Source organism: Methylobacterium sp. Leaf100, from assembly GCF_001422845.1.
Classification (GTDB): domain Bacteria; phylum Pseudomonadota; class Alphaproteobacteria; order Rhizobiales; family Beijerinckiaceae; genus Methylobacterium.
Map to the genome: position 1 here is coordinate 1 of NZ_LMMW01000045.1, position 56,373 is coordinate 56,373.

At 69.4% G+C, this 56,373-nt stretch carries 53 protein-coding genes and 1 pseudogene (1 of these 54 only partly in view); 25 read left to right on the plus strand and 29 right to left on the minus strand.

The window, feature by feature from the left end:
• From ASF25_RS23740 to tesB, 5 genes and pseudogenes are all read right to left on the minus strand, one after another.
• Positions 1–345: FtsK/SpoIIIE domain-containing protein (locus tag ASF25_RS23740; RefSeq protein WP_280137352.1), on the minus strand; the 345-nt coding region annotated here is incomplete at both ends.
• A gap of 1 nt (position 346) precedes the next feature.
• Positions 347–2,125: pseudogene (locus tag ASF25_RS16040) on the minus strand (DNA translocase FtsK 4TM domain-containing protein); the annotation flags it as partial.
• A gap of 201 nt (positions 2,126–2,326) precedes the next feature.
• On the minus strand, positions 2,327–3,832 hold the full coding sequence (locus ASF25_RS16045) for an ammonium transporter (protein ID WP_056173726.1): 1,506 nt from the start codon (positions 3,830–3,832) through the stop codon (positions 2,327–2,329).
• A gap of 132 nt (positions 3,833–3,964) precedes the next feature.
• On the minus strand, positions 3,965–4,303 hold the full coding sequence (locus ASF25_RS16050; protein ID WP_056094106.1) for a P-II family nitrogen regulator: 339 nt from the start codon (positions 4,301–4,303) through the stop codon (positions 3,965–3,967).
• A gap of 315 nt (positions 4,304–4,618) precedes the next feature.
• Positions 4,619–5,497 carry an acyl-CoA thioesterase II gene (gene tesB, locus ASF25_RS16055; RefSeq protein WP_056305863.1) on the minus strand — a complete coding sequence of 293 codons (879 nt, stop codon included), beginning with the start codon at positions 5,495–5,497 and terminating at the stop codon, positions 4,619–4,621.
• Between the two features lie 160 nt (positions 5,498–5,657).
• Here tesB and ASF25_RS16060 point away from each other — a divergent pair, with 160 nt between their 5' ends.
• Positions 5,658–6,917, plus strand: a complete 1,260-nt coding sequence (locus ASF25_RS16060; RefSeq protein ID WP_056305865.1) for an FAD-dependent monooxygenase — start codon at positions 5,658–5,660, stop codon at positions 6,915–6,917.
• 19 nt (positions 6,918–6,936) lie between these two features.
• Here ASF25_RS16060 and ppa read toward each other — a convergent pair whose 3' ends face one another.
• The 3 genes from ppa to ASF25_RS16075 all read right to left on the minus strand — a co-directional run bounded on the left by ppa (position 6,937) and on the right by ASF25_RS16075 (position 8,518).
• Complete coding sequence (ppa, locus tag ASF25_RS16065) at positions 6,937–7,476, minus strand: inorganic diphosphatase (protein ID WP_056173721.1); 540 nt, start codon at positions 7,474–7,476, stop codon at positions 6,937–6,939.
• 142 nt (positions 7,477–7,618) lie between these two features.
• Entirely contained in the window at positions 7,619–7,942 is a 324-nt protein-coding gene (locus ASF25_RS16070) for a DUF2892 domain-containing protein (RefSeq protein WP_056173718.1), read from the minus strand.
• A gap of 69 nt (positions 7,943–8,011) precedes the next feature.
• Positions 8,012–8,518, minus strand: a complete 507-nt coding sequence (locus ASF25_RS16075; RefSeq protein ID WP_056305867.1) for a GNAT family N-acetyltransferase — start codon at positions 8,516–8,518, stop codon at positions 8,012–8,014.
• Positions 8,519–8,712: 194 nt separating this feature from the next.
• Here ASF25_RS16075 and ASF25_RS16080 point away from each other — a divergent pair, with 194 nt between their 5' ends.
• From ASF25_RS16080 to ASF25_RS16090, 3 genes are all read left to right on the plus strand, one after another.
• Positions 8,713–9,438 (plus strand): tyrosine-protein phosphatase, encoded by a 726-nt coding sequence (locus ASF25_RS16080; protein WP_056305869.1) that lies wholly within the window; start codon positions 8,713–8,715, stop codon positions 9,436–9,438.
• A gap of 73 nt (positions 9,439–9,511) precedes the next feature.
• Positions 9,512–10,000, plus strand: coding sequence for a hypothetical protein (locus tag ASF25_RS23745; protein WP_244473061.1), 489 nt, complete (start codon positions 9,512–9,514; stop codon positions 9,998–10,000).
• A 91-nt stretch (positions 10,001–10,091) separates the two neighbouring features.
• Positions 10,092–10,808: a cell wall hydrolase gene (locus tag ASF25_RS16090; RefSeq protein ID WP_244473062.1), complete on the plus strand. Its 717-nt coding sequence runs from the start codon at positions 10,092–10,094 to the stop codon at positions 10,806–10,808.
• A 27-nt stretch (positions 10,809–10,835) separates the two neighbouring features.
• Here ASF25_RS16090 and ASF25_RS16095 read toward each other — a convergent pair whose 3' ends face one another.
• The 3 genes from ASF25_RS16095 to ASF25_RS16105 are packed head-to-tail and all read right to left on the minus strand — an operon-like array spanning position 10,836 to position 12,852.
• Positions 10,836–11,222, minus strand: coding sequence for a hypothetical protein (locus tag ASF25_RS16095; RefSeq protein ID WP_156369039.1), 387 nt, complete (start codon positions 11,220–11,222; stop codon positions 10,836–10,838).
• 4 nt (positions 11,223–11,226) lie between these two features.
• Positions 11,227–12,084: a prephenate dehydratase gene (locus tag ASF25_RS16100; RefSeq protein WP_056262044.1), complete on the minus strand. Its 858-nt coding sequence runs from the start codon at positions 12,082–12,084 to the stop codon at positions 11,227–11,229.
• A gap of 24 nt (positions 12,085–12,108) precedes the next feature.
• On the minus strand, positions 12,109–12,852 hold the full coding sequence (locus tag ASF25_RS16105; protein WP_056173705.1) for a 3-deoxy-manno-octulosonate cytidylyltransferase: 744 nt from the start codon (positions 12,850–12,852) through the stop codon (positions 12,109–12,111).
• 301 nt (positions 12,853–13,153) lie between these two features.
• Between ASF25_RS16105 and ASF25_RS16110 the strand changes: the two genes are divergently transcribed.
• The 6 genes from ASF25_RS16110 to ASF25_RS16135 all read left to right on the plus strand — a co-directional run bounded on the left by ASF25_RS16110 (position 13,154) and on the right by ASF25_RS16135 (position 20,491).
• Positions 13,154–13,954 (plus strand): cytochrome c family protein, encoded by an 801-nt coding sequence (locus ASF25_RS16110; protein ID WP_056305872.1) that lies wholly within the window; start codon positions 13,154–13,156, stop codon positions 13,952–13,954.
• Positions 13,955–14,196: 242 nt separating this feature from the next.
• On the plus strand, positions 14,197–16,104 hold the full coding sequence (locus ASF25_RS16115; protein WP_056305874.1) for an extracellular solute-binding protein: 1,908 nt from the start codon (positions 14,197–14,199) through the stop codon (positions 16,102–16,104).
• Positions 16,101–17,957: an extracellular solute-binding protein gene (locus ASF25_RS16120; protein WP_056305875.1), complete on the plus strand. Its 1,857-nt coding sequence runs from the start codon at positions 16,101–16,103 to the stop codon at positions 17,955–17,957. The genes ASF25_RS16115 and ASF25_RS16120 overlap by 4 nt, the downstream gene beginning before the upstream one ends.
• 10 nt (positions 17,958–17,967) lie before the next feature.
• Positions 17,968–19,074 carry a microcin C ABC transporter permease YejB gene (locus ASF25_RS16125; RefSeq protein WP_056262237.1) on the plus strand — a complete coding sequence of 369 codons (1,107 nt, stop codon included), beginning with the start codon at positions 17,968–17,970 and terminating at the stop codon, positions 19,072–19,074.
• Positions 19,071–19,574: an N-acetyltransferase gene (locus tag ASF25_RS16130; RefSeq protein WP_056305878.1), complete on the plus strand. Its 504-nt coding sequence runs from the start codon at positions 19,071–19,073 to the stop codon at positions 19,572–19,574. Before ASF25_RS16125 ends, ASF25_RS16130 begins: the two co-directional genes overlap by 4 nt.
• A gap of 32 nt (positions 19,575–19,606) precedes the next feature.
• The gene (locus ASF25_RS16135; RefSeq protein WP_056305881.1) at positions 19,607–20,491 is read left to right on the plus strand and encodes an alpha/beta hydrolase; all 885 of its coding nucleotides are present in this window, start codon (positions 19,607–19,609) and stop codon (positions 20,489–20,491) included.
• A gap of 19 nt (positions 20,492–20,510) precedes the next feature.
• On the opposite strand, the gene ASF25_RS16140 is transcribed toward ASF25_RS16135, so the two are convergent.
• From ASF25_RS16140 to ASF25_RS16160, 5 genes are all read right to left on the minus strand, one after another.
• Positions 20,511–21,905, minus strand: coding sequence for an HD-GYP domain-containing protein (locus ASF25_RS16140; RefSeq protein WP_244473063.1), 1,395 nt, complete (start codon positions 21,903–21,905; stop codon positions 20,511–20,513).
• Between the two features lie 117 nt (positions 21,906–22,022).
• Positions 22,023–24,104, minus strand: coding sequence for a hypothetical protein (locus ASF25_RS16145; RefSeq protein WP_056305884.1), 2,082 nt, complete (start codon positions 24,102–24,104; stop codon positions 22,023–22,025).
• A 37-nt stretch (positions 24,105–24,141) separates the two neighbouring features.
• Positions 24,142–26,952 (minus strand): DUF4159 domain-containing protein, encoded by a 2,811-nt coding sequence (locus ASF25_RS16150; RefSeq protein WP_056305885.1) that lies wholly within the window; start codon positions 26,950–26,952, stop codon positions 24,142–24,144.
• An 11-nt stretch (positions 26,953–26,963) separates the two neighbouring features.
• Positions 26,964–27,899 carry a DUF58 domain-containing protein gene (locus ASF25_RS16155; protein WP_056305887.1) on the minus strand — a complete coding sequence of 312 codons (936 nt, stop codon included), beginning with the start codon at positions 27,897–27,899 and terminating at the stop codon, positions 26,964–26,966.
• 3 nt (positions 27,900–27,902) lie between these two features.
• On the minus strand, positions 27,903–28,907 hold the full coding sequence (locus ASF25_RS16160) for a MoxR family ATPase (RefSeq protein ID WP_056305889.1): 1,005 nt from the start codon (positions 28,905–28,907) through the stop codon (positions 27,903–27,905).
• A gap of 250 nt (positions 28,908–29,157) precedes the next feature.
• Here ASF25_RS16160 and ASF25_RS16165 point away from each other — a divergent pair, with 250 nt between their 5' ends.
• The 4 genes from ASF25_RS16165 to ASF25_RS16180 are packed head-to-tail and all read left to right on the plus strand — an operon-like array spanning position 29,158 to position 31,869.
• Positions 29,158–29,727 carry a DUF1285 domain-containing protein gene (locus tag ASF25_RS16165; protein ID WP_056173671.1) on the plus strand — a complete coding sequence of 190 codons (570 nt, stop codon included), beginning with the start codon at positions 29,158–29,160 and terminating at the stop codon, positions 29,725–29,727.
• Positions 29,724–30,389, plus strand: coding sequence for a CoA pyrophosphatase (locus ASF25_RS16170; protein ID WP_056262070.1), 666 nt, complete (start codon positions 29,724–29,726; stop codon positions 30,387–30,389). Before ASF25_RS16165 ends, ASF25_RS16170 begins: the two co-directional genes overlap by 4 nt.
• Positions 30,386–30,643, plus strand: coding sequence for a DUF6111 family protein (locus ASF25_RS16175; protein WP_056173665.1), 258 nt, complete (start codon positions 30,386–30,388; stop codon positions 30,641–30,643). Before ASF25_RS16170 ends, ASF25_RS16175 begins: the two co-directional genes overlap by 4 nt.
• Positions 30,640–31,869 carry a CCA tRNA nucleotidyltransferase gene (locus ASF25_RS16180; RefSeq protein WP_056305891.1) on the plus strand — a complete coding sequence of 410 codons (1,230 nt, stop codon included), beginning with the start codon at positions 30,640–30,642 and terminating at the stop codon, positions 31,867–31,869. Before ASF25_RS16175 ends, ASF25_RS16180 begins: the two co-directional genes overlap by 4 nt.
• Positions 31,870–31,888: 19 nt before the next feature.
• Here ASF25_RS16180 and atpC read toward each other — a convergent pair whose 3' ends face one another.
• From atpC to ASF25_RS16220, 8 genes are all read right to left on the minus strand, one after another.
• Positions 31,889–32,290 (minus strand): ATP synthase F1 subunit epsilon, encoded by a 402-nt coding sequence (gene atpC / locus ASF25_RS16185; RefSeq protein ID WP_056173659.1) that lies wholly within the window; start codon positions 32,288–32,290, stop codon positions 31,889–31,891.
• Between the two features lie 77 nt (positions 32,291–32,367).
• Positions 32,368–32,616 (minus strand): hypothetical protein, encoded by a 249-nt coding sequence (locus tag ASF25_RS16190; protein ID WP_056305893.1) that lies wholly within the window; start codon positions 32,614–32,616, stop codon positions 32,368–32,370.
• A gap of 2 nt (positions 32,617–32,618) precedes the next feature.
• Entirely contained in the window at positions 32,619–34,079 is a 1,461-nt protein-coding gene (gene atpD / locus ASF25_RS16195; RefSeq protein WP_056173653.1) for a F0F1 ATP synthase subunit beta, read from the minus strand.
• Positions 34,080–34,124: 45 nt separating this feature from the next.
• On the minus strand, positions 34,125–35,000 hold the full coding sequence (locus ASF25_RS16200) for a F0F1 ATP synthase subunit gamma (RefSeq protein WP_056173650.1): 876 nt from the start codon (positions 34,998–35,000) through the stop codon (positions 34,125–34,127).
• 111 nt (positions 35,001–35,111) lie between these two features.
• The gene (atpA, locus tag ASF25_RS16205; protein WP_056173645.1) at positions 35,112–36,641 is read right to left on the minus strand and encodes a F0F1 ATP synthase subunit alpha; all 1,530 of its coding nucleotides are present in this window, start codon (positions 36,639–36,641) and stop codon (positions 35,112–35,114) included.
• Between the two features lie 69 nt (positions 36,642–36,710).
• On the minus strand, positions 36,711–37,283 hold the full coding sequence (locus tag ASF25_RS16210; RefSeq protein ID WP_056305895.1) for a F0F1 ATP synthase subunit delta: 573 nt from the start codon (positions 37,281–37,283) through the stop codon (positions 36,711–36,713).
• 301 nt (positions 37,284–37,584) lie between these two features.
• Positions 37,585–38,274, minus strand: coding sequence for a DsbA family protein (locus tag ASF25_RS16215; protein WP_056305897.1), 690 nt, complete (start codon positions 38,272–38,274; stop codon positions 37,585–37,587).
• Positions 38,275–38,340: 66 nt separating this feature from the next.
• Positions 38,341–38,970, minus strand: coding sequence for a 2-hydroxychromene-2-carboxylate isomerase (locus ASF25_RS16220; RefSeq protein ID WP_056305899.1), 630 nt, complete (start codon positions 38,968–38,970; stop codon positions 38,341–38,343).
• A gap of 178 nt (positions 38,971–39,148) precedes the next feature.
• Between ASF25_RS16220 and ASF25_RS16225 the strand changes: the two genes are divergently transcribed.
• Complete coding sequence (locus ASF25_RS16225) at positions 39,149–40,390, plus strand: argininosuccinate synthase (protein ID WP_056174143.1); 1,242 nt, start codon at positions 39,149–39,151, stop codon at positions 40,388–40,390.
• A 48-nt stretch (positions 40,391–40,438) separates the two neighbouring features.
• On the opposite strand, the gene ASF25_RS16230 is transcribed toward ASF25_RS16225, so the two are convergent.
• The 3 genes from ASF25_RS16230 to mtgA all read right to left on the minus strand — a co-directional run bounded on the left by ASF25_RS16230 (position 40,439) and on the right by mtgA (position 42,943).
• The gene (locus ASF25_RS16230) at positions 40,439–41,005 is read right to left on the minus strand and encodes a hypothetical protein (protein ID WP_056305900.1); all 567 of its coding nucleotides are present in this window, start codon (positions 41,003–41,005) and stop codon (positions 40,439–40,441) included.
• 32 nt (positions 41,006–41,037) lie between these two features.
• Positions 41,038–42,078 (minus strand): DUF4424 family protein, encoded by a 1,041-nt coding sequence (locus ASF25_RS16235; RefSeq protein WP_244473064.1) that lies wholly within the window; start codon positions 42,076–42,078, stop codon positions 41,038–41,040.
• Positions 42,079–42,229: 151 nt separating this feature from the next.
• The gene (gene mtgA, locus ASF25_RS16240; RefSeq protein ID WP_244473074.1) at positions 42,230–42,943 is read right to left on the minus strand and encodes a monofunctional biosynthetic peptidoglycan transglycosylase; all 714 of its coding nucleotides are present in this window, start codon (positions 42,941–42,943) and stop codon (positions 42,230–42,232) included.
• Positions 42,944–43,028: 85 nt separating this feature from the next.
• Here mtgA and ASF25_RS16245 point away from each other — a divergent pair, with 85 nt between their 5' ends.
• The 7 genes from ASF25_RS16245 to ASF25_RS16275 all read left to right on the plus strand — a co-directional run bounded on the left by ASF25_RS16245 (position 43,029) and on the right by ASF25_RS16275 (position 49,875).
• Entirely contained in the window at positions 43,029–43,991 is a 963-nt protein-coding gene (locus tag ASF25_RS16245) for a polyprenyl synthetase family protein (RefSeq protein ID WP_056305902.1), read from the plus strand.
• 85 nt (positions 43,992–44,076) lie between these two features.
• On the plus strand, positions 44,077–45,183 hold the full coding sequence (gene leuB, locus ASF25_RS16250) for a 3-isopropylmalate dehydrogenase (RefSeq protein WP_056305904.1): 1,107 nt from the start codon (positions 44,077–44,079) through the stop codon (positions 45,181–45,183).
• Between the two features lie 107 nt (positions 45,184–45,290).
• Complete coding sequence (locus ASF25_RS16255; protein ID WP_056305906.1) at positions 45,291–46,463, plus strand: transglycosylase SLT domain-containing protein; 1,173 nt, start codon at positions 45,291–45,293, stop codon at positions 46,461–46,463.
• 213 nt (positions 46,464–46,676) lie between these two features.
• A complete protein-coding gene (locus ASF25_RS16260) occupies positions 46,677–47,216 on the plus strand; it encodes a response regulator (RefSeq protein ID WP_056306122.1) in 540 nt (179 codons plus the stop codon).
• A 98-nt stretch (positions 47,217–47,314) separates the two neighbouring features.
• Positions 47,315–48,235: a transglutaminase family protein gene (locus tag ASF25_RS16265; protein WP_056262094.1), complete on the plus strand. Its 921-nt coding sequence runs from the start codon at positions 47,315–47,317 to the stop codon at positions 48,233–48,235.
• A gap of 74 nt (positions 48,236–48,309) precedes the next feature.
• Positions 48,310–49,116, plus strand: coding sequence for a transglutaminase family protein (locus tag ASF25_RS16270; protein WP_056305909.1), 807 nt, complete (start codon positions 48,310–48,312; stop codon positions 49,114–49,116).
• A 105-nt stretch (positions 49,117–49,221) separates the two neighbouring features.
• Positions 49,222–49,875, plus strand: coding sequence for a L,D-transpeptidase (locus tag ASF25_RS16275; protein WP_056262098.1), 654 nt, complete (start codon positions 49,222–49,224; stop codon positions 49,873–49,875).
• 117 nt (positions 49,876–49,992) lie between these two features.
• Here ASF25_RS16275 and ASF25_RS16280 read toward each other — a convergent pair whose 3' ends face one another.
• Entirely contained in the window at positions 49,993–50,322 is a 330-nt protein-coding gene (locus tag ASF25_RS16280) for a hypothetical protein (RefSeq protein ID WP_244473075.1), read from the minus strand.
• A gap of 247 nt (positions 50,323–50,569) precedes the next feature.
• Positions 50,570–51,061, minus strand: coding sequence for a phasin (locus ASF25_RS16285; RefSeq protein WP_056174137.1), 492 nt, complete (start codon positions 51,059–51,061; stop codon positions 50,570–50,572).
• A 206-nt stretch (positions 51,062–51,267) separates the two neighbouring features.
• Between ASF25_RS16285 and ASF25_RS16290 the strand changes: the two genes are divergently transcribed.
• The 3 genes from ASF25_RS16290 to acs form a co-directional block, all read left to right on the plus strand.
• Positions 51,268–54,036: a HAMP domain-containing sensor histidine kinase gene (locus tag ASF25_RS16290; RefSeq protein WP_056305911.1), complete on the plus strand. Its 2,769-nt coding sequence runs from the start codon at positions 51,268–51,270 to the stop codon at positions 54,034–54,036.
• Between the two features lie 47 nt (positions 54,037–54,083).
• Positions 54,084–54,353: a hypothetical protein gene (locus ASF25_RS16295; protein ID WP_082479258.1), complete on the plus strand. Its 270-nt coding sequence runs from the start codon at positions 54,084–54,086 to the stop codon at positions 54,351–54,353.
• A gap of 152 nt (positions 54,354–54,505) precedes the next feature.
• Positions 54,506–56,373: the 5' portion of an acetate--CoA ligase gene (acs, locus tag ASF25_RS16300; RefSeq protein ID WP_056173597.1), read on the plus strand. Its footprint extends 82 nt past the window's final position; the window shows 1,868 of its 1,950 coding nt (coding positions 1–1,868); its start codon is at positions 54,506–54,508; the stop codon falls past the right edge of the window.

The following is a 56,373-nucleotide window of genomic DNA, read 5'->3' on the forward strand; positions in this document are numbered from 1 at the left end:
TGCCATCTGGGCGAGGCGCTGGATCGCACCCTCGATGTCTTTCCCCGCCACCATCATCAGGTCGGCCATCTCGTCGACGACGATGACGATGTAGGGCAGCGGGGTGAGGTCCATCTCCTCGTTCTCGTAGACGGCCTCGCCGGTCTCGCGGTCGAAACCGGTCTGCACGGTCCGAGTCAGGATCTCGCCGCGCCCCCGCGCCTCGGCGAGTCGGGCGTTGAACCCGTCGATGTTGCGCACACCGACCTTGGACATCTTCTTGTAGCGCTCCTCCATCTCGCGCACGGCCCATTTGAGGGCGATGACCGCCTTCTTCGGGTCCGTGACCACGGGCGAGAGCAGGTGNCTTGGACATCTTCTTGTAGCGCTCCTCCATCTCGCGCACGGCCCATTTGAGGGCGATGACCGCCTTCTTCGGGTCCGTGACCACGGGCGAGAGCAGGTGCGGGATGCCGTCGTAGACCGACAGTTCGAGCATCTTCGGATCGACCATGATCAGGCGGCACTGCTCCGGGGTCATCCGGTAGAGCAGGCTGAGGATCATGGTGTTGATGGCCACCGACTTGCCGGAGCCGGTGGTGCCGGCCACCAGCAGGTGCGGCATCCGGGCGAGATCGGCGATGATCGGCTCGCCGCCGATGTTCTTGCCGAGGCACAGGGCAAGGCTCTGCTTCGTCTCGGCGAAATCGACGGAGGCCAGGAGCTCGCGAAGGTACACGGTCTCGCGCCGCGCATTGGGTAGCTCGATGCCGATGGCGTTCCGGCCGGGCACCACGGCGACGCGGGCCGAGACGGCGGACATGGACCGGGCGATGTCGTCGGCCAGCGAGATCACGCGGCTCGACTTGGTGCCGGGCGCGGGCTCCAATTCGTAGAGGGTCACGACGGGGCCGGGGCGCACGGCCAGGATGTCGCCACGCACGCCGAAATCGCTCAGGGTGGCTTCGAGCAGGGTCGCGTTCTGCTCGAGGGCTTCCGAGGACACCTGGGCTGAGGGTGAGACCAGGGGCGGCTCGGCCAGGAGACCCAGCGCCGGAACCGCGTAGGAACCCGGATTGTGCACAGGAGCCGGGGCCGGACGCCGCTGGGGCACGGGGGGCGACGGCGGCGCGGCGACGCGCGAGCGCGCATCCGGGGGCGCGGGCTGGGGATCTTGCGCGAAGACCGGCTCCTCGCCGCCATCGTCGGGCTCGTCGTCGTGCAGCACGGGAGCGGCCCGTCGTATGGGCGCGGGCGCAGCTTCGGTGTCGAACACCGGTTCGCGGCGCGGATCGCGCGGGCTGGGTGCCTCCCAGGGGGTGTCGTCGTCGGAGAAGGCGCGCCGTGCCGCCAGGGCCGGCGAGGCGCCGTCATGGGCGACAACCGCCTGCGCGGCGCGGCCCTCGCGCCAGGTCTCGACACGCGAGGCCAGGGCGGCGCGGCCACCCATGAGCATCTGCGCCAGGGCGCCGAGGGACACGACTCCGAGGCTCGGTTCGTCGTCCTCGTAGCGGTCGTCGTTGCGGGCGCGGGCGGGCGGCCGCACGGGATGCAGCGGCTCGTCCTCCTCCTCCGGGATCTCGCCCACCCGGCAGGCACCGGTCAGGCTCAGGATGGCGATGGCGGCGAAGAGGAAGCCCACCAACGCCGCGGCCGGCGAGGCGACGATGCCCACGATGGTGCGGGCCGCGTGGATCAGGGCATCGCCGGTGACGCCGCCGAGCCCGGTGGGCAGGGGCCAGCGCGCCGTGGACGGCAGGGCGCTGGCCACCGCGCTCGCGGAGAAGAAGCCGATGATCCACAGGGTGATGCGCAGGCCCCCGCGCGGCAGGGCACGGGAGCGCATGAGCTGCACCCCCCACAGGGCCGGCGGCAGGACGAAGGCCAGGGAGCCGAGGCCGAGGAGCTGCATGGCGAGGTCGGACATCACCGCCCCGCTGGTGCCGAGCACGTTGTGGGCGGCGTGGTCGGTGGCGTGGTTCAGGCTCGGGTCGTCGATGGACCACGTCGCCAGGGCGACGGTCAGGGCCGTCGCGCCGGCAAACAGGATGAGACCGCCCAACTCCGTCATCCGCTTGGCCAGGAACGGCCGAAAGCTGTCGACGAACGTGTCGTAGGGCGATGCGGAACGGCGAAGCGAGCGCATTCGGAACCAGACGCGATGGGGAAACGATCCGGTAACGCTAACGCCCGCGCGGTTAACGGGGGTTTAAGTGTGCTCCTGAGCTCCCGAATGCGACGGGTGTCCAAGATGACGTGCAGACGAAAGAAGGCCCCGGATCGTGCGATCCGGGGCCTTCTTTCGTGTTGCCTCGGGCCGCCCCGGAAGTCGGCCCTGGGATCGATCCTAGTAGTTGTAGGCGCGCTCGCCGTGATCGGCGATGTCGAGGCCTTCGCGCTCCTCGTCCTGGGTGACGCGCAGGCCGATGGTGAGATCGACGAGCTTGTACAGGATGGCGGAGCCGATGCCGGACCACAGGATGGTGAAGCCGACGGCCTTGAGCTGGCTCATCAGGGCCGCCGCCGTCTCGTAGGTGCCCACCGCGAGTTCACCGGGCTTCGAGGCGTAGTCCGGCAGGCCGACGCCGCCGAAATCCGGGTTGACCAGGATGCCGGTCGCCACGGCGCCGAGGATGCCGCCGATGCAGTGCACGCCGAAGACGTCGAGGGAATCGTCGTAGCCGAGCGCGTTCTTCACCGTGGAGCACATGATGAAGCATACGGCGCCCGCGACGAGGCCCAGCACGATCGAACCCATGGGACCGGCGAAGCCGGCGGCCGGGGTGACGGCGACGAGGCCCGCGATGGCACCCGACAGCATGCCCAGCAGGGAGGGCTTGCCCTTCAGCATCCACTCCACGAACAGCCAGGAGAGGGCGGCGGCGGCGGTGGCCACGAAGGTGTTGAGCATCGCCATGGCGGCGGTGCCGTTGGACTCGAGGTTCGAGCCGGCGTTGAAGCCGAACCAGCCGACCCAGAGCAGCGAGGCGCCGATGGCGGTCATGGTCAGGGAGTGCGGAGCGAGCAGGTCACGGCCGTAGCCGATGCGCTTGCCGAGCATGAGGCAGCCGACGAAGCCGGCGATGCCCGCGTTGATGTGCACCACGGTGCCGCCTGCGAAGTCGAGGGCGCCCCACTTGAACAGCAGGCCGGCATCGGCGTTCACCGCGTCGAGGGCCGCCTGTGCGGTCGCCTTCGAGGCGTCGTCGGTGGCGGCGGCCAGCGCCTTGGCGGCGTTGCCGACGGCGTCCGGGCCGCCCCAATACCAGACCATGTGGGCCATCGGGAAGTAGATGAGGGTGGTCCAGAGGATCATGAACACGACGAGCGCCGAGAACTTCATCCGCTCGGCGAAGGCGCCGACGATGAGGGCCGGGGTGATCATCGCGAACGTCATCTGGAAGCAGATGTAGACGTACTCGGGGATCACGACGCCGTTCGAAAAGGTTGCGACGGTGGAGTTGGCGTCGATGCCCTTCAGGAAGGCCTTCGAGAACCCGCCGACGAAGTCGTTCAGGCCGCCGCCGTTGGTGAAGGCGAGGCTGTAGCCGAAGATCACGAACAGAAGCGAGGAAATGCACGCGATGGCGAAGACCTGCGTCAGCACCGAGAGCATGTTCTTCGTGCGCACGAGGCCGCCGTAGAACAGGGCCAGGCCCGGCACGACCATCAGCAGCACGAGGGCGCTGGAGATCAGCATCCAGGCGGTGTCGCCCTTGTTCGGGACGGGCGCGGCCACTGCGGCGGCCGGTGCGGCCTCCGTGGTCGGCGACTGCGCGAGGGATGGCTCGATGAACAGGAGCGCCAGGGCGGCGCCTCCCATTCCGAGCGCCAGGGCATTGCGAAGTTTCATGGAAACAGGACTCCCGGTCACTGTGCGATGCTGAAGGGGGACGATCGTGGGGCGGGGACCGGCGGGCGGCCCGACTCTCCCGGGGGCCGGCGCGCGGACCCGAAGTACGGCTGTGGACTGCGAGGGGCTGCCTCAGAGGGCGTCGACGTCGGTCTCGCCGGTGCGGATGCGGACGGCCTTCTCGAGGGGAAGAACGAAGATCTTGCCGTCGCCGATCTGGCCCGTGCGGGCGGCGGCCGCGATGGCGTCGATGACGCTGCCGGTGAGGTCGGAGGCCACCGCCACCTCGATCTTCAGCTTGGGCAGGAAGCTCACGGCGTATTCGGCGCCGCGGTAGATCTCGGTGTGGCCCTTCTGGCGGCCGTAACCCTTCACCTCGGTGACGGTGAGTCCGTGCACGCCGATGCCGGTCAAGGCGTCCCGGACCTCCTCCAGCTTGAACGGCTTGATGATAGCCATCACGATCTTCATGGGCGGCGCCCCCTTGTCCCGATTGGTTGCCCGGCCGGCGCGCTCTCGCGTCGCGACCCGACGGGTCCGGATGTTCGGCGTGGATCGGACTGACCCAGACGCTCGCCCTTCGTTATTCAAGGACTATGCCAACGGGAACTTTTCGCGTTCGGCCCTATCTGCTTAGAAACTGTCCGTGCCGTGCCCTGGATACGGGCGAAATTCCCGCCAAGTTTGCGCTGTTCGCAAGCATTATGGCGCATCGATAGGCAGATTGAGAGGTGTCCGGGCACCTCGCGAGATGCCTGGACATCGGCGCCGCGCCGCCGCGTGCAGTCAGCCTTCGGCGCGTCGCGGCCGAATCATGCCTTCCTGGGCAACGGACGCCACGAGGGTGCCGTCCCGGGAAAAGATCTGCCCCCGGGCGAAGCCGCGCGCTCCCCCGGCGCTCGGACTGTCCTGGGCGTAGAGCAGCCACTCGTCGGCGCGGAACGGGCGATGCAGCCACAGGGCATGGTCGAGGCTCGCCGACTGGATCTCGCCGTCGAACACCGTCTGCCCGTGCGGGATCAGGGTGGCATCGAGCAGCGTCATGTCGGAGGCGTAGGCCAGCACCGCCCGGTGGATGGCGGGATCGTCGGGCAGCCGGTCGACGGCGCGCATCCAGACGTGGAAGCGCGGGTCGCGCGGCGCCCGCCTGAGGTAGCGCTCGATCTCCACGGGGCGCAGCTCGATGGGGCGGCGGCGCCCGAAATATGACAGGATCGGCGCCGGAATCGCCGCGCCCTCGCGGGCCGCCTGCGCGGCGGCGGCCGGCGCCTCGGCCACCTCTTCGGGGGGCGGCACGTCGGGCATCGTCGCCTGGTGGACGGCGCCCTCCTCCGCGTCGTGATAGGAGACCGACATGGCGAAGATCGCCCGCTCGTGCTGGCTCGCCACCACCCGGCGGGTCGCGAAGCTGCGCCCGTCGCGGATGCGCTCGACGGCGTAGTCGATGGGCGCCTTCGGATCTCCGCCGAGCAGGAAATACGCGTGCAGGGAATGCGGCGGGCGCGTCTCCGGCACCGTGCGGGAGGCCGCCACCAGGGCCTGGGCCACCACCTGCCCGCCGAACACCCGGAACCAGCCGGTCTGCAGACTCTCGCCCCGGAAGCGGTCCTGTCCCAGGGGGGCGAGATCGAGGATGTCGAGGAGTTCGGCGACGATGCCGGCCATGGGGACCCCCGGTGGTGGAACGGACAATGCCGCCGCCATAGCAAGCTTGGGGGGCGCGATCCATGCGGCCGGCGACGATGCCGCTGCCGCGGAGGCGGCCCGCGCGTTGCCCTCGACCCCGGGGAGTGGCACTCCGGGCGGATCGGGACGGGGACGCGAGATGACGGGATCGGGGCAGCGCAGGGTGGTGGTGGCCGGGGCCGGAATCCCGGGGCTGAGCCTCGCCCTTGCGTTGAAGCGGGCGCACGGCCCGGCGCTCGCCGTCACCGTCTGCGATCCGGCCCTGGCGTCCGGCGCGGCGCGACACCGCGGCCGGGCCTTCGCCGTGGCGGCGGGGGGGCGACGGATGTTCGCCCAACTCGGGATCTGGGAGGCCGTGTCCGCGGCGGCCGAGCCGATCCGCGACATGGTGGTGAGCGACAGCCGCCTCACCGACCCGGTGCGACCGGTCTTCCTCACCTTCGCTCAGGAGCCTTCCCCCCAGGATGCGGTGGCGGGCGAGCCCTTCGCCCATATGGTCGAGGCCGAACCCCTGGTCGCCGCGCTGCTGGCGGCCTGCGCGGCGGCGGGGGTGGTCCTCGATCCCGTCGGGATCGCGTCCGCCGATCCGGGGCCCGAGGCCACCGAACTCCATCGCACCGATGGACGAGCCGAGACCGCGAGCCTCCTCGTGGCGGCGGACGGAGCGCGCTCGCGCCTGCGCGAAGGGGCCGGCATCGGCTGGGTCGGCTGGTCCTATCCGCAATCGGGCATCGTCGCGACCATCGGGCATGAGCGTCCCCATGGGGGCCGGGCCTACGAGCATTTCCTGCCGAGCGGCCCGTTTGCGATCCTGCCCCTCGTCGAGGGCGGCGCATTGGGGCACCGCTCGTCCATCGTCTGGACCGAGCGGGCGGCGGACGTGCCGGCTCTTCTCGGTGGCGGACCCGACGAGACTTTGGTGGAGATCGAACGCCGGTTCGGCCACGGCCTCGGCCGGATCGTGCTGGAGGCCGGCCCGAGCGCGCACCCCCTCGCCTTCGGGATCGCCCGCCGCTTCCGGGCCGACAGGATGGCGCTGCTCGGCGACGCGGCCCACGTCATCCACCCCATCGCGGGACAGGGGCTGAACCTCGGGCTCGCGGGGGCGGCCTCCCTGGCGCAGGCCGTCACCGACGCCCTGCGGCTCGGCCTCGATCCCGGCGCCCCCGACGTGCTGCAGACCTACGAGCGCGAACGCCGGTTCGAGACCCTCGCCATGGGGGCGATGACGGACGGGCTCAACCGCCTGTTCTCCACGGACGCCCTGCCGGTGCGCCTGGCGCGCGATCTCGGCCTCGGCCTCGTCGATCGCCTGCCGGGCCTCAAGCGCCTGTTCATTGGGCAAGCCGCCGCGGTACGCGGCACCCTGCCGAAACTTTTGCGCGGGCAGGCGCTCTAGGCCGCCCGCGCAACGGGTCCTACTTGTCCTTGTTGGCCTTCGCGCGCGCGATGCCTTCGTGGATGAGGCGGTGGGCCTCGGCCTTGTCGCCCCAGCGCACGATCTTGACCCACTTGCCGGGCTCCAGATCCTTGTAGTGCTCGAAGAAGTGCTGGATCTGATGGATCGTGATGTCGGGCAAGTCGGTGTAATTTTCCACGCGGTCGTACCGCATGGTGAGGTGACGCGACGGCACGGCGATGATCTTCTCGTCCTCGCCGGCATTGTCCTCCATCACCAGCACGCCGACGGGGCGCACGCTCATGACGGCGCCCGGCGCGATGGCGCGCGTGTTGGCGACGAGCACGTCGCACGGATCGCCGTCACCCGAGAGTGTGTGCGGGATGAAGCCGTAATTGCCCGGGTAATGCATCGCCGTGTAGAGGAAACGATCGACCACGAGGGCGCCCGATTCCTTGTCCATCTCGTACTTGATCGGGTCGCCGCCGATGGGAACCTCGATGATGACGTTCACATCATCGGGCGCGTTCTTGCCGATCGAGACATTGTCGATGATCATGGGCTGTTTCTCCCGTGCACTTCGGGCCGCAGAGGCCTCTCCGGGCGTCTCTTAAAGCCGTTGCCGCCTCAAGGAAATCTCCGGCCCGGTCGCCCGGCTACGTTTGGCGGGGATTATCACGCCTCCGCCCGGGCGCGCGGGCTTAGCGCCGGAAGGACGCCCTCACCCGCGCCCACGTCGCCACGATCCAGCGTGCGCTGCGCTCCAGGGGAACCTTGAGTCCGGGAATGTCCTCGCTGAGCAGCGCGAGGCCGACGGGCAGCATCCACAGGCCGAGTACCGGCAGGATCGAGAACACACCGCCGAGGATGAACAGAAGAGCGGCGATGATCCGGACGATGCGCCGCGACGGCTCGCGCAGCCAATCGAGGGCCTCCCCCAGGCGCGTGGGCAGCTTCTCCGTCAGGCGCGCGACCCGGTCGTCCCAGTCCTTCGCGGTGACGGTCTCGTGTCCGCTGGCGGTCATCGGCTCTCCCCTCGGCCAGTCGGCCACAGGGATGAGATGGGGAGGCCATGACGATTCGGCGAGCCGGCCTCAGGCGAAGCGGTAGCCGACCTTGGGCAGCACCGAGCCGGCGATGCTGTCGCTGGCGTCCCCGACGATCGTGGCGCCGAGGCCGAGGTAGAACGCCTCCGCCCGGTCGTTGCCCGCAAGGGCCCAGACCCCGAGGGTGTGGAGGCCGTGATCCATCATGTCGTTGCGCACGGCCCGAAACAGCCGCCGGCCGAGGCCGAGCCCCTGATGCTCGGGCAGGATGTAGAGTTCGTCGATCTCGCCCGCGGTGCCGAGACCCCGGCCCCTGGCCTGCCCGTAGACCGCGTAGCCGACCACACCCTCGCGGGTCTCCACCACCACGAGGGGACGCCGGCGCTGGGCCGCGCCGAGCCACCATTGCGCGCTGCGCCGGGCGATCATGCGCTCGAGGGAAACACCCGGGATGATGCCCCGATAGGCCTCGCGCCAGGTTTCGTCGAACACGTCCGACAGGCGGTCGGCGTCGGTGGGGCGGGCGCGGCGAATGCTGGTGGTGCTCGTGCTCATGACGGGTCCCCGCGCTCGAAATCGATCGATCAGGCATCGGTATCGGAGATGACGATCCGGGCGAACACAAGGCAAGGGCGATGCCGGGTCGCGCCGACCTCGTTTGTCCCGAGGGGCCCGCCGTTTGCCGGGCCAGGGCGCGCCTGTTAGATGCCGGGGCTCCTCCCCCGTAGAGCCGCGACGTTCCCCGCCCCGTGTTCAAGCGCTTCCTCAAGCCCGAGACCCGCTACGCGCGGCGCATGGCGCGCATCGCCCGGTTCGAGAAGCCCATCGCCGGGCCGGTCTCGCGGGCGAAGGCGTGGGCCAACATGCTCCTCGTCGATCACGGCGTGTTCCGGTTGGCCTACCTCAACCGGCACCGGGTGGGACAGGGCAAGCTTTGGCGCTCGGCCCAGCCGACGCCGCACCAGCTCGCCTGGTTCAAGCGCCAGGGCGTCCGCACGGTGATTTCCCTGCGCGGCGGGCGCGAGCACGGGTCCTGGCCGCTCCAGCGCGAGGCCTGTGCCCGCGAGGGCCTGACCCTCGTGGAGTTCGTCCTGCGCTCGCGCGAGGCGCCGTCCCGCGAGACGATCCTGGCCGCCAAGGATTTCTTCGCCGGCGTCGAATATCCGGCGATGATGCACTGCAAGTCGGGCGCCGACCGGGCCGGCATGGGGGCGGTGCTCTACCTCATCCTGCACGAGGGCCGGCCCGTCGCGGAGGCCATGGGCCAGCTCTCGGCCCGCTACGGCCATTTCCGCTTCGCCAAGACCGGCATCCTCGATGCGTTCTTCGACCTCTACCTGCGCGAGGGCGAGGCCCGCGGCCTCGACTTCCTCACCTGGGTCGAGACGGTCTACGACCCGGAGGCCCTGAAGCGGGAGTTTCGGCCGGGGTTCTGGTCGGATCTCGTGGTCGACCGGCTGATTAAGCGGGAATAGCCGCCCGGCCCGGTAACCCCCCGTTAACCAAACCGGGCCGAACTGATGCTTCCGCACAGTGACGAGACCCGCGATGGCAGCCTCTCCCCTCCGGCCGACCACGCCGACCCTGGCGAAGTACCCGATCCCCGTCGAACTCATCACGACCCTGTATCGGGCGCGTGGGGCGGAGCTCGATGCGCTCATCGCCGGCATGCCCGAATATGCCCGCGCCCGGGTGGCGGCCTATTGCGTCGAGCGCGAACGCCTCCTCGACCTCGGTCAGCGCATGGCCGGCACCTGCGGCGAGGCCACCCTAATCAAGGCTGCCGGACCCAAGGCGGGGGCGGCCCTGTTCGCCCAATCGCGCCCGGCGCCCGTGCCTCAGTCCGAGATCGTGGCGGCTGAGACCGAGGCCGGCGAGATCGCGTCGAAGCCCGCGGTTTCGGCGGATGCGACCCCCGCCCCACTCCTGCGCGTCCTCGAATTCCCCGCCGTCCCCGCCCCCGTCGTGGTCGCGGGTGAGGCCGATACGGCACAGTCCCCGGCGATGGCGAACGCGGCCCGTCCAAAAGCCGCCTGAGTCCGGGTCCTGCCCGAAAAAGACCCGAATGGCGGCCAAGCCTGGCCGTCGCGGATCGTCAGGGGCCTGCGCCCCGGCGACGGAAATCACGATGGAGCGAGACGGCATGCAGGGTTCGTGGGCGACGAAAACGGGTTCTCTCCTCGGCTTGATCCTGGTGATTCCCGCCCTCGCGGCCTGCAGTTCCACCCTGATCCCGGGCCAGAACACGGGCAGCCTCGCCATGGCCCAGCCGGTCGCCGCCACGGACGAGGAGCGCGACTGCCTCGGGCGCGCCATGTACTTCGAATCGAACCGCAGCGACCGCGACGGCCTCCTGGCCGTCGGCACCGTGGTGATGAACCGGGTGCAGTCGGCGCCTCAGGGCAGCGGCATCTGCTCGGTGGTCGGTCAGCCCCGGCAATTCGCCCCGGGCGTGCTCACCAAGTCGATGGAGGCCAAGGATCTCCAGCGCGTCGCCGACGTGACCGACGCGGTGCTGGCCGGGCAGCGCCACCCCAAGGTCGGCCGGGCCATGCATTTCCACACGGCTGGCCTGCGCTTCCCCTACAACAACATGCATTACGTGGCGGTGGCCGGCGGCAACGCGTTCTACGAGAAGCGCAAGCCGGGCGCCCCGGCACCCACGGGCCCGAGCATGCCCACCACCGCCATGGCGTACGCCGCTGCGGCCCCCGCGGCTTCGCCGATCCAGGCGCGCATGGCCGATGCCGAGCGCGATGTGCCGGCGGCTCAGACCATCCTCAACGAACCCGCCAAGGACATCTGTCGGACCGCGGGGCTGAGCAGCGCGAGCCGGGGCGGCTAGGGCCTGACCCGACCCTGTCGGGTCGGATCAGTCGTTCGGTTCCCTTGTCTGCAGCACATCCATCCGACCCTGCTGCCGCGCCGCATGCACCAGGGCGACGATCTGCTGCGCGCTCGCGCGATAATCCGCGGTGCCGTCGATCGGCCGGAAGCCGTGGAACAGGGCGGCCTCGACCGTGAGGTTCTCGGCCTCGCTGCCGGGCGTCGGTGCCGTCGGGACCGTATGCCCGACGTCGCGGGATCGCCGCGCTTCGCGCAGGCCGTTGTAGATCCGCTCGATCAGAACGTGCCCGCTCCAATCGTCCGCGACCCGAAGCACGGTCGATCCATGATGGATTTCGAACAGGCAGGGGGTCGTGTCGTCAGTCTCGGGCATCCCGCTCACGATCCGGCTCGCTGCGTCGCGTTCGCTCAAGGCCCTATTCCGCCGCCAGGCGGCTGACCTCGCGATAGGGATCGGCCGGATAGGTGCCGATGATCCGCACTTCTCGCGAGAAGTAGGCAAGTTCTTCAAGGGCCCGGGCGAGGCCGGGCTCGTCGGGGTGGCCGTCGACCTCGGCGTAGAACTGGGTCGCCGAGAACTGGCCCTCGACCATGTAGCTCTCGAGCTTCGACATGTTGACGCCGTTGGTGGCGAAGCCCCCGAGTGCCTTGTAGAGGGCGGCCGGGATGTTGCGCACCCGGAAGATGAAGCTCGTCACCGCCGGACCGGCCTCCGCCGCGAGGGGCTCGGCCTCGGGGGCGAACACCACGAAGCGGGTGGTGTTGTGGCTCTCGTCCTCGACATCGCGGGCGACGATCTCGAGGCCGTAGACTTCGGCGGCCAGCGCCGGCGCCAGGGCACCCCGGCTCGGGTCGCGGGCCTCCGCCACCTCACGGGCGGCGCCCGCCGTGTCGCCCGCCACCACGGCGCGGAGCCCGAGGCGCCGGATGATCTTGCGGCACTGGCCGAGCGCATGGACGTGGCTGTGGACGGATCTGAGCGTCCCCACCTCGGTCCCCGGCAGCACCATCAGTTGGAAGTGGATCGGCAGGAAGTGCTCGGCGACGATGTGGAGGCGCGCCGTCGGGATGAGGTGGTGGATGTCGGCGACCCGGCCCGCGATGGAGTTCTCGATGGGGATCATCGCCCGGGCGGCCCGGCCCTCGTTCACCGCCGCGAAGGCGTCCTCGAAGGTCGGGCACGGCAGCGGCGTCCAGTCCGGGTAGGCCTGGGCGCAGAGGATGTGCGAGTTGGCGCCGGGCTCGCCCTGGTATGAGATGGTGCGGTGGGGCATCGGAATCTTTTCGCGTCCAACGGTTCAGTTCAGGCGCCGGGCCGAGAGGACGGCGCGCGCCCGCTCCAGGTCGGCGGGGGTATCGACGCCGAGAGGCAGGTCGTCGACGATCATGGCGTCGATGCGCAGGCCGGCTTCCAGGGCGCGCAGCTGCTCCAGCTTCTCGCGGGTTTCGAGGGTGCCGGGCGGCAGGGCCATGAAACGCGCCAGCGCCCGGCGGCGATACGCGTAGAGGCCGATGTGGTGGTAATGCGGCCCCTCCCCCCACGGCGCCCGCGCCCGGGTGAAATAGAGCGCGCGCAGGCGGTTCTCGCCGACGGGATGGCCGACGAGTTTGACCACGTTTGGATCGTCGCGCTCCGCCGCGTCGGTGATCACGGCGCACAGGGTGGCGATGTCGACGGCCTTGTCGGCGAGCGGCAGGATCGCGGCACCGATGATGGCGGGATCGATGGTCGGCAGGTCGCCCTGGACGTTGACGACGATGGTGTGGTTGCCCTGCGGATCGATGATCTCCAGGGCCTCGGCGAGGCGGTCCGAGCCCGTGGGGTGGTCGGCTCGGGTCATCACCGCGATGCCCCCCTCCGCCTCGATCACGTCGCGGATGGCCGTGGTATCGGTCGCCACCACCACGGGGCCGATTCCGGCCTCGACGGCCCGGCGCCAGACGTGGACGATCATCGGCGCGCCGCAGAGATCCAGGAGCGGTTTGTCCGGAAGGCGGGTCGCGGCGAGGCGGGCGGGGATGAGCACGAGGGGATCGGACATTCTTTTCGCCCATCGCTTCGGCTGGCTGCCGAGGATCTCTGACTTCGAAAACGTCCGTTCCCGGCGCGTTCGAAGCCCGTCGCTTACCAGCGGGGTGGGGTGTTGTCATGCACCGGGGGCGATCCCCGGGGGCCACACCGGTGACGGATCGGCCTCTGCGACTACGCGGCGTCGCCGCGCGCCATTGTCAAGATCGGGCTCCAGCGGCTAAGCACCCTCGACTGTTTCCAAAGTCCGACACATCCCCGTGTCCGGACCCGCCCGTAAGCGCGCCCAGCCGGACGCATCGGAGTTGTCGAGAATGGACTCTTTCGAGCTGAACAAGGTCGCGGGTGCTGCGCTCGGCGCACTCCTGTTCGCCGTAGGGTCCGGGTTCGTCGCCGAGCTGATCTATCACCCCAAGCCCGCCGGGGCCGCGGGCTACGCCCTGCCGGAGCCCCAGGCGAAGGCCGCCGGTGGTGCCCCCGAGGCGAAGGCCGAGCCCCTGCCGATCCGGCTCGCCAGCGCCAGCGCCGACAAGGGCCAGTCGGCGGCCAAGAAGTGCGCCTCGTGCCACAGCTTCGACAAGGGCGGCCCCAACAAGGTCGGCCCGCACCTCTGGGGCGTCGTCGAGCGCCAGAAGGCCCATGAGAGCGGGTTCGAGTATTCGGCCGCCCTCAAGGAGAAGGGCGGCGCCTGGACCTACGACGATCTCGACCACTTCCTGACGAGCCCGAAGGGCTACGCCGCCGGCACCAAGATGGCGTTCGCCGGCATCACCTCGCCCGCCGAGCGCGCCGACGTCATCGCGTATCTGCGTACCCTCGCCGATACCCCGGCGCCCCTGCCGGCGGCGGAGAAGAAGGCCGAGGCCAAGCCGGCGGAAGCCAAGCCCGATGCGGCGAAGCCCGCCGAAGCCAAGCCTGACGCTGCCAAGCCTGACGCTGCCAAGCCGGCGGATAAGCCGGCGGAGGCCAAGCCGGCCCCGGCCGCAGCTCCGGCCGAGAAGCCGCCCGCTCCTCCTGCTCCCCCGGCCGAAGCGCCGCCTGCCCCCCCGGCGGCGCCCGAGAAGCCGCCCACTCCGCCCGCGCCTCCGGCTCCCGCTGAGAAGCCGGCCGAGTAGGTCGCGCCAGCACTGTCACGATCGTGAAGGCCGGGCTCAGTCCCGGCCTTTTTTCGTTTGAAGGCCCGCGACGACGCCCGCGCCAGGACGCGTCCGGCGTCCCGCGCGCATGCGGACCCTTCGTCCTGCGCGAATGGGGCCGCTTGGCGTGTCCCCTCCGTCCGTCCTAGAACGGCCCTTGCGGTCGTCGTGCGGACGGCCCGCGAGGATGCCGTCGAAATCGGAAAGAGCGCCCCATCGTGATGCGACAAGCCCTGATCGGACGTTGTTTCGCCGCCGCCGTGTCGGTCTGCGCCATGACGCTCTGCGCCATCACTTCGGCCTCTGCCGATCCCGTCGCCGGCATGCCGGTCGCCAATGCGCCGTCGGGCGACTGGCGCCACGCCGTCACCCTCATGGGCGAGCCGAAGTACCCGGCCGACTTCAAGCATTTCGACTACGCCGACCCGGCCGCGCCCAAGGGCGGCCTCGTGCGCCTTGGGGCGCAGGGCGGCTTCGACAACTTCAACATCGTCGTGGCAGGCCGCAAGGGCGACCTCGAGAACGGCATCGCCCAGCTCTACGATACCCTGACGACGGAATCGGCCGACGAGCCGTTCTCGTCCTACGGACTCCTCGCCGAGGGGCTCAGGCTGGCCGACGACCTCTCCGCCGTGACCTATCGCCTGCGCGAGGGCGCGCGCTGGCACGACGGCTGGCCGATCACCCCCGAGGACGTGGTGTGGTCCTTCACCGTGCAGAAGGAGAACAGCCCCTCGCTCGCGGCCTACTACCACAACGTCACCAAGGCCGAGGTCACGGGACCGCGCGAGGTGACGTTCAGCTTCGCCGAAGCCGGCAACCGCGAACTGCCCCAGGTGATCGGGCAGCTGCGCGTCCTGCCGAAGCACTGGTGGACGGGAACGGACACGCAGGGCAGAGCCCGCGACGTGACGCAGACGACCCTGGAGATACCGCTGGGGTCCGGCCCTTATCGGCTCGCGAAGTTCGAGCCGGGCCGCAGCGCCACCTACGAGCGCGTGGCCGATTACTGGGGCAAGGATCTGCCCGTGAACGCCGGGCGCAACAATTTCGGCACCATGCGGTTCGAGTACTTTCGCGATGCCACCGTGCAGATCGAAGCCCTGAAGGGCGACCTCTACGACTTCCGCGCCGAGAACATCGCCCGCAACTGGGCCACCGCCTACGACGATTTCCCGGCCGTGAAGGACGGCCGCCTCGTCAAGGAGGAGTTCCCGGATCGCGGCAACGGCAACATGCAGGCTTTCGCCTTCAACACGCGGCGCGCCAAGTTCGCCGATCCGCGCGTGCGCCGGGCCTTCAACCTCGCCATGAACTTCGAGGAGATGAACCGGTCGCTGTTCTTCGGCCTCTACAAGCGCATCGACTCGTATTTCTACGGCTCGGAACTGGCGTCCTCCGGCCTGCCGCAGGGCGAGGAACTGACGATCCTGGAGAGCGTGCGCGACAAGGTCCCGGCCTCCGTCTTCACCACCCCCTACACCAACCCCGTGGCAGGCACGCCGGATTCCGTGCGCGCCAACCTTCGCGAGGCCGTGCGCCTCCTCAAGGAGGCCGGCTACGAACTGCGCGGCGGCCAGATGGTCGACGCCAAGACGGGCGAGCCGCTGACCGTCGAGTTCCTCGAGTTCCAGAGCGTGTTCGAGCGCGTGGTGCTGCCCTTCGCGGCCCAGCTCAAGCTCATCGGGATCCAGAGCAACCTGCGGGTCATCGACCAGGCGCAGTACCAGAACCGACTGCGCGCCTTCGACTTCGACATCACCACGTCGTCGTGGCCGGAATCCCTCTCGCCCGGCAACGAGCAACGCGAGTACTGGGGTTCGGCCGCCGCCGGCAAGGAAGGCTCGCGCAACCTCATCGGCATCAAGGATGCGGGCATCGACGCCCTCATCGACCGGGTGATCTACGCAAAGGACCGGCCGGGCGTGCTGGCCGCCACCCACGCCCTCGACCGGGTGCTGCTCGCCCACGATTACGTGGTGCCGCAATGGGCCTCCAACGTCTCACGGACGATCCGCTGGAACCGCTTCGCCTGGCCCAAGGTCCTGCCGACCTACGGCAGCTCGGGTTTTCCGACCACCTGGTGGTACGACGAGGCCCTGGCCGCCAAGACCGGGGCGCCGCGTTGAGGGGCCCGAGCCGGCGCACCCTCGTCCTTGGTGCCGGGGCGGTCGCGGGTGCTTGCGTCCTGCCCGGATCCGGCCGGGCGCAAGGGGCGGCGCGCCACGGTCTGTCGAGCTTCGGCGAACTGAAATACCCGGCCGCGTTCAAGAATTTCGATTACGTGAACCCGGAGGCGCCGCGCGGCGGCCGCTTCTCGGCCCAGCTCGCCTCGACCCTGGGCAACCAGGCGAGCGACACCTTCAACACCCTCAACATCTACGTCCTGCGCGGCGATGGCGCCGCCGGCATGAACCTCACTTTCGATTCCCTGATGGTGCGGGCGCTCGACGAGCCCGACGCCCTCTATGGATTGCTGGCCCGATCCGTCGAGGTCTCCGAGGACGGGCTGACCTACCGTTTCGCCCTGCGGCCCCAGGCGCGGTTCCACGACGGCACCCGGCTCACAGCCCGCGACGTCGCCTTCTCCCTGATGATCCTCAAGGCCAAGGGTCATCCCGGTATCGCCCAGATGCTCCGGGACATGAGCGAGGCGACGGCCGACGGCGACGATACCGTGGTGGTGCGCTTCGTGCCCGGCCGCAGCCGCGACCTGCCCCTGTTCGTGGCGGGCCTGCCGGTGTTCTCGGCGGCGTATTACCAGCACCGCGACTTCGAGGCCTCGACCCTGGAGACGCCGCTGGGCTCCGGTCCGTATCAGGTCGGGCGCCTGGAGCCGGGCCGATTCATCGAGTTGCAGCGCGTGGCCGATTACTGGGCCGTCGATCTGCCGGTGAATGTCGGCCAGAACAATTTCGACGCCATCCGGTACGAGTATTTCCGCGATCGGCAGGTGGCGTTCGAGGCGTTCAAGAGCGGCGCTTTCACCTTCCGTGAGGAGTTCACGTCCCGGGTCTGGGCGACGCTCTACGACTTCCCCGCCGTGACGGAGGGCCGGGTGCGCAAGGAGATCGTGCCCGATGCGCGTCCCTCCGGGACGCAGGGCTGGTTCCTCAACACCCGCCGGGAGGCGTTTCGCGACCCCCGCGTGCGGGAGGCCGTCGGCCTGTGCTTCGACTTCGCCTGGTCGAACAAGAACCTGTTCTATGGGGCCTACATCCGCACGGCCTCGTTCTTCGAGAATTCCGACCTGAAGGCCACCGGCACCCCCGATGCGGCCGAACTCGCCCTGCTCGATCCCCTGCGCGCCGATCTTCCGGCAGAGGTGTTCGGCGAAGCCTGGAGCCCACCGGAATCCGACGGATCGGGCCAGGACCGGGCCAATCTCAGCCGCGCCGTGGCCCTGCTGCGCGAGGCCGGCTGCACCCGCGACGGCGGTGTCGTGCGCCTGCCCAGCGGCAGGCCCCTGGAACTCGAGTTCCTCGACAGCGATCCGGTGTTCGAGCCGGTGACGCACCCGTTCATCCGCAATCTCGGCCTCATCGGGTTCAAGGCGCGCATGCGGGTGGTCGATGCCTCGCAGTACCAGTCCCGTCTCAAGGATTTCGATTTCGACGTGACCTCCCGGCGCTACGCCAGCGGCATGACGCCCGGCGCCGAGCTGCGGGAGGCCTACGGATCGGGGAGTGCGGCCACGCCGGGTTCCAACAACCTCGCGGGGATCGCCAGCCCGGCCGTCGACCGACTCATCGACCGGGTGGCCAATGCGGCAACCCGGGCCGAACTCGTCACCGCCTGCCGCACCCTCGACCGGACCCTGCGCGCCGGACGCTACTGGGTGCCGATGTGGTACAAGGCCGACCACCGCCTCGCCCTGTGGGACGTCTACGGCCGCCCGGCCAAGGGCCCGGCCTACGACCTCGGCGCACCCGCCCTATGGTGGTACGATGCGGCACAAGCCCGGCGCATCGGCCGGAATTGAGGACGCTTCCTTGCTCGGCTACATCCTGCGCCGCCTCGCCCTCATGGTGCCGACCATCCTCGGCATCATGCTCATCACCTTCGTCATCGTGCAGTTCGCCCCCGGTGGACCCGTCGAACGGGTACTGGCCCAGCTCCAGGGCCAGGGCGAGGGCAGCCTGTCGCGGGTCACCGGTGGGGCCGGCGATCTCGGAGGGGCCGCTCGGTCGAGTGGCGGCGGGGGCGAAGCCAACGCCCGCTATCGCGGGGCGCAAGGGCTCGACCCGGCCTTCATCAAGAAGCTCGAACAGCAATTCGGCTTCGACAAGCCGGCACCCGAACGCTTCCTGAAGATGATCTGGGACTACGCCCGGTTCGATTTCGGCAACAGCTATTTTCGCGATGTGTCGGTGCTGCAATTGATCCGCGAGCGGCTGCCGGTGTCGATCTCGCTCGGCCTGTGGATGACGCTGATTTCCTACGCGATCTCGATTCCGTTGGGGATTCGCAAGGCCGTGCGGGACGGCTCACGCTTCGATCTCTGGACTTCGGGCGTGGTCATCGTCGGCTACGCCATCCCGAGCTTCCTGTTCGGCATCGCCCTCATCATCCTGTTCGCCGGCGGTTCGTTCTTCCAGATCTTCCCCTTGCGCGGCCTCACGAGCGAGAACTTCGACTCGTTGAGCCTGTGGGGCAAGGCGGTGGATTACGCCTGGCACATGGCCCTGCCGCTGGCCGCCCTGGTGCTCGGAGCCTTCGCCACCTCGACCCTGCTGACGAAGAACTCGTTCCTCGACGAGATCCGCAAGCAGTACGTGCTCACGGCGCGGATGAAGGGCCTGTCCGAGCGCCGGGTGCTGTACGGGCACGTGTTTCGCAACGCCATGCTGATCGTCATCGCGGGTTTCCCGGCGGCGTTCATCTCCGCCTTCTTCACCGGCTCGCTTCTCATCGAGACGATCTTTTCCCTCGACGGTCTCGGGCTCCTGTCCTTCACCTCCATCGTCGGGCGGGATTATCCGGTGGTATTCGCGACCCTGTACATCTTCTCCCTCGTGGGGCTCGCGGTGAACCTCCTGTCGGACCTGATCTACACCTGGATCGACCCGCGCATCGATTTCTCGGCCCGGGCGACGTGACCTCCCTGCCCCTGGTCCTGCGGATAGAGCATCCCGGGGACGCCGCGGCCATCGAGCGCCTGCACGCCCGCGCCTTCGGGCCGGGACGCTTCGCCCGCACCGCCTATCGCCTGCGCGAGGGCACCGCGCCGCTGGCCGACCTGTGCTTCACGGCCCTGATCGGCACGGACCTCGTCGGCTCCGTGCGCCTCGGGCCGGCGGAGGCGCAAGCACCGCTCCTGATGCTGGGGCCGCTGACCGTCGATCCGAGCTTCGAGGGGCGCGGCATCGGCGGCGCCCTGATGCGGGCGAGCCTGGACGCGGCCCGCGGCGCCGGCCACGGCCTCGTCGTGCTGGTGGGCGACGCCCCCTATTACCGCCGCTTCGGCTTCAGCCCGGTGCCGCCCGGCCGGCTGATACCGCCCGGCCCCGTCGATCCCACCCGCTTCCTGTGGTGCGAACTCGTGTCCGGTGCCGCCGGGACGGTGTCGGGGAACGTGAGCGCGGTGCGCCGGCGTTGATCCCCCGCGCGGCAACCGCGCGGGAGTGAACGATGACACCCATCCACCACGAGACCGTGCAGGCCAACGGCATCGCTCTCCACGTCGCCCGCGCCGGGCGCGGTAAGCCCCTGGTCCTGCTCCACGGGTGGCCGGAATTTTGGCTGACCTGGGAGCCGGTGATGGCCCGGCTCGCCGACCGCTTCGACCTCATCGTCCCCGACCTGCGCGGCTTCGGCATGAGCGAGAAGCCCGATCCCGGCCCCTCCGACAGGGCCGGGGCCGAGGTCCACGCCGCCGACATGGTGGGGCTCCTCGATACCCTCGGGATCGAACGCGCCGGCGTGGTGGGGCACGATGTCGGCGCCTATGTGGGGCAGGCATTGGGCCGCGCTGCGCCCGACCGCCTCACCGGCCTGTTCTTCTTCGACTGTCCGTATCCGGGTATCGGCCCGCGTCTGGCCGCGCCCGAGATGCTGGCCGAGATCTGGTACCAGTCGTTTCACGTCAAGCCGTTCGCCGCGGACCTCGTGGGCTCGTCGCGCGAGTCCTGCCGGCTCTATATCGGCCACTTCCTGCGTCACTGGGCCGGCGGTAACCCGGCCGCCTTCGACGCGGTGCTCGACGCCTTCACCGACAATTTCATGGTGCCGGGCAACCTGCAGGGCGGCTTCAACTGGTACCTCAGCGCGCAGGCCGGCCGCCTCGCCATGATCGCGGGCACGGCCCTGCCGCAGGATCCCATCGCGGTGCCGACCTGCGTGCGCTGGGGCACCGCCGACCCGCTGTTCCCCTATGCCTGGACCGACCGCCTCGGCGAGACGTTTTCGGACCTTGACCTCGCGCCGTTGGAGGGCGTCGGGCATTTTCCGCATCGGGAAGCCCCGGATCGGGCCGCGGCGGAGATCGCGCGGTTCTTTGCCGGCCGGGGGGCGTGAGTCGGTCCGGCCGGTACGGTCAAGCCGCGTTTGCGAGGGCGTCGAGCTTCGACAGCGCCCGCTCCAGGGCCGCGAAGCAGTTAGGGTCGAACGAGGCCCCGACCTCCGCCCGCATGATCCCCAGGGCCTTCGGAATCGGCATCGCCGCCCGATAGGGGCGATTGGCCGTGAGGGCATCGAACACGTCCGAGACCGAGACGATGCGGGTCTCGATGCAGATGGCCTCAGCCGCGAGGCCCCTGGGATAGCCTTTGCCGTCGAGGCGCTCGTGGTGCCCGCCGCCGATGCGCGCCATGTCCCGGAAGGCGATGACCCGACCGAGAATGTTCTCGGAGAGCGCAGCGTGGTTGCGCATCGCCACCCATTCCACGTCGTCGAGCTTGCCGTTCTTGTCGAGGATCGCGTTGGAGACCCCGAGCTTGCCGATGTCGTGCAGGAGGGCGGCGCGCTTGAGCCAGCGACGGCGCTCGGCCTCGAAGCCGAGTTCCTCCGCGATGAGATCGGCATAGACCGCGACGCGCTCGGAGTGGCCGGAGGTGAACGGACTCTTCGAATCGATGATCTGCGCGAACGCCCGGGCGATGTCGTCGAGGTAATCCGCATCGACCACGATCTGGCGCTGGGCCGGTTCGAGGGCGAACACCGCATCCTCGACGTTGTCCGACGCCAGGACCGTCCAGAACGCGTCCGATCCGGCGACGCGCTCGAAGGCCGCCACCACCTGCGGATCGAACCACGTGCCCGTGCGCGAGCGGATTTCCGCCATGGCCGCGTCGCGCCCGGCCGAACGGTGGAACACGTCCACGATCTGCGCCAACAGGGCGATGCGGGCGTAGAGCGGGATTGCAGGACCTTCGAGCTTGTTCGGCTTGCCCTGTCCGTTCCAGTGCTCGTCCAGGGCCAGGATGCCGCCGCAGACGGCCTCGGGAAAGCGCATCTGCCGGGCGATCTCGGCGCCGCGCTGGCAGCGCGTCTCGATGAGTTCCTGGGCGATCTCGCCGCCGTTCTGCAGGATGTTGAGGATGGCGCGGAAGCGGTCGGCCAGTCCCGCCTTGAGCCCCGTATGCGAGAACACAAAGCCGAGCACCTGGGGCAGGCGGTCGCTCACGGTCTTGAAGTCGTGCTTGAATGTGAGATCGTCGGCCAGATAGAGCTGGCAGATCCGGGCGGCGTTGGACGAGCAGCCGAGATCCTTCAGCAGGATCGCATAGTACAGCTCCCAGAGCTGCAGATTGGGCAGCCCCATGGTCCGGCCGACATGCACGCCGATCCAGCAGGCGCGCACGCAGTGGCCCACGGGCTGGCCCTCGGTGAGGTCGAGGGCATGGCTCAGGGCGCCCAGAAGCTCCGAAAGCCGCATGCTGCCCGGGTCGACCACGGGGGGAGCGGCGGGGTCGATGACGGTCAGGGGCATGGGTTCGGTTCGGGGCGTGTTGAGCAATGGTCTGCCGTATGCCACGCCCGCCCCTCTTCGGACCTTAACCGCAGTGCCCCGGGGCGGAACGTGGTTTCCCGTCCCTCACCACCGACGTCACGGCGTCCGGCCGCGTCGGCCCTCCACCAGCCACATGGCGAGCACCGCCGCCGCCAGCGCCGCCAGTGCCCACAGGCCGAGCGCCAGGGGATAGACCGCCACACCCCGGATGTTGGCGCTGTCGCTCGGGCGGAACCCGATCCAGTCGGCCCCGGCCAAGCGCCCGCCGCGCACCGCCTGCAGGCGCGGCACCACGGTGCCGCCGGCTTCGGCGACCCGGCGGATCGAGCCGCCCGTGGCTTCGGCGAGGGCCTTGAGACGTTCCGTGTCGCTGAACACGTCGGCGAGCTCACGCGGGTTCGGCGGGCCGACGCTGACGAAGGCGACCAGGCTCCCCGAGCGCAGGGTATGCAGCCCGAGCTGCTCCGCCTCGAAGGTGGATGAGAACAGGCCGGGCTCGGCCTGCGCCAGGGTCAGGGTGCGCTCGACGCCCGTGGGACCCGTGACGGTCACGGGCTCCACGGTGTCGGCCATGGTCTGGCGCTCGACGCGGACTTCACGTCCGCGCCCCGTGGTCTGGGCGCGCAGGGCCTCTTCCTCGAGGGCGGGTTCCTTCATCAGCCAGTGACCGAGGCGGCGCAGCAGGTCGAGGTAGGGGCCGCCCTCCTGATAGCCACGCGCCCACAGCCAGGCGTGGTCCGAGAGCAGGAGCGCCACGCGACCCTTGTCCTCGCGCGACAGGGCCAGCAGCGGCAGGGCGTTCGGCCCCTGGAGGATCGGCTGGATGCCGGGCTTCACCTGGGCCGAGACGATGCGCAGCCAGTCGCCCCAGGCCGGCGGAGAGGCCTCGGATCCGGGCAGGGCCCGGGTGACGGGATGGCGCGTGCCGATGCCGGTGAGCCCGGCCTTGTAGGGCTGCTCGACCACGCGGCCGTTGGGCTCGCCCGGCAGGATCGCCGAGAGCCGGGTGCGCGACAGGCTCGCCTGGCTGGCGAATTCCGGTCCCGCCGCCACGAGGAGCGCTCCGCCCTCGCGGACGTAGCGGACGATGTTGTCGAAATACGCTGAAGGCAGCACGCTCTGGTTGGCGTAGCGGTCGAAGATGATCAGGTCGAAATCCTTGATCTTCTGGACGAACAGCTCACGCGTCGGGAAGGCGATGAGCGACAGCTCCGAGATCGGCGTGCCGTCCTGCTTCTCCGGCGGCCGCAGGATGGTGAAGTGCACGAGATCGACGTTGGCGTCAGATTTCAGCAGGTTTCGCCACGTGCGCTCGCCCTGGTGCGGCTCGCCCGAGACCAGCAGCACCCGGAGCTTTTCGCGGATGCCCTCGATGGGGAGCACCGCGCGGTTGTTCACGACGGTGAGCTCGCCCGGCAGCGGCTCGACCTCGATCTCGACCACGTTGGGGCCGCCGTGCTCGATCCGCATGGTCAGCGAGAAGGGTCGTCCCGTCGGGAAGGCGCGCCGGCCCACCTCCTCGCCGTCCCGCCGCACGGTGACGACGGCGTTGCCGGTGCCGCCGCGTTCCATCACCTCGGCGCGGATCGTGAGGTCCCGCCCGACGATGCCGAAACGCGGCGCTTCGATGAGCTTGATCTGCCGGTCGCGCTCGTCCGGATGCCCCGTGACGAGGACGTGCAGCGGCCCCTTGATGCCGAGCGCCGACGCCGAGGCCGGGATGTCGTGCACCACGCCGTCGGTGAGCATCACGACGCCGGCCAGCCGCTCGGGCGGCACATCGGCCAAAGCCTGAGACAGCGCGGTGAACAGCTTCGTGCCGTCGTCGCTCTCCTTGGCGTCCGGCACGTCGACGAAGCGCGGCTCGATCCCCGTCAGGGCCCCGAAGCGGCGCTGCAGTTCGGCCCGCACGGCGTCGGTCATGGCCGGACGGTCGCCGAGACCCTGGGACCCCGATCGGTCCACCACCACGGCGACGATATCCTTGACGGGCTCCCGGTCCTCCCGGACCAGGGCGGGGTTGGCGAGGGCGAGCAGCACCAGGGCGAGGGCCACGGCGCGCAGGATGGCCGTGCCGCCGCGCGCCAGGATCGCCAGCACGGCGAACAGCGCGACCAGGATCCCGAAACCGGCCAGCACCGGCCATGGGACGAGGGGGGTGAAGCTGAGGCTCAGCATCGGCGCATGGCCTCCCGCATTCCGGATCCGGCTCCGCTCACTGGCCCAACCGTTCGAGCAGGGCGGGCACGTGGACCTGATCCGCCTTGTAGTTGCCGGTCAGGGTGTAGATCACGAAGTTCACCCCGCCACGGAATGCCATTTCGCGCTGGCGCTCCTCACCGCCGACCACGGGGTAGAGCGGCTCGCCGCGCTTGCCCACGGCCCAGGCGGCGGCCAGATCGTTGCCCGTGATGACGATGGGCGACACCCCGTCCCCGGCCCGCGCCGGGCGGCGCTCGGTGCCGTCCGCCGCCGGCGGCAGGGCTTCGACCCAGGTCTGGCCCGTGGCGTACCGGCCGGGGAACGTGTCGACGAGGTAGAACGCCTTGGTCAGCACGTGGTCGGCCGGGATCGGTTCGAGTTCGGGGACTTCGAGAGTGGACAGCATGGTGCGCAGGTAGAGGGCTTCCGGCGTCGGCGGTCCACCCGGGCGGGCCGTCAGCGCATCGCGGGTGTCGAACAGGACGGTGCCGCCGTTGCGCATGAACGCGTCGATGCGCCGGATCGCGACGGCGCTCGGCTGGGGTCGGCCGGCGACGATGGGCCAGTAGATCAGGGGATAGAACGCGAGTTCGTCCTTTGCCGGATCGATGCCGATGGGATCGCCGGGCTCAAGGGCGGTGCGGTTGGACAGTACCTGCGTCAGGCCGGCAAGGCCCGCGCGGCTCGCCGTATCGGCCGCTTCGTCGCCGGTGACGACGAAGGCGAGACGGGTCGCGAGCGCCGAGTCGATGCCGTTCGGCCGACCGGTCGCTTGGGCCTGGGCCCAAGCCGGCACCGGGGCGAAGTCGGGGGCCGCGAGGCAGAGGAGCACGAACGCGGCCGCTGCGGCCCGTCCGCCCGTCCGGCGAAGGAAGCCACCGAGCCAGAGCCCCGCAAGGGTGTCGAGGAGGAGGAGCATGAGGGCCAGGGTGAAGAGCGTGGCGCGCAGATCGAGGGTCTCGGCACCGGCGAGCGATCCCGTGCGGGCGCTGGCGAGGGGCGCGAAGTCGATGGGCTTGAGACGGTCGGCCACCGTCAGCGCATTGACGGCGACGCCGCCATCGGCGGGACCGTAGAAGCCGGGCGGATGCTCGAACGAGCCGCGCTCGGCGTAATCCGCCGGCACGGCGGTGGCGCCGGCCGGCGGCGCGCCGAGGGCCCCGAACCCATCGAGGGTCAAGCGTGGGGCGAGCACCGCCGCCGGGGGACGTGCGACGTCGCCGGCAGGCGCCGCTCCGGTGCCGGCCAGGGCCACGACCCGGCGCAGCATGTCGATGAACAAGCCCGACAGGGGCAGGTTCGACCATGTGGTGTCGGCGGTGACGTGGAAGAGCACCACCAGCCCTTGGCCCCGCTTCTGCGCAGTCACGATGGGGGTGCCGTCCTGGAGCGACGCCCAGGTCCGTCCCGGGAGCTCGCCGTCGGGCTCGGCGAGGATCTGCCGGCGCACGCCGATATCCGCCGGTGGAACGAGTCCGGCGAACGGGCTCTCCGGCGCGAAAGTCGCGAAGGTCTTCGGGCTGTCCCACGATAGCGTCCCGCCGAGGGTCCGACCGCCCCGGCGCAGGCGCACGGGCACGAGGGGGTCGTTGCCCGCCGCCAGGCGCGGCCCGGCGAAGCGCAGGAGTAGGCCGCCGGCATCGACGAAGGCTTCGACCCGCTCCAGGGTGGCGGCGTCGAGGGCACCGACATCGGCCAGCACGAGCACAGAAACCTGCGCATCGAGCATCTGCGCAACGGATTCGGCGACGCCCTTGGCGCCGCGCGGCTCCTGCACGTCGGCGAAAGGCACCAGGGCGCGGGAAAGGTAGTGAGTCGGGGCCAACAGCGGCTGGGCTTGATCGCTGGTTCCGCCGAAGACGAGCCCGACGCGGCGGCGTTTGCCGCGCTCGTCCACCAGGGTCACGGCGCCGGCCGAGCGTTCGCCAAGGATCTCGAGGCGGCTGATGCCGTTGCGCAGTTCCACCGGCAGATCGAAGGCGACCGCCGCTTCGGTTGCACCGTCCGGGAAGGTGAAGTCGTGCTCGGCCAGCGGCAGGCCCTTCGCGTCGAGGGCACGCACGGTGCCGCCGTCGCGACCGTTGGGCGAGGCGCGCAGGGCACGGGCCGTGAGCCGGCCGCCGGATTCCGCGGCCGAGAGCGCGAGGGCCGGCGGCCGATCGGCGCGCAGGATGGTGAGACCGGTGCCGTGCTTGCCGACGAGGTCTGCGAGGCCCTTGGCGAACGTGTCCTCGCCCGGTCCCGCGACGCCGTCGCTGATCCACAGCGCAGCGGCGCCCGGTGTCCGCTCGAAGAAGGCGGCCAGGACGGACAGATGTGTCGCACGCTCCGCGAGGTGCGGCCGGGGCGCGATGGCGCGCAGGCGCTCCAGGGCATCGGCGGGCACGCGGGCCTCGATGGGCGCGGCCGGCTCGGCCAACGCCATCAGGGCCACGGGACGCCCGTCGCGGGCGGCGGTCTCCACGGCATCGGTGGCGACCCGCTGGCGCTCGCGCCAATCGTGGGCGGCGGAAAATCCGTTGTCGATCATCACCACGAGGGGCGTGCGTCCCGCCTCCCTGCCGAGGCCCGACGGGTTCCAGACCGGCCCGGACACCGCCAGGATCAGAAAGGCCGCCACGAGCAGGCGCAGGATCAGGAGCCATGGCGGCGTGCGGGCCGGCGTCTCGCGCCTGGGCAGCAGGTCGGCCATGATCCGCAGCGGCGGAAAGTCGATGCGGCGCGGACGCGGCGGCGTCACCCGCAGGAGGAACCACAGGGCCGGCAGCGCGACGAGCGCGGCGAGCGCCAGGGGGGCGGCAAAGGTCAGGGGCAATCCGAGCACGGTAACGATCCTCAGCCGGTCCCGCGCGCGGCGGCGACGAGGGTGAGCAGGCGAAGGGCGGCTTCGCTGGCCGGTCGGTCGGTGCGGTGGATGGTCAGGGTCCAGCCCTGAGCGCGGGCGATCTCGGAGAGGCCGGCCCGATGCTCGGCGATGCGGGCACGGTAGGCCTCACCCCAGGCTCCGGCGTCGCCGATGGCCAGAGTCCGGTCCGTTTCCGGATCGTGCAGGACGGCTTGGCCCGAGAACGGGAAGGTCTCCTCGACGGGATCGACGATCATCACGAGGTGGCCGTGGGTGCCGTGCGCCGCGATGGCCTCCACGGCTTGGCGCACCTCGGCGAGCGGCGACAGGAAATCGCTGATCAGGATCGCCTCGTCGAAGCGACCCGGCGAGGCGCGGGGCGGCATGTCGCGTGCGAGACCGGCTTGGTCGCCGACGAGCGCCTGCGCCAGGGTCTCGACGATGCGACGCGAAGTGACGGCGCGGGTGAGTCCCAGAAGTCCCGTACGCTCACCCCCGTCCACCAGGGTGTCGGCCAGCGCGAAGGCCAGGACCAGGGCGCGCTCGACCTTCGGCGCCTGGGCGAGGTGCGAGGCGAAGCCCATGGAGGCCGATCGGTCGATCCAGAACCAGATGTTGTGCGCGGCCTCCCACTCACGCTCGCGGACGTAGAGCCGGTCGTCGCGGGCGGAGCGGCGCCAGTCGATCCGTGCGGCGGCCTCTCCGGCGACGAAGGGCCGGAACTGCCAGAAGCTCTCCCCCGGTCCCGCCCGGCGGCGGCCGTGCAGGCCGTGGGCCAGGGTGGTCGAGACGCGTCGCGCTTCGAGGATCAAGCGCGGCATCCGCTCGGCGAGGCCGAGGGCGCTCTCGGTCTCGCGCCGCCCGGGAACGCGGGCCTCGGCGGGGAGGACCCGCGTGGGGGCCGTCCGCGTGGGGGCTATGGCCATGCGCTAGAGCTTGGCCGCGAGCTGGGCGATGAGACCCGGGACGGTCTCCCCGTCCGCACGCGCGGCGAAGCTCAGGGCCATGCGGTGCTTGAGCACCGGTTCGGCGAGGGCCTTCACGTCGGCGATGGAGGGCGCGACGCGGCCTTCGATGAGGGCACGGGCGCGGACCGCCAGGGTCAGGGCCTGGCTGGCGCGGGGGCCGGGCCCCCACAGGAGCTTGCCCTTGAGGAACGGGTCGCCCCCCTCGGGCCGGGCGGAACGCACGAGGTCGAGGATCGCGTCGACCACGGCATCGCCCACGGGCAGGCGGCGCACCAGGCGCTGGGCCGTAAGGAGCTGCTCGGTGGACATCACCGCCTGAGGCTTGTGGTCGTCGACGCCCGTGGTCTCGATGAGGATGCGGCGCTCGGCGGCCCGATCCGGATAGCCGACGTCGATCTCGAGCAGGAAACGGTCGAGCTGGGCCTCGGGCAACGGGTAGGTGCCCTCCTGCTCGATGGGATTCTGGGTCGCCAGCACGTGGAAGGGCCGCGGCAGATCGTATCGTTCGCCCGCCACGGAAACGAAATGCTCCTGCATCGCCTGCAGCAGGGCCGACTGGGTGCGCGGGCTGGCGCGGTTGATCTCGTCGGCCATCAGCAACTGGGTGAAGACCGGCCCCTTCACGAACCGGAACGAGCGGTGCCGGTTGGCATCCTCGTCGAGGATTTCCGTGCCGAGGATGTCCGAGGGCATCAGGTCCGGGGTGAACTGGACCCGGCGCCCGTCGAGGCCGAGCACGGTGCCGAGGGTCTCGACCAGCTTGGTCTTGGCGAGGCCGGGGAGACCGACCAACAGCCCATGGCCGCCCGCCAGGATGGTGATGAGCGTGAGATCGACCACCTGCTCCTGGCCGAAAATGACCTTGTGAACCGCTTCACGCGCCGCGCCGACGGCTCCGAGACACGCTTCCGCCGTGGCGACGATGCCGTCGTCGAGGGAGGTGGCCGGCTGGGAGCCTTGCGTCATGCGGTGTCGGTCCTCGCGTTCCGCCTCGACTTCTGGGGGTCGATGGCGGCAGTCAGGGAACGGCCATGGGGTGGCCGTGCAGGTCGAGTGTGGCGCCGTTTGCGCCGCCCTGGCAAGGTCGGCGCGACGCCGCAGGCGTTCGCCTTCGGTTTGACAGTGCCTTTCCTGTCGCGAATCGGACGCATGTGGGCAACGAAACAGGCCTGCCTCCAGGCGTTCCAAAGGCGGCTTCGAGCGCTATCTTTCCGTCATGGCACCAAACGAATCCGACCCGACCATCGACCGCTTGAGCGCCGCCCTCGGTGATCTGCCCCGACGCGGTCCCCCGCCCGTCGACCAGTGGAACCCGCCCTATTGCGGCGCCATCGACATGCGCATCGCCGCCGACGGGACGTGGTTCCACGATGGTGCGCCGATCCGGCGCCCGGCCCTGGTGAAGCTGTTCGCTTCCATCCTCCGGTGCGAGCCGGACGGCAGCATCGTGCTGGTGACGCCGGTCGAAAGCGTTGGAATCACCGTCGAGGATGCCGCCTTCGTCGCCGTCGAGATGGCGGTGGAGGGCGACGGCGACGGTCGCCGCATCGCGCTGCGCACCAACGTCGACGACCTCGTGGCGGTGGGTTCCGACCATGCCCTGCGGTTCGAGGAGGACGAGGCCGGCGGCCTGCGCCCCTACGTGCACGTCCGGCGCGGCCTGTGGGCGCTTGTGACCCGGGCGCTGACCTACGATCTCGTGGCTTTGGCCGAGGAACGCGACGGCTGGCTCGGCATCGCCGCGGGCGGCACGTTCCACCGGATCGCACCCACCGCCACCGCATGAGACTCGACGCCGTCGCCGAGCTCATCGACCGCGCCGCCCGGTATCTCGACGCGGAACCACCCGGGCCGGGTGACCCGACGGCCAATCCGCGGGGCGACCACGATCTCGACGGCATCGACGTCGTGCCGCCCGGGCCACACCGGAATGCGGCGGTGCTGGTACCGGTGGTGCCGCGTCCCGACGGCCTCGGCGTGGTGTTCACCGTGCGCTCCGCGCACCTGCGCGATCATTCCGGCCAGATCGCCTTTCCGGGCGGCAAGATCGATCCCACCGACGCGACGCCCGCCGACGCGGCCCTGCGCGAGGCCCGCGAGGAGATCGGCCTCGAGGCCGGCGCCATCCGGACCCTCGGCTATCTCGACCCCTACCTCTCGGCCACGGGCTTCCTGGTGATGCCGGTGCTCGGACTCGTCGATCCGGCCGCCACCCTGCGTCTCAACCCCGACGAAGTCGCCGACACGTTCGAGGCGCCCCTATCCTACCTGCTCGATCCGGGTCGACGCCGAATCGAGACCGCGACTTGGCAAGGGCGCACCCGGCGCTACTACGTGATCGCCTACGGTAATCATCGGATCTGGGGCGTGACCGCCGGCATCGTGAACAACCTCCACGAACGCCTGTATCCCCCATCCGGCACGTCGCCGCGAATGAGAGTTTCATGATCCGCAAGCTCGTCGAAGAAGTGCTGATCTTCCTCCTGCCGTTCCTGCTGTTCGCGGGCTATCTCGCCCTCAGCGGCCGGCATCCGCGCCATCATGCCCATTGGGAGGGCAAGGTCTTTCGCCTGACCATGGCGGGAATCGTCCTGGTGATCCTCTCCCTCGTCGCCACCGGACTGTTCGGTGAGCGCCATCGCGGCGGCTACGTACCGCCGCGCCTGGAGAACGGCGCGGTCGTGCCGGGTCGTTTCCAGTGACGGCGCACCGCCTCGACCCGGATGGGCTGGGCACCCTGCTGGCGACTCCCGGCCTCGCACGCGTCCTGGCCGCGCTGCGCGTTCCGGGGGAACACACCCGCCTCGTCGGAGGCTGCGTCCGCGACGCGCTCCTCGGGCATCCGTCCAACGACATCGATCTCGCCACCACGCTCCTGCCGGAAGCCGTCGTGGCGTGCGCCAGGCCGGCGGGCCTGCGCAGCATCCCCACGGGTATCGAGCACGGAACCGTGACGCTGATGGCCGGGACTGCGACGTTCGAGGTCACGACGTTGCGCGAGGACATCGAGACGGACGGACGTCACGCCGTGGTCCGGTTCGGCCGCGACTTCGGCCTCGATGCGCAGCGGCGGGATTTCACCATCAACGCCCTCTCGGTGGATGCCGAGGGTCACCTCCACGACACGACCGGCGGCCTCGCCGATCTTCGTGCCGGCCGTGTGCGCTTCATCGGCGAAGCCGCGACACGCATCCGTGAGGATGCGTTGCGGATCCTCCGATTCTTCCGCTTCCACGCCCGCTACGGCGCCGAAGCACCCGATGCGGAGGGGCTTGCGGCCTGCATCGGCGCCCGGGCCGCCCTCGACGGCCTGTCGCGGGAGCGCGTGCGCGGTGAACTGCTGAAACTGCTCCTCGCCCCTGGGGCGGTTCCGGCCGTGACCGTTCTGAGCGAGACCGGCCTCCTCGGCCGGCTCGTCGGCGGGATCGGTGACCTGCGACGGTTCGAACGGACGACCCGGCACCCCTGGGACGCGCCGGCGCGGCTGGCGGCCCTTTCGGTGTTCTCGGCGGACGATGCCGAACGCCTGACCGCTCGCCTGAGGCTGTCGAAGGCGGAACAGAATCGGCTCGGGCGCTATGCCTGTGCGCTGGTGGCTCTGCGGAGCAGAACCGTGATCGACGTGATGGAGATGCGCAGGCTGGCGGCCGCTCACGGCGCCGAGCCCATCGCCCTGGCCAGCGACGCCCTTGGGGCGTGTCCATCACAAATCACGGCGGAGGCCGGTGATCTACTCGGGCTGATGGTACGGGGCGAAGTGTCGGTTCCGGTCTTCCCCTTGACCGGGTCCGACCTCGTCGCACGGGGTATCCCGGCTGGACCGGAGATCGGGCGCCGCCTCGGACGGGCGCGGACGCAGTGGCTCGCGGCCGGCTGCCCGGCTGACGAAGCCGCGCGCGCGGCCTTGCTCGAGCGCGCGGCTTCGTAGATTTCGGGCCGGTTCGACCTCAGAGCGCGAGGGCGACCTTTGCATCCTGAAGCTGGACGATCTGACCGTTGAGCTCGTCCTTCTTAGCAAAATCCGTGGTCGCGTCGCGCAGGAGTTCGACGGCGGCGATATCGCGGTCGAGGGATTCCGGTGTGATCTCCTCGAAGGGATTGGCCCGTTCGGCGATGACTGTGACGGAGGTCGGCCCGATATCGGCGAAACCGCCGCGTACGAGGACGCGCTTGCCGGCGTGGCCGGCCTCGTTGATCACGATGACGCCGACCTTCAGGGCGGTCAGCACCGGAGCATGGCCCGGCAGAACGGTCATCTCCCCCTCGATGCCGGGAAGCTGCACGGCCTCGATCGGGCCGGAATACACCGTCCGCTCGGGACCGACGAAATCGAACTGGAAGGTGGCCATGACGTCGCGAATCCCGGTTCGGGTGTGTCTGTCGTGCGGTACGGCGCGCGGCCCGGGGCCGTGCGCCGCAGAGGGTGTCAGGCCCGGCCGCGGCCGGCGACGAAGCCGACCCCGAGGCCGAGGGCCGCGCCGATCACCGCGAAGATGCCGATATGCTGCATCTGGCCGGTGGTCAGGGTGCCGCCGGACGTACCCGCTGGCTTGTCACCCTGAACTTCGAGGCTGAAATCCCCGATCTTGATTTCGGCGGCCTGGGGCCGGGTGAGGTACCCGGCCAGGGCGCCGACGACGAGACCGACGAGGAGAAGACCGATCTTGCTGTTCAAGATCAGGCCGCCGCCGCGATCTTCTTGGCCTTCTCCTTGGCGTCCTCGATGGTGCCGACCATGTAGAACGCCGCCTCCGGCAGATCGTCGTAGTCGCCGTTCACGAGGCCCTTGAAGCCCTTGATGGTGTCGGCCAGCGGGACCTGGATGCCGGGCGAGCCGGTGAAGATCTCGGCGACCGAGAAGGGTTGGGAGAAGAAGCGCTCGATCTTGCGGGCGCGGGCGACGGTGAGCTTGTCCTCTTCCGAGAGCTCGTCCATGCCCAGGATCGCGATGATGTCCTGCAGGGCCTTGTAGCGCTGCAGGGTCTGCTGGACCTGACGCGCTACCGCGTAATGCTCCTCGCCGAGAACGGCGGGGTTGAGCATGCGCGAGGTCGAGTCGAGCGGATCCACGGCCGGGTAGATGCCCTTCTCGGCGATGGAGCGGGACAGCACGGTCGTCGCGTCCAGGTGGGCGAACGAGGCGGCAGGCGCCGGATCGGTCAGATCGTCGGCCGGCACGTAGATGGCCTGCACCGAGGTGATCGAGCCCTTGGTGGTGGTGGTGATGCGCTCCTGCAGGGCGCCCATGTCGGTGGCGAGCGTCGGCTGGTAGCCCACGGCGGACGGGATGCGGCCGAGCAGCGCCGACACTTCCGAGCCGGCCTGGGTGAAGCGGAAGATGTTGTCCACGAAGAACAGCACGTCCTGGCCCTGGTCGCGGAAGTCTTCGGCGATGGTCAGACCCGTGAGGGCGACGCGCGAGCGGGCGCCGGGGGACTCGTTCATCTGGCCGTATACGAGGGCGCACTTGGAGCCTTCGGCCGAGCCGTTGTTCTCCTTCGGGTCCATGTTGACCTTGGACTCGATCATCTCGTGGTAGAGATCGTTGCCCTCGCGGGTGCGCTCGCCGACGCCGGCGAACACCGAATAGCCCGAGTGCACCTTGGCGATGTTGTTGATCAGCTCCATGATCAGCACGGTCTTGCCGACGCCGGCGCCGCCGAACAGGCCGATCTTGCCGCCCTTGGCGTAGGGAGCAAGAAGATCGACCACCTTGATGCCGGTGACGAGGATCTGCGACTCGGTGGACTGCTCGGCGTAGGACGGCGCGGGCTGGTGGATGGCGCGCAGGGTCTCGGAGACGATCGGGCCGGCCTCGTCGATGGGCTCGCCGATGACGTTCATGATTCGGCCGAGGGTATTGAAGCCCACGGGCACCTTGATGGCCTCGCCGGTGTCGGTGACTTCCTGGCCGCGCACGAGGCCTTCCGACGTGTCCATGGCGACGCAGCGCACGGTGCTCTCACCGAGCTGCATGGCGACTTCGAGGACGAGACGGTTGCCGTTGTTCTTGGTCTCGAGGGCGTTCAGGATCTCGGGCAGGTGGCCGTCGAAATGCACGTCGACCACGGGGCCGATGACCTGGGTGATCTTGCCGACCTTGTTGGAGCCGGCGCCGGGGGTAGCGGTGTTCGCCATGATACGGGTCCTTCGACGATGTTGCGGTCAGGGTGCCGGAGCGGCCTAGAGGGCCTCGGCGCCCGAGATGATTTCGATGAGTTCCTTGGTGATCATGGCCTGACGCGTACGGTTGTAGATCTGCGTCTGCTTCTTGATCATCTCGCCGGCGTTGCGCGTGGCCGAATCCATGGCACCCGTGCGGGCTCCCTGCTCGGAGGCGGCGTTCTCAAGGAGCGCCCGGAACACCTGCACCGTGAGGTTGCGCGGCAGCAGGGTGTCGAGGATGGCCTCCTCGCTCGGCTCGAACTGCAGGGCGGCGTCCGGGGCCGTGGCACCGGTCTCGGGCAGTTCCGCCGGGATCAGCTTCTGGGCGGTCGGAACCTGGGCGATCACCGAGCGGAAGCGCGAGTAGAACAGCGTCGCCACATCGAACTCGCCGGCCTCGAAACGGGCGATGACGCTGTCGGCGATCTCGGCGGCGAATTCGTAATCCACCGGCTTGTTGCCGCGCAGATCGCGGTTCTCGATGATCTGGTCGCGGTACTGGCGGCGCAGGAGGTCGTAGCCCTTCTTGCCGACGGTGACGATCTTCACCGTCTTGCCCTCGGCGGTGAGCCGGCGGATGTGCTCGCGGGCTAGACGCACGATCGACGAGTTGAAGCCGCCGCACAGGCCTCGATCGGCCGTGCAGACGATGAGGAGGTGGGTCTTCTCCGAGCCGGTGCCCGAGAGCAGCTTCGGACCCTGGACGCCGCCGACGAGGTTGGCGGCCAAGTTGCCGAGCACCTGGGACATCTTCTCTGCGTAGGGACGCGCGCTCTCGGCGGCCATTTGGGCGCGCCGCAGCTTGGCGGCGGCGACCATCTGCATGGCCTTGGTGATCTTCTGCGTGCCCTTCACCGAAGCGATGCGGTTACGCAGATCCTTCAAACTCGCCATGGGGTGACTTCCAGATCCATCCGCTGCGGCTCAAGGCGAGGTATCCGGCCTTCCGGATACCTCGCTTACACTGACGTTCGGCCGATCATCTGCGGATCGGCCGAGGGTCCTTCAGGCTAACGACTTGGCCACGGCCTCGACGACGCCCTTCAGCGTCTTGGCGCTGTCGTCGGACAGATCCTTCGAGTCGCGGATCTTGGCGAGCAGATCGGCGTGCTTGGTGCGCAGGGTCGAGAGCAAGGCGTCCTCGAACGGACGGACCTTCGAGACCGGCAGGGCGTCGAGGTAGCCGTTGACGCCGGCATAGATCACAGCGACCTGCTCTTCCATCTTCAGCGGCGAGAACTGCGGCTGCTTCAGGAGCTCGGTGAGGCGCGAGCCGCGATTCAGGAGCTTCTGGGTCGAGGCGTCCAGATCCGAGCCGAACTGCGCGAAGGCGGCCATCTCGCGGTACTGCGCGAGCTCGCCCTTGATCTTGCCGGCGACCTTCTTCATCGCCTTCGTCTGGGCCGAGGAGCCCACGCGCGAGACCGAGAGGCCGACGTTCACCGCCGGGCGGATGCCCTGGTAGAACAGGTCGGTCTCGAGGAAGATCTGGCCGTCGGTGATCGAGATGACGTTGGTGGGGATGTAGGCCGAGACGTCGTTGGCCTGGGTCTCGATGACCGGAAGCGCGGTGAGCGAGCCGTTGCCGGCGGCGTCACCCATCTTGGCGGCGCGCTCGAGAAGCCGCGAATGCAGGTAGAACACGTCGCCGGGATAGGCCTCGCGACCCGGCGGGCGGCGCAGCAGAAGGGACATCTGACGGTAGGCCACGGCCTGCTTGGAGAGATCGTCGTACACGATCACGGCGTGCATGCCGTTGTCGCGGAAGTACTCGCCCATGGCGCAGCCGGCGAAGGGCGCGATGAACTGCATCGGTGCCGCGTCCGACGCAGTTGCGGCGATGACGATGGAGTATTCGAGTGCGCCGTTGTCCTCGAGGGACTTCACGAACTGGGCGACGGTGGAGCGCTTCTGGCCGATGGCGACGTAGACGCAGTAGAGCTTGGCGTTCTCGTCGGTGCCCGCGTGGGCCGGCTTCTGGTTCAGGATGGTGTCGAGGGCGATGGCGGTCTTGCCGGTCTGGCGATCACCGATGATCAGCTCGCGCTGGCCGCGGCCGACGGGGATCAGCGCGTCGATAGCCTTGAGGCCGGTGGCCATCGGCTCGTGCACGGATTTCCGCGGGATGATGCCCGGGGCCTTCACGTCGACGCGGCGACGCTCGGTGGTGGCGATGGGGCCCTTGCCGTCGATGGGGTTGCCCAGTGCGTCGACGACGCGGCCGAGCAGCGCCTTGCCGACGGGCACGTCCACGATGGCGCCCGTGCGCTTGACGGTCTGGCCTTCCTTGATGTCGCGATCGGACCCGAAGATCACGATGCCGACGTTGTCCTGCTCGAGGTTGAGGGCCATGCCGCGCACGCCCGACTCGAACTCGACCATCTCGCCGGCCTGGACGCTGTCGAGGCCATAGGCGCGGGCGATGCCGTCACCGACGGACAGGACCTGGCCCACCTCGGAGACTTCGGCTTCCTGGCCGAAATTCTTGATCTGATCCTTCAGGATCGCGGAGATCTCGGCGGCGCGGATATCCATCGTCGGGCCTCTTGTCGTTGATTGATTGAATGGGGTGGAGAACGGGAGCGGGGGAACCCTGACGGGTTCTTACCGGGCTTCCCGCATCGCGAGGCGAATACCGTTGAGCTTGGTCCGCAGGGAAGCGTCCACCATGCGGCTGCCGATCTTGACCACGAGGCCGCCGATCAGGCTGGGGTCGATCCTGAGGTCGAGGTCGATCTCGGCGCGGGCGACATCGCGCAAGCTGGCCTTGATCTCCTCGACGACGGCGTCGGAGGGGCGCTCGGCGACGGTGACCTCGGCGCGGACGATGCCCTTGGATCCACGGACCAGCACACGGAACGCGCGGATCATGTCCGGCAGGGCGAACAGGCGGCGGTTGGCGGCGGCGAGGCGGATGAAGTTCGCACCGAGACCGGTGATGCCCGCCTTGTCGAGCACGGCGCCGATGGCGGCCTCCTGCTCGGCTCCGGAGAAAACCGGGCTGCGCACGAGACGGCGCAGATCCGCGCTCTCGTTGAGCAGGCCGCCGAAGCGCTCCAGGCTCTCCGCCACGCCATCGACATTGCGCTCGTCGCGCGCCAGCTCGAACAGGGCCGACGCATAGCGCGCCGCCACGCCTGCAACCGGGGAAGCCGCCTCGGAACCGTTCTGCGCCACGCGCCGCTCTCTCTTCAATCCGGCCCTAGGGTTTCGGCCACCGCGTGCCGTATCCGGCGCAGGTTTGCGAAACCGTCAGGATTGGGAACGTGCCGGTCTGCGCGGGTCATGGAAAAACCCGCCCTTCCGGCGCGGCGAGGGCCTAGCATGCGGGTTCTAGGGGCGCAAGACGATCGGCCACGCCGACACGGGACAGCCCGTCGAGGGGGTTGCGCGCCCGATCGGGGCACGGCCGCTCGTGCGACGCAGCAGCGTCTCGAACACGCGGTCGCGCCGAACGGTGGCGAAGGTGAGGCGGGCGTCAGCAGGCGATCCGGTCGCAACGCCGCGTGGCCGCGATCATCCGGGCCAGGGACTTAGCGCCGGGATGCCCGAGGAGGCCCGTGTTGCCGAGCACGTAGGACGGTGTGGCGGCAAGCCCGAGATCGGCCGCCATCCGCATCTGGGCCTTCAGGGCGAGGCGGACTTCCTCGCTGTCGCCGATGGTCTCCAGCTCGGCGGACGGCACGCCGAGCTTGGCCGCGGCCTTGAGGGCGCCGGTACCGTCGATGGTGCCGCGTCCGGCGAGAAGGATTCGGTACAGGCTCCATGCGGCGGCCGAGCCGAGCCGGCGTTGCACGGCCAGCACCACCTTGGCGGCCTGGGCCGATTGGGGCGCGAGGATCGGATTGTTGACGAGGCCGATGCGCAGGGTGGAATCGCTCTCCGCCAGCGAAACCATGTCGGAGGCGGCCTTTCGGCAGTACGGGCAATTGTAGTCGAAGAACTCGTACAGGGTCGTCTCGGCCTCGGCGGGCCCGATATAGGTCACCCCCTTCAGGCCCGGAATCTCGCCGACGATCTCGCCGGGCAGGCGCATGTTGGCGACGGGGCGGCCCTCGTCGCTGTCGACCTTGTAGGTCTGGCCGTAGCCCTGGGCGAACGCCCGACCGGCGCCCGCGAGGCCGATGGCGGCGGTGGAGGCGAGAAAATGCCGACGGTCGAAGCGCATGGGGCGGCCCGGGATCGAGGAGAGGTCGGGCCGGGTTCTAATCCCGATCGGCTCGGGGCGAAACGCCTACTCCCGCATGGCCCCGGGCCGGTCGCCCGCCGCCCAGGCGAGCGCCTGCTCGAGGCGGTCGTTGCCCCAGAACAATTCGCCGTCGCCGGTGAGGAAGGTCGGTGCGCCGAAGATCCCGCGTGAGCGCGCTTCCTCGCCGTTGACGCGCAGGCGCCCCTTGTTCGTTTCCGATGCCGCCTGCTTGAGGATGATCGTCCCGTCGAGGCCGAGGCCGTTGAGCAGGGCGACCACGGCGGGCGGTTCGGCGATGGACTGTCCGCGCGCGAATTCGGCCTCGTAGACCGCCTTCGAGAACGGCACGAGCCAGTCGTGGTCCATGCCGTAGGTGGCGGCCCGCGTGGCGCTGAGGCTGTTCTGCGGGAACGGATCGGGACGCGTCACCGGCGGCAGGCCGATCCGGGCGGCCTCGCGCTCCACGTCGCGCCACATGTTGCGACCCTTGGCCGGGTAGAGGTTGAACGGTGATGAGTTCCAGCCCTGGGCGGCGAAGATCGGCCCGACGAGGAAGGGCCGCCAGCGCACCTCGACACCGGCCGCGTCCGCGAGGGCGTCGATCCGCAGGGCCGAGAGATAGGAATAGGTGGATGCGAACTCGTACCAGAATTCGAGGGTCGGCCGGCGCGGCATACGTCGAATCTCCGGATTCTCTGGAAGCGGCCAGATTGGCCCCTGGGAGCGACGGGGGCAAGGTCGCCTGGGCCACTGTCACGCTGACGAACGCGTCGGCGGCACGGCGGTTGCACCGTCCATCGCTCCGCTGATAAGCCGCGCTATACGCCCGATGTCCGAACCCGAAGCGAGTCCGATGCCAGACGCGAACCCGAAGCCCGTCAACAAGGTCGTGCTAGCCTATTCGGGCGGTCTCGACACCTCGATCATCCTGAAGTGGCTGCAGACCACCTATGGCTGCGAGGTCATCACCTTCACGGCCGATCTCGGCCAGGGCGAGGAACTGGAGCCGGCGCGCAAGAAGGCCGAGCTCCTCGGCATCAAGCCCGAGAACATCTTCATCGAGGATCTGCGCGAGGAGTTCGTGCGGGACTACGTCTTCCCGATGTTTCGCGCCAACGCGGTCTACGAGGGGGTCTATCTCCTCGGCACCTCCATCGCCCGGCCGCTGATCGCGAAGAAGCAGATCGAGATCGCCGAGCGCCTCGGCGCGGATGCCGTCTGTCACGGCGCCACCGGCAAGGGCAACGATCAGGTGCGGTTCGAGCTCGGCTATTATGCGCTCAAGCCCGACGTGACCGTCATCGCCCCGTGGCGTGAGTGGGACCTGAAGAGCCGCGAGCAGCTCATCGCCTTCGCCGAACAGCACCAGATCCCGATCTCGAAGGACAAGCGCGGCGAGAGCCCGTTCTCGGTGGACGCCAACCTCCTGCACGCCTCCTCCGAGGGCAAGGTGCTCGAGGATCCCGCCGACGAGGTGCCGGACTACGTCTATTCCCGCACGCTGTCGCCGGAAGAGGCGCCCGATACCCCCACCATCGTCACCATCGGCTTCGAGAAGGGCGACGCCGTCTCCATCGACGGCGAGGCGCTGTCGCCAGCCTCGCTGCTCGCCAAGCTCAACCAGCTCGGCCACGACAACGGCATCGGCCGCCTCGATCTCGTGGAGAACCGCTTCGTCGGCATGAAGAGCCGCGGCATGTACGAGACGCCGGGCGGCACCATCCTGCTGCCGGCCCACCGCGCCATCGAGTCGATCACCCTCGACCGGGGTGCGGCGCACCTCAAGGACCAGATCATGCCGCAATATGCGGAGCTGATCTACAACGGCTTCTGGTTCTCACCGGAGCGGGAAATGCTCCAGGCCCTCATCGACAAGAGCCAGGAGATGGTCACCGGCGAGGTCCGGCTGAAGCTCTACAAGGGCGGCATCCACGTGATCGGCCGCACCAGCCCGAACTCACTCTACGATCAGGACCTCGTCACCTTCGAGGAAGGGGCCGTGGCCTACGATCACCGCGACGCGGCGGGCTTCATCAAGCTCAATGCCCTGCGCCTGCGCACCCTCGCCCAGCGCAAGAAGAAGCTCGGCGCCTGATCCTCCGCACCCTCCCCCGTCTCGGGGGAGGGCTTTTCGGACCGATCGTCAGGCCGAGACCCAGTCGGTCGCGCCCCGCCGGAACATCCCCGGTCCGAGATCGGCGTACCGCAAAAAGATCTGCAGGGCCGGCTGCATCTCGTGGTGCAGGACCGGCGGCTCCGAGGCGGTGCCGTAGGGCCGGGCTACGTCGATGGCCGGCACGTCGCGGGCCGTGTCCCACACCACGTTCAGGGCCTGCACCAGGGCGATATGCTCGGCTGTGATGTCGAAGGTGACGTGCTCCGGCGTCTCGCCGGTGGTCTCGTCGCGGAACACGTCGCCGACATCGGCCGAATCGAGCTTGGCCAGGGTGTTGTGATAGGCGTAGCGCCCCGGTTTGAGGACCGCGTTCGCGCAGAACACCGCCAGCCCGTCGCCGAGGGTCCGGTGCTCCTCGTCCGCGCCGTCGTCGTCGCCGGTGACATTGAAGATGTCGCCGTCCCGATCCGTGCTGCCGTAGGGCGCGTCCGGATGGACGATGGGGGCGCCGCTCCCCTCCCGGTTCCAGGCCACCACCATCCGGCGGATCAGCGCGATGCGCTCCAGGGTGAGTTCGAAGGTCGGCTCGGTCATCGCGTGTCTCTCTGGAAGCGTTCCTGCCTCCTCTAACGGATGCCGAGCGCCTCCGCATCCGGCGAGACGTAGAGCACCCTCAGATCGGCATCGGGTACGAAGTCGGTGGCGGTGAAGGCGAAGGTCGTGGGGCCGGTCTTGACGAGGCCGTTTCGGCACAGGCTCACCAGAGTCTTGGGATGCCCCTTGTCGACGGTGAGCGCGAAAGTCCCGATGGTGCCGGCCCAGTTGCGTGCCGTGGTGACGATGTAGGGGACCACCACGGCGCGGACGACGGCGTTCGGGCCTCCGCCCGCATCGACCGGCTTCGCCCCCGCGGCGGCGATGATCCGGCGCAGCCCCGCCGCCCCCGCATCGTCGAGGCAGTAGCGGGCGCGGAAAGCCTGGTCCTTGAGGTCGCTCTCGCCGATCAGCAGACTGCCGTTGACCGGTCGGTAGACGTGCTCGACGACGAGGTCGCGCCCCGGCGGAAACGTCTGGTCCCAATGGAATTTCGCTTCGCTGCGCCAGAGGCCCTCGCCCATCTCGGCTGCCTCCGGAATCAGCTTGGCGGCGACGAGTTCGGCCCGTGCGGGCCGCGACAGGTTGGCCAGCGCCTTGGCGAGGTCGTCGCGCCGCATGGGGTTGAGGGGAATGGCGTGCTTGCGCAGGAGATCGCCGACCTCGCGGTCCCCGAGGAAGGCGCGCTCCTCGAGTTGCGGGGTCAGGGGTATGCCGTCCACCGCCACCGTGAAGCCGACGAAGTTGGCGCTCGATTCATCGGGCAGATCCTGGGCCGAAAAAGAGAGTTCGGCGCCATCGATGGGGGGCAGCGGGAAGGCCACCCGCACGGTGCGGGGGCTCGCCGAGCGATTGCGGAAGACGTAGCGCACGGTGATTCGTTCGAGGCCGATGCGCAGATCCTCGCGAACGAGACCGATGTCTCGGTCCTTCACCAGGACGAGACCGCCGGCGTCGAGTTCCGCCGCGCTGTCGTTCGCCCGGGCGGGCGAGACCGAGACCGATGTGAACAGGTTCGCCGACAGGAGGACGGCCGCAACGCGGAGGGATGGGCGTGGGAGCATGCGGAGCATGGCGTGCGATCGTCCGGAATCGAGGCCGGCGCCGAATCACCGGGCGGATCGCGATATCACGTCGGCCGCATCGAGAAATCCTCAAACGCGGGTCACGAACCGCGACGGCGTTTCCCGCCGCCGCCTCCGCGCCCTGGGTGTCGAGGTGGGGCTATCGTTTGAGGCAGCCCATCAGCCCGCCCACCCCGTTCATGCGCGCCTGGATGCGAGCGGCCGCCGCGCGAACGCCGCGCGACGGCAGGGCCGGGTTTCGCAGGATCGGATTGGGCAGCACCGCCGCGAGCAGGGCCGCCTCCGCGCGCGTCAGGTCGCGCGCGGGTTTGCCGAACCAGCGCTGTGCCGCGGCTTCGGCTCCGAACACCCCCTCGCCCCACTCGGCGACGTTGAGGTAGACCTCGAGCATCCGGCGCTTGCCCCACAGGGCATCCGTCGCCAGGGCCAGGGGAATCTCGAGGCCCTTGCGCAGGACCGACCGCCCCGGCCACAGGAACACGTTCTTCACGGTCTGCATCGAGATCGTCGAGGCGCCGCGGCTCGGGCCTTCCTCGTCGTCGACCACGTCCCGAAGGGCGTTCCAATCGACGCCGCCATGCAGGCAGAACCGCTGGTCCTCCGAGGCGATCACCGCCTGGACGAGGTGGGGCGAGATCGCCGACAGGGCCACGGCCTGCCGGTCGACGGCCTTGAGGGCCGCCCATCGCCCGAGCATCAGGGTTGAGGGCGGGGTCACCGCGCTATAGACGAGCGCCATGACGAGCAGGAAACCCACCGCGAGGGCGGGCACCAGCAGCACGAGGCCGACGAGCCTGCGCAGGCCGCGGCCACGGGCCGGGCGTGCGGCTGCCTGGGGCGGCCTGCGCCGCAGGGGCCGCTCGGCACTCTCGGCCTCGTCCTGAATTCGAACCTCCTCCGCTCGCGCCACGCTCACACTTCCGAAGGCCCGCCCGACCATGACGTCAACGCAAGGATCTCACGCTTCGGTCAAGGCGGATGCCCCGGTCGACGCGTTTTCCCACAGGCTCGCCACGGTGGCCGACACCGTCGAGGCCTGGCTCGCCGACCGCCTGACCGCCGAGACGCAAGCCGGCGAGATCACCCGCCCCGTGCGCCTGATGGAGGCCATGCGCCACGCCGTGCTCGGCGGCGGCAAGCGCCTGCGCCCGTTCCTCGCCGTCGAGACCGCCCGCATGCTCGGCGGCCCCGAGGCCGGGGCGCTCGCCGCCGGCTCGGCCATCGAACTCGTGCATTGCTACTCCCTCGTCCACGACGACATGCCGGCCATGGACGACGACGACCTGCGGCGCGGCAAGCCGACCGTGCACAAGGCCTACGACGAGGCCACCGCGATCCTGGTCGGCGACGCGCTTCAAACTCTGGCCTTCGAAGTCCTGGCCGATTCGGCCTGGCAGCCCGATCCTGCCATCCGGGCCGATCTCGTACTCGGCCTCGCCAAGGCCTCGGGCCTCGGCGGCATGGTCGGCGGCCAGCTCCTCGATCTCGGGGCGGAAGGGCGCTTCGGAGCCGTCTCGCTCACCGTCGACGATACCTTGCAGCTCCAGGCCATGAAGACCGGCGCGATCCTGGCCTTCTCGGTGGAGGCCGGCGCCATCGTGGGCAGCGCGACGCCGGACCAGCGTCGCGCGCTCCTGCGCTACGGCCACGCCCTGGGTCAGGCCTTCCAGATCGCCGACGACATCCTCGACCGCGAAGCCTCGGCGGAAGCCATGGGCAAGGCGACGGGCAAGGACAAGGACGCCGGCAAGGCCACCCTCGTCGACCGCCTCGGCCTCGACGGCGCACGCGCGGAGTGCGACCGTCTCGTGGGCGTCTGCGAGGATGCGGTCTCGGCCTGGGGCGACAGGGCCCAGATCCTGCGGGACGCGGCGCGGTTCACCGTGGCGCGGAAGGTCTGAACACCCGCAACCCCAAATGCTGCGGCTCCGCCGCAGCCCATCGTACAGCGTCCGACGGGACGATGAACCCAGGCGAGTTGATCCCATGACCACCTACAAGCTCCTCCTCCTGCCCGGCGACGGCATCGGCCCCGAGGTGATGGCACAGGTCGAGACGGTGATCGGCTTCCTGGGGCAGGCCGGCATCGCGGCGTTCGAGACCGAGCACGACCTCGTCGGCGGCAGCGCCATCGACGCCCACGGCGTGGCGCTCACCGACGCGGCCCTCGCCCGGGCGGATGCGGCCGATGCGGTGCTGCTCGGCGCCGTCGGCGGTCCGAAATGGGCCGACGTCGCCTACGAGATCCGCCCCGAATCGGGCCTTCTCCGCCTGCGCAAGGATCTGGGCTTGTTCGCGAATCTGCGTCCGGCGATCTGCTACCCGGCGCTCGCCGACGCCTCCGCCCTCAAGCGCGAGCTCGTCGAGGGCCTCGACATCATGATCGTACGCGAGCTCACCGGCGGCGTGTACTTCGGGGAGCCGAAGGAGATCACCACCCTGCCCGACGGGTCGAAGCGCGCCGTCGACACCCAGGTCTACACCACGGGCGAGATCGAGCGCATCGCCCACGTCGCCTTCGATCTGGCGCGCAAGCGTTCGGGCCGGGTCGCCTCGGCCGAGAAGCACAACGTGATGAAGTCCGGCGTCCTGTGGAAGGAGGTCGTCACCCGTGTCCATGCCGAGTACACGGACGTGGCCCTGGAGCACGTGCTCGCCGACAATTGCGCCATGCAGCTCGTGCGCCGCCCGAAGCAGTACGACGTGCTCGTGACCGACAACCTGTTCGGCGACGTGCTCTCCGACGTGGCCGCCATGCTCACCGGGTCCCTGGGCATGCTGCCCTCGGCGTCGCTGGGCGCCGTCGATGACAAGGGTTCGCGAAAAGCCCTCTACGAGCCCGTGCACGGCTCGGCACCGGACATCGCCGGGCGCGACATCGCCAACCCCCTCGCGATGATCGGGTCGCTGGCCATGGCCCTGCGCTACTCGTTCGGCCTCGGTGAGGCGGCGGATCTCCTCGACGGCGCGATCACGGACGCCCTCGCCAATGGTGCCCGCACCCGGGACATCGCCGCCGAGGGCGCACAGGCGCTCGGCACCGCCGGGATGGGCGATGCCGTCGTGGCCGCCCTCAAGGCGCGCATCGCCTGAGGAAAACTCGGCCGCCACGGCTTCGCCACGAGCGGAGCCGTGTTGTCGCCACATCTGTCAAGTTAATCTCTCCCCGTAGTTACCAGCCGCGGGGACGAAGAGAGCACATGCAGGGTCGCACGGTCGGATCGTCACGGACTGCCCTCGCCAACGGTCCCGTCAAGGGTCCCCTCCGCGGTCGTTCCGCCGCGATCGTTTCGTCCCCCACTTCCGACGCCCTGACCCTCGGCGGCCGCGTCGGCCGCGAACACGGCAGCCGGGCGGCGCTGACGCGCTCCGTCCTCCTGGTGACGCTTCTCGTCGGTGGGCTCAGCGTGGCCCTCCTCAACGGGGTCGGTCCGGCCGGGTCCGGCCTCGGTGGCGTGGTTCAGTCGGCTCAGGCCATGACCACCGTGGCGATGCCCCGCCCGCGCGTTCAGATCGCCCCGCCCGCCATTCTCGGGACTCCTGCGAGCGTCCTCTCCGCGTCGTCCGCCTTCGCGCCGATCCACGACCTCGATACCGAACTCGGCTCCAACGCCGTCGACCGGGTCTCGTACGACTTCCTCATCACCGAAAGCGCGGTGGGCGATCCCAACGACGTCCTCGAGTTCGGCCCGATGAAGATCCGCCGCCACCTCGTGCAGAAGATCGTCCGCGCGGCCCAGGCCGTGCAGACCGACCCGGTGCTGCTCATGGCGGTGGCCGATAAGGAATCGAGCTTCAAGACCGAGGTGCAGGCCCAGACCTCCTCGGCCACCGGCCTGTTCCAGTTCATCGAGCGGACCTGGCTCGGCGTGGTGCGTGATTTCGGACCCAAGCACGGGCTGACGCAGGACGCCGCCCTCGTGACGACGGGCGACAACGGCCGCCCCGCCGTCGCCGATCCGGCCGAGCGCACCCGCATCCTCGAACTGCGCCGCGACCCCTACCTCTCCGCCCTCATGGCCGGTGAGATGCTCAAGCGCGACGCCGCCCGCATCGCCCTGCGCATCGGCCGCGACCTGTCGCTGGGGGAGGTCTATCTCGCCCACTTCCTCGGACCGGACGACGCCGAGGAGTTCCTCGCCACCGTTGCCGACAAGCCCAAGGCCGCCGCCGCCCAGATGCTGCCGGGGCCCGCGCGCGCCAACAAGACGATCTTCTTCGCGGCTCAGCGCGGACGCCGCAAGGCGACGAGCCTGTCCGTGGCCCAGGTTCACGAGAAGTTCGAGGCGATGATGAGCGCGCGCGGCGCCCGCTACCGGGATGTCCGCTCCGTGGCCGGCGTCATGGCCTATGCGGACGCCTCTGCGGACTGATCCGCGCCCGCATCGCGAAAGCACGATCGGATTTTCGGCAACCCAGCGTGCCCTCCCGGCTTTAATGTAGGTGTGTCCGACACTCGGCCCACCACGAGACCGTAACGCTGGAGGCTCCGCTTGGCCGATTTCGAGGCCGATACGAACGGCACGCCGCACCGTCGCGTGCCAGAGGGAGGTGTGTTCGGTCCCGCCGACACCCTGAGCCCGAGTCTGTCCCTCGACCGAATCGGTCAGGCCCTGGCCTCGTTCTACGACGATCTCATCGCCGAAGGGGTGCCTGAGCACTTGGCCGCCCTCGTGCGCCAGGTTCGCCAACCCGAGCCCGCCCCTGTCGTCCCTAACCCCATCGCCGGCAAGCCCACCTCCAAATCGGGCAAACTCGCCCTCGTGGTCGAGGATGACGCGACCACCCGGGCCCTGGCGGAGGCCTTGCTCGAGGAGACCGAGCTCGGTGTCGTGGGGTGCGACAGCGCCGAGGCGGCCATCGAGATCATGCGCACGCGTGGCGGCGACGTGTCCCTGGTGTTTGCCGACGTGCATCTGTCGGGCGTCATGGATGGGGTTCAGCTCGCGTCCGCCATCGCCCTGCTGTGGCCGATGACCCGGCTCGTCGTCACTTCGGGTCAGCGCACGCAGCGACCGGGTAGCCTCGCCCCTCAGGCTGTGTTCATCCCGAAGCCGTGGCGTCCGATGGACCTTCTTGGCGAGGCGGAGCGGGCCTGCGCCGAGCCGCAGCCGATCCTGCCCTGAGGGCAACCCCGCCTTTTGCATCGCACCATCTCGCTTGGGCGCACCTCTTGCATTAATCGAGGACGAGACCGCGCCGCCCGGCGCGGTGGAGCCGATTCGTGCCGATTCTGTCCGTCCGCCACATCACCACGTATCGCTATCGTCAGCCGGTGGCGTTCGGCGAGCACCGGATCATGTTCCGGCCGCGCGACAGTTACGATCAGCGGCTCCTCTCCGCCGCCCTGAAGATCACGCCCGAGCCGGTGTCGTTGCGCTGGCTGCACGACGTGTTCGGCAATTGCGTCGCCGTGGCGTCCTTCCAGGGGCGGGCCTCTACCCTGACCTTCGACTGCACCATCACCCTCGATCACACGCCCGAACTCGCGCCGATCTTCCCGCTCGCCCCGCACGCGGCCTTCTACCCGTTCGGCTACGGCGCCGATGACATCCCCGACCTCAGCCGCTCGATGGAGCGGCAGCATCCCGATCCGCGCAACGAGGTCGACGCCTGGGCCCGCGGCTTCGTCCCGCCCAACGGCCGGATCGCGACCCAGGATCTCCTCGCCGAGATGACCCGCAGCGTTCGGCGCAACTTCGCCTACCTCGCTCGCTCGGAGAAGGGCGTCCAGGACCCGGTCACCACCCTGCGCTTGAAGCGCGGGAGCTGTCGCGACTTCGCCGTGCTGATGATCGAGGCCGTGCGGGCGCTCGGCATGGCCGCACGGTTCGTCTCCGGCTACCTCTACAACCCGCGTGGCGACCGTGAACGCCATGTCGGCGGCGGCTCCACCCATGCCTGGGTGCAGGTCTACCTGCCGGGTGCCGGCTGGATCGAATTCGATCCGACCAACGGGATCGTGGGCAACCGCGACCTGATCCGCGTCGCCGTTGCCCGCGATCCGCGCCAGGCCGTGCCCCTGCACGGCTCCTTCTTCGGGTTTCCCGCGGACGACCTCGGCATGACCGTGAGCGTCGCCGTGGATGAAGTCGAGCCGGGTGCTGGCGATGCACGGGTTCCGGACCCTATGATCGCGCGTTGACGGTCCAATTACTGCATTGCCCGGATCTTCCCGCGGGACACGACATTTCAAATTCGAGAGATTGGGTAAGCGTCATGAAGATCAGGACTGGGTTCGACATCGCCTTCGAATCGGCTCAGCCGACCCCCATGATCCTGGCGCTGAGCGTCCATCCCTCCCGGATGCCCGACCTGCTCACGCCGCATATGATCACTTTCGATCCGCCGATCCCGTCGCAGGAATACCGTGACGTCTTCGACAACATCCTCACGCGCATCGTCACGCCGACGGGGCGGCTGACCATCTCGGCCGATTTCATCGTTCAGGATTCCGGGCAGCCAGACGTGTACGCCCCCTGGGCACAGCAGATCGAGGTCCAGAACCTCCCGTCGGACGTGCTCGTCTACCTCCTCGGCAGCCGCTACTGCGACACGGACAAGCTGTCCGAGACGGCCTGGTCCCTGTTCGGCGGCACGCCCATGGGCTGGGGCCGGGTTCAGGCCATCGTCGACTACGTTCACGAGCGAATCCGCTTCGACTACATGTGTGCGGACGCCACCCGCACGGCCTGGGACGGGTTCATGCAGCGCCAGGGCGTGTGCCGGGACTTCGCGCACCTCGCGGTCGCCTTCTGTCGGTGCATGAACATCCCGGCACGCTACTGCACCGGCTATCTCGGCGACATCGGGATTCCGCCCGTGCCCGATCCGATGGATTTCTCGGCCTGGTTCGAGGTCTATCTCGACGGAGGCTGGTACACCTTCGACGCCCGCCACAACACGCCGCGCATCGGCCGCATCGTCATGGCCCGGGGACGGGATGCCACGGACGTGGCGATCACCACCAACTTCGGCTACGCGCACCTCGCCCGCTTCGACGTGCACACCGACGAGGTGTTCTGATCGCGCGCGATCGGCGGAGAAACGAAATCTTCAGGGCCTCGTGGAACCGGCACCCTACGCTTACGCTTGTATAGCAAAGGTTACGCTTCAGGTAAGGCATCAACGATGAAGACCTTGGCCTCCGCCCTCGCGGGCATTCTCAGCGTCTGTGTCCTGTCCAGCAGCCCGGTGCTGGCGAACCCCTACGATCCCTTCGGCGGCGATGCCGGCGAAGACTACTACGCCGACCCCGCTTACGGGCAGACCGGCGCGAGCCCCTATGGCTACCAGGGCACGGTCGGCCAGGGTGTCCAGGCCGCTCCCCAGGCGCAGGTGGCTCCGATCCCGCGTGAACTCGTCGCCTTCCGGGGCGACTACAAGCCCGGGACCGTCGTGGTCTCGACCTCCGAGCGCCGGCTGTACTTCGTCCTGCCGGGTGGCGAGGCGATTCGCTATGGCGTCGGCGTCGGTCGCCCGGGCTTCACGTGGTCTGGCACCAAGACCGTGACGGCCAAGAAGGAATGGCCGTCGTGGACTCCGCCAGCCGCCATGATTGCCCGCCGTCCCGATCTGCCGCGCTACATGGCCGGCGGAGTCGAGAACCCCCTCGGCGCACGGGCCATGTACATCGGCAACACCGAGTACCGCATCCATGGCTCCAACGAGCCGGACACCATCGGGCAGGCGGTCTCCTCGGGCTGCATCCGGATGACCAACGAGGACGTCACCGACCTCTACGAGCGTGTCCGGGTCGGTGCCAAGGTCGTCGTTCTGAACTGATCCTTTCGGGCGCCGGCCGGAAACCGACGTAAATCGAAATCGCCGCCCCTTCGTTCGAGGGGGCGGCGATTTCGTGTCCGTAGACGGGGTGCAGGAGATGGGGGCCAGGCCGGTCCGTTACGGGACCACCCGGCCGACGGCGGTCTGCGGCGCGCTGAACGAGGCGATGGGCATGTCGCAGAAGCAGCGTACACCGAGGGGGCGCGGCCCCGGCAAGGGACAGGAATAGGGCTTGAAGCCCGTGAGACCGGACTGCACGGCGTCGCAATTGAGGCCCGTCGCGACCCGGCGCGGCGGCGGACGCCCGTAGGGATCGTCATAGGCGCGGCGCGGCGGAGGCCCACGGTCGTCGTAGTAGCGGCGCGGCGGCGGACGGTCGTAACCGTCGTCGTAGTATTGTGCGCTGGCGCCTTGGGACCCGAGCACGGCGGTCAGGGCCGCGACCATCACGCTGATTCGGTAGGCAGGTCGCATCGGGATACGCAGCTCCTCGATTGATCCGGTCCGCTCGTGGCGGGACGCCCGGCGGGGCGCAACCGTTAAGGCATCGCGGCGCGGAGGGGAATCGGGTTTTCGAGCATGGCGCCTAGGAATATGGCGACGACGAAAACGGCCCGCCCCGCTGGGATGCGGGACGAGCCGTCGGGCGTCGATCGGTGGCTTGACCGAACCGGGATCTCGGACGAGCCGGATCTCAGTTGTTGGTGGCGTTGCGCAGGGCCTGCTCGGTGTCGGCGCCGGCCTTACGCGCGGCTTCGGCCCCCTGCTCCATGGCCTTGCGGGCCTGCTCAGCCGATTCCTGCATGACGCCCTTGGCCTTCTCTGCGCTCTGCTGCATCGCCGTCTGAGCGAGACCGCCGAACTCCTTGGCCTGCGCCTGGATCGCCGCGAACTGGCTGCGGACGAACTCCGCCTGATGCTGCATGGCCTCCTGGAGGTCGCGCGAGCGGACCAGCTTCTGGGCGAGGTCGAAGGCCGCCGTCACGTTCTGCTCGGCGAACTCGAAGCCGCGGGCGGACACGTCGTGCGCGCTGGTGCGGGCGGTCTCGGCCGAACCCTGGACCGTATCGGCTGTGCGACGGGCGGCGCTGATGAATGAATCGAACGCCTTGCGGGCCTGATCGACACTCTTCTCGGCGAAGTCGCGCATCTCGGCGGGGACTTCATAATTCGGGGTGCTGGTCATCATCCTCTCCTTCTTGGACTGCTTGTTGATTCGTTCGTTGTGCGCTGCACAATAACACACCGTCCGCCCTATGCCACCCTGTGCGGCTGCATTAAGATTGACAACAGGTAAACGTGTGGCGCCACCGATTGATGTCCACTCTCCGGCCCGGCTGGGGTTAAGAGAAAACATCCTCTCCATAAGCTCGCCACGTGAAACGGGTGCGAATGTTCGATAACGGGGTCGAAGGGCTTGTCCCGGACGATGCGGCGCTGGGAGCCCTGGTGCGGAGTCTCGGGGGCGAACCGCGCCTCGGGCCGCTCCTGAACGTGCCCGGCTGCGCCCTGCTGATCTTCGACGAGGCCGGTACCCGCCTCGTCCACGCATCCAGTGCGGCACGTCCTTTGGCGCATGCCATCGCGGACGCGAACGGGGTCGTCCTGCCGAGCCTTCGTCTCGCTGCGCAGATCCAGGCGACGCCCCGGCCCGCCCTGACCCGAATCCGGTTCGACCGGCGCGGCCTTGCCCCGCCGACGACCTGTCTCGTGGTTCTGGGGACGGTGTCCGACGGTCGCGTCGTGCGGGTTCTCGTCCTGACGGAGGCCGTTCCCCGACTGCGCCCCGTCGTGCCGGCTGCTCCGAGCGGGCATCCCGAGACAGTCCCGCCCGCCGCGTCCTCCCTGCCTGCGGCGGAGGCGGATGTGCCCGCGGATGTGCCAGCCGAGCCGAGCGCCGTTCCGCGCTTCACCTGGACGACCGATGCGGCCGGCACCCTCGTGCGTGTGGACGGTCCGGCCGGCGCACTCCTGCGCGGCGCGATCGTCGGGCGATCCTGGACCGCGTTGTCGCAAGGCGGCATCGCCCGGGATGCCGAAGGTCTGCTCGCCGTCCTCGCCGCCAACCGCACGTTCCGGGCGATCCCCTTGTGCATCCACCTCGCCGGCCCGAGCCGTGTCGTCGAACTCGACCTGTCCGGGGCGCCGCTGGCGCGCACCGGACAGCCGCCACGCGGGTTCGCGGGCTTCGGCATCGTGCGCGGCGTCGAGGCCGCTGCTGTATCCGAACCCGAAGCGGTCGTCCCGACCCCCCCCACCCCGGTACCACTCTCCGAGGCCGCACCACAGGAGGACCCGACGCAACGACTTGAGACCGCGCCGGACGAGCCGATCTCGGAACCCTCGCCGTCGGAAGCCGCATCCGGCACGCCGGCCCCGGACGTCGATCTATCCCCGACGACCCAAGAAACACCGGTGACCCAAGAAACACCGGTGACCCAAGAAACACCGGTGACCCAAGGAACACCGGTGACCCACGAGTCCCTGACGACTCACGAGCATGCGGCGTTCCGCGAGATCGCCCGCGCCCTGGGTGCGCGTTTCGCCGGCGACGATCTGGCGGAGGCTTCGCGCGACGAGGGACGTGCCAACCCGAGCGGCGCCGTGATGGCATTTCCCGGACCGCCGCCCCGGGCGCCTGAGCCGGAGGAGCCGGCGCCGGACGCGGCCGTGGTCGCCACGCTCGAACGCCTGCCCACGGGCGTACTCGTCTATCGGGGCGACGACGTCCTGTTCGCCAACCGCACGCTCCTCGATCTCGCCGGGTTTCCCGATTTCCCGGCCCTCGTGGCGGCCGGCGGCATCGCTCACCTGTTCCGCGGTCTGCCCCCGCACGAACGCCCGACGAGCGACGCGCCCGCGATCCTGACGGCGCGCGACGGCGCCCATCGCGGCGTCGAACTCCAGCGCTCGGCCATCGATTGGTGCGGCCGCCCGGCCGAAATTCTTCTCGCGCGCGACGCTGTGAAGGACGAACCGGCCCGCGCACGAACGGCCGAGCGGATCGCGCAGGATTTCGCCGCGCGCCGTGCCCAGGACGCCCTCGGCATCCTCGACGCCCTCGACGAGGGGGTCGTCACCCTGGACGACAGCGCCCGCATCCTCGCCCTCAACCGTGCGGCCGCCGCTCTGTTCGGTGCCGATCCCCGCGAGGTCGTGGGTGAGAGTTTCCTCAGTCTGTTCGCGCCGGAAAGCGCCGTCGACGTGCTGGCCGCCACGCATGGCGTTCCCGAACCGGGATCGTCCCCCGGCGAAGCGGCCTGCGAAGTGATCGCCCGCGGGCCGGACGGCCCCCTCCCCCTCCGGCTGACCATCCGCACGGTCCCGCGCGACGCCGAGACCCGGCTCTGCGCGATCCTTCGTCCGCAGCGCGGGCCGGATGTGCGGCTCACCCAGGATGCAGCGGCGTCCTCCTCGGAGGCCCTGCGTCTCGCCGAGACGGCGAACGTTCGGAAATCGGCGTTCCTGGCTCGGGTCAGCCACGCCATCCGGACGCCGATGAGCGGCATCCTCGGGTTCACGGATCTGATGCTCACCGAGCCCTTCGGTCCCCTGGGCAACGAGCGCTACCGCAACTACCTCGACGACATTCGCAAATCCGGTTCGGAGGTTCTGGGCCTCGTCGACGATCTCAACGACCTCGCCCGGATCGAGGCCGGGCATCTCGATCTCGACTTCACCGAGATTCCCCTGAACGATCTCGTCTCGCGCTGCGTCGCCCAGATGCAGCCGGAGGCCGCGCGCGAGCGCATCGTGGTGCGGACGAGTTTCTCAGCCGATCTCGCGCCGCTGCTCGCCGACGAACGCTCCCTGCGTCAGGCGGCCTTGACGGTCATCGCCAATGCGATCCGCTTCACCGAGGCCGGCGGTCAGGTCATCGTCTCCACCACCATGGCCGACCGGGGCGAGATCGCCCTCAGGGTCCGCGACACCGGCATCGGCCTCACGCCCGACGAGATCGAGACCCTGCTGGAGCCTTACCGCGCCGCGCCGGTGCAGGGCCCGCGCCCGGGTGGAGACACCGGCCTCGGCCTGCCGATCACCAAGGCCCTGGTGGAGGCCAACCGCGGCGAGTTCCGGATCACCAGCCGCAAGGACGAGGGCACCCTGGTGGAGATGCTGTTCCCCGCAGCCCAGGCGAGCCGGCGCGCGGAAGGCTAGAACCTCGCGCAGGCTCCGCGCGTTGTCTGAAAAAGCAGGAGGTTCCCATGCTCAGGATCGTATGGAGCCGTGTGTTCCTGGTCGCAGGTCTGATGGCCTTGGCCGCCACCCCCGCCCCGGCGCAGGGGACGGACGCGGCGCCCCTGAAGAACCTCGAATCCGCCGGCGAATTTCGCAACATCACCTCCACCGGGGTGACCAAGCCGCCGGGCCGGGCCCTCGACGGCGCGAGCCCCCGGGAATCCGCCGAGCCGACCCGACGCGAGCGCACCCTCGACCGCAAGATCGGGTCGGGAATCTGCACCGGCTGCAACTGACTGCGCCACCGCCCGATCTTCGGGCAACCTGTCCAGAAGTCTCGCCGGTAAGGTGCTTGCAGCGACTATCCCCCTAAGCATAAGAAGGTTTTGGGAAGCCCCGGCTGCGCGGATCATCGCGATACGATCGGGCACCGCTCAGGGAAAACGTCATGGACGAGAAGGTGGTGGCAGTCCGCACCGAGTGGGTCGAAGGTGCCCATGTGGACGATGCGAAGTATCAGGCCATGTACAGGGCCTCCGTCGACGACCCTGCCGCATTCTGGGGCGAGCACGGCAAGCGGATCGACTGGTCCACACCGTTCACCAAGGTGAAGCAGACCAGCTTCGAGCCGGGCAATATCGACATCAAGTGGTTCGAGGACGGACGCACCAACGTCGCCTACAACTGCATCGATCGCCACCTCGAGACACGCGGCGATCAGGTCGCGATCATCTGGGAGGGCGACGACCCGACGGAATCCAAGCACATCACCTACCGTCAGCTTCACGCCGAAGTCTGCCGGATGGCGAACGTGCTGCGCAATCGTGGCGTCTCGAAGGGTGACCGCGTCACCCTCTACCTGCCGATGATTCCCGAGGCCGCCTACGCCATGCTCGCCTGCGCGCGGCTCGGGGCGATCCATTCCATCGTGTTCGGCGGGTTCTCGCCGGATTCCCTCGCCGGCCGCATCGAGGGCTGCGCCTCCAAGCTCGTCATCACGGCCGACGAGGGCCTGCGCGGCGGCCGCAAGGTTCCGCTGAAGGCCAATGTCGATGCGGCCATCGCGCGTCTCGGCAAGGACGCCGTGGACCACGTGGTGGTGGTGCGCCGCACGGGCTCCGACGTCGCCATGGAGCCGGGCCGCGACGTCTATTACGACGAGGCCGCCGCTCAGGTCACCGACGAGTGCCCGGCCGAGGCCGTGGAGGCCGAGCACCCGCTCTTCATCCTCTACACCTCCGGCTCCACCGGCCAGCCCAAGGGCGTGGTCCACACCACCGGCGGCTACCTCGTCTACGCGTCGATGACGCACCAATACGTCTTCGATTATCGCGAGGGCGAGGTCTACTGGTGCACCGCCGATGTCGGCTGGGTGACGGGGCACAGCTACATCGTCTACGGGCCGCTCGCCAACGGCGCCACGACGCTGATGTTCGAGGGCATCCCGACCTATCCGTCGAACTCCCGCTTCTGGGACGTCGTCGACAAGCACAAGGTCAACATCTTCTACACCGCGCCCACCGCCATCCGCTCCCTCATGGGCGGCGGCGAAGCCCCGGTGAAGCGGACCTCGCGGTCGTCCCTGCGGGTCCTCGGCTCCGTCGGCGAACCGATCAACCCCGAGGCCTGGGAGTGGTACTTCAAGGTGGTGGGCGATTCCCGGTGCCCCATCGTCGACACCTGGTGGCAGACCGAGACCGGCGGCATCCTCATCACCCCCCTGCCGGGCGCCACCAAGCTCAAGCCCGGCTCGGCCACCCGGCCGTTCTTCGGCGTGCAGCCGATCATCGTCGATGCCGAAGGCAAGGTCCTCGACGGTCCGTGCGAGGGCAATCTGTGTATCGCGGATTCCTGGCCCGGCCAGATGCGCACGGTCTACGGCGACCACGAGCGCTTCGAGCAGACCTACTTCGCGACCTATCCCGGCACCTACTTCACGGGTGACGGCTGCCGGCGCGACGCCGACGGCTATTACTGGATCACGGGGCGTGTCGACGACGTGATCAACGTCTCGGGGCACCGGATGGGAACGGCGGAGGTGGAATCCTCCCTCGTGGCCCACGCCAAGGTCTCCGAGGCGGCGGTGGTCGGGTATCCCCATGCCATGAAGGGACAGGGCATCTACGCCTACGTCACCCTGATGGAGGGCGAGGAGGGCTCGGACGACCTGCGCAAGCAGCTCGTGGCCTGGGTCCGCAAGGATATCGGCCCGATCGCGTCTCCGGACCTGATCCAGTTCGCGCCCGGTCTGCCGAAGACCCGCTCGGGCAAGATCATGCGTCGCATCCTGCGCAAGATCGCGGAGGACGAGTTCTC

Excerpts from the sequence above, each read along its gene's own strand:
- ASF25_RS16075 (WP_056305867.1), bottom strand. The coding sequence starts at position 8,518 with ATGAGCACGAGCACCACCAGCATTCGCCGCGCCCGCCCCACCGACGCC.
- ASF25_RS16160 (WP_056305889.1), bottom strand. The coding sequence starts at position 28,907 with ATGACGCAAGGCTCCCAGCCGGCCACCTCCCTCGACGACGGCATCGTC.
- ASF25_RS16170 (WP_056262070.1), top strand. The coding sequence starts at position 29,724 with ATGAGACTCGACGCCGTCGCCGAGCTCATCGACCGCGCCGCCCGGTAT.
- leuB (WP_056305904.1), top strand. The coding sequence starts at position 44,077 with ATGACCACCTACAAGCTCCTCCTCCTGCCCGGCGACGGCATCGGCCCC.
- ASF25_RS16275 (WP_056262098.1), top strand. The coding sequence starts at position 49,222 with ATGAAGACCTTGGCCTCCGCCCTCGCGGGCATTCTCAGCGTCTGTGTC.
- atpD (WP_056173653.1), bottom strand. The coding sequence starts at position 34,079 with ATGGCGAACACCGCTACCCCCGGCGCCGGCTCCAACAAGGTCGGCAAG.
- ASF25_RS16115 (WP_056305874.1), top strand. The coding sequence starts at position 14,197 with ATGCGACAAGCCCTGATCGGACGTTGTTTCGCCGCCGCCGTGTCGGTC.
- ASF25_RS16220 (WP_056305899.1), bottom strand. The coding sequence starts at position 38,970 with ATGCCGCGCCGGCCGACCCTCGAATTCTGGTACGAGTTCGCATCCACC.
- ASF25_RS16215 (WP_056305897.1), bottom strand. The coding sequence starts at position 38,274 with ATGCGCTTCGACCGTCGGCATTTTCTCGCCTCCACCGCCGCCATCGGC.
- ASF25_RS16295 (WP_082479258.1), top strand. The coding sequence starts at position 54,084 with ATGCTCAGGATCGTATGGAGCCGTGTGTTCCTGGTCGCAGGTCTGATG.
- ASF25_RS16255 (WP_056305906.1), top strand. The coding sequence starts at position 45,291 with ATGCAGGGTCGCACGGTCGGATCGTCACGGACTGCCCTCGCCAACGGT.
- ASF25_RS16285 (WP_056174137.1), bottom strand. The coding sequence starts at position 51,061 with ATGACCAGCACCCCGAATTATGAAGTCCCCGCCGAGATGCGCGACTTC.
- atpA (WP_056173645.1), bottom strand. The coding sequence starts at position 36,641 with ATGGATATCCGCGCCGCCGAGATCTCCGCGATCCTGAAGGATCAGATC.
- ppa (WP_056173721.1), bottom strand. The coding sequence starts at position 7,476 with ATGATCATCGACAATGTCTCGATCGGCAAGAACGCGCCCGATGATGTG.
- atpC (WP_056173659.1), bottom strand. The coding sequence starts at position 32,290 with ATGGCCACCTTCCAGTTCGATTTCGTCGGTCCCGAGCGGACGGTGTAT.
- ASF25_RS16045 (WP_056173726.1), bottom strand. The coding sequence starts at position 3,832 with ATGAAACTTCGCAATGCCCTGGCGCTCGGAATGGGAGGCGCCGCCCTG.
- ASF25_RS16290 (WP_056305911.1), top strand. The coding sequence starts at position 51,268 with ATGTTCGATAACGGGGTCGAAGGGCTTGTCCCGGACGATGCGGCGCTG.
- ASF25_RS16140 (WP_244473063.1), bottom strand. The coding sequence starts at position 21,905 with ATGCCCCTGACCGTCATCGACCCCGCCGCTCCCCCCGTGGTCGACCCG.
- ASF25_RS16200 (WP_056173650.1), bottom strand. The coding sequence starts at position 35,000 with ATGGCGAGTTTGAAGGATCTGCGTAACCGCATCGCTTCGGTGAAGGGC.
- ASF25_RS16100 (WP_056262044.1), bottom strand. The coding sequence starts at position 12,084 with ATGCCCCACCGCACCATCTCATACCAGGGCGAGCCCGGCGCCAACTCG.
- ASF25_RS16175 (WP_056173665.1), top strand. The coding sequence starts at position 30,386 with ATGATCCGCAAGCTCGTCGAAGAAGTGCTGATCTTCCTCCTGCCGTTC.
- ASF25_RS16090 (WP_244473062.1), top strand. The coding sequence starts at position 10,092 with ATGGAGCGAGACGGCATGCAGGGTTCGTGGGCGACGAAAACGGGTTCT.
- ASF25_RS16270 (WP_056305909.1), top strand. The coding sequence starts at position 48,310 with ATGAAGATCAGGACTGGGTTCGACATCGCCTTCGAATCGGCTCAGCCG.
- ASF25_RS16070 (WP_056173718.1), bottom strand. The coding sequence starts at position 7,942 with ATGACCGCCAGCGGACACGAGACCGTCACCGCGAAGGACTGGGACGAC.
- ASF25_RS23745 (WP_244473061.1), top strand. The coding sequence starts at position 9,512 with ATGGCAGCCTCTCCCCTCCGGCCGACCACGCCGACCCTGGCGAAGTAC.
- ASF25_RS16110 (WP_056305872.1), top strand. The coding sequence starts at position 13,154 with ATGGACTCTTTCGAGCTGAACAAGGTCGCGGGTGCTGCGCTCGGCGCA.
- ASF25_RS16280 (WP_244473075.1), bottom strand. The coding sequence starts at position 50,322 with ATGGTCGCGGCCCTGACCGCCGTGCTCGGGTCCCAAGGCGCCAGCGCA.
- ASF25_RS16105 (WP_056173705.1), bottom strand. The coding sequence starts at position 12,852 with ATGTCCGATCCCCTCGTGCTCATCCCCGCCCGCCTCGCCGCGACCCGC.
- ASF25_RS16225 (WP_056174143.1), top strand. The coding sequence starts at position 39,149 with ATGCCAGACGCGAACCCGAAGCCCGTCAACAAGGTCGTGCTAGCCTAT.
- ASF25_RS16155 (WP_056305887.1), bottom strand. The coding sequence starts at position 27,899 with ATGGCCATAGCCCCCACGCGGACGGCCCCCACGCGGGTCCTCCCCGCC.
- ASF25_RS16165 (WP_056173671.1), top strand. The coding sequence starts at position 29,158 with ATGGCACCAAACGAATCCGACCCGACCATCGACCGCTTGAGCGCCGCC.
- ASF25_RS16230 (WP_056305900.1), bottom strand. The coding sequence starts at position 41,005 with ATGACCGAGCCGACCTTCGAACTCACCCTGGAGCGCATCGCGCTGATC.
- ASF25_RS16145 (WP_056305884.1), bottom strand. The coding sequence starts at position 24,104 with ATGCTGAGCCTCAGCTTCACCCCCCTCGTCCCATGGCCGGTGCTGGCC.
- ASF25_RS16135 (WP_056305881.1), top strand. The coding sequence starts at position 19,607 with ATGACACCCATCCACCACGAGACCGTGCAGGCCAACGGCATCGCTCTC.
- ASF25_RS16050 (WP_056094106.1), bottom strand. The coding sequence starts at position 4,303 with ATGAAGATCGTGATGGCTATCATCAAGCCGTTCAAGCTGGAGGAGGTC.
- ASF25_RS16235 (WP_244473064.1), bottom strand. The coding sequence starts at position 42,078 with ATGCTCCGCATGCTCCCACGCCCATCCCTCCGCGTTGCGGCCGTCCTC.
- ASF25_RS16060 (WP_056305865.1), top strand. The coding sequence starts at position 5,658 with ATGACGGGATCGGGGCAGCGCAGGGTGGTGGTGGCCGGGGCCGGAATC.
- tesB (WP_056305863.1), bottom strand. The coding sequence starts at position 5,497 with ATGGCCGGCATCGTCGCCGAACTCCTCGACATCCTCGATCTCGCCCCC.
- ASF25_RS16245 (WP_056305902.1), top strand. The coding sequence starts at position 43,029 with ATGACGTCAACGCAAGGATCTCACGCTTCGGTCAAGGCGGATGCCCCG.